Raw genomic sequence first — 57,671 nt, forward strand, 5'->3', positions numbered from 1 at the left:
CGCCGGCGCAGTTTCAGTGAAAAGCGGGCCTAGGCTAGACGGCTCTCTTGTTACCCCAGAGCATAACGTGCAGCTGCGGCAGCACACGGGCTTCGAACCACCTGTCGCGGGTCACGGCATCAACCAGCCACTCCATGCGCTTCAATATTCCGTCAAGGTCGACAGGAGCGTCTTCATTTGCGGGGCGTGGCGGCGTGTGATTGCCGGGTTGCAGATAGATCGGAAGTCGCGGAAATCTCGCAGCGGCGTCTTTCGCGTAGGCGTAGTCCCTTTCGTCGAAAACAATGAGCTTGAGCACGACTTGCGGCCTGCCTTGTGCCGCCTGGAGGCACGCCTCGAAAGCGGCCCAATCGGTCGTCATTTGGCTTGACGGCGGCTTTGGGCTGAGGACTAGCACGTCAAGGTCGGCAAACCAGTCCCTGGCCACCGAACCTTGGGTTTCCAGCGCAAAACGGTAACCTTCACCATGGCCTCGCTCGATGAGCGCGCCGAGCGGCTGGATGGCCGGATTGCCGCCTGACAGCGATACCATCAGCGGGCGGCCACCGGAAAGCGCAAGCACGTTTTGCCACACCGCGCCAATGGACATAATCTCCCATTCATGCCGGAATTGATTGTCCACCGCATGCAGGCTGTCGCACCATGAACAGCGATAGTCACACCCGCCGGTTCTGACGAAGACCGTGGGCAAACCGATGAGCACGCCCTCGCCCTGGATCGTCGGCCCGAAAATCTCACTCACGCGGATTGCGGGATGCGTATCGGTCATGGCCGGTATTCCGCCCAGGTTTTCGGCGTTTCGCTCACCCGCACGGCCGAGGTTTCGCGCAGGCGTGCCTTGCACCATTCATAAAAATGTCTGGCCAGATATTCCGCCGTGACTTGCTCATGTCCCAGCACGTCGTTGAGATGTCGGTGGTCGAAGCTCTCGTCGATGTAGCGTTTGAATGGCGCCAAATCGTGATAGTCGCGCACGAAGCCGTTGTCGTTCAGTCCATTCGCTGAAAGCTCCACTTCAACGATGTAGTTATGCCCGTGCAGGCGCGCGCATTGGTGATCGGGTGGCAACGAGGTGAGCTGATGCGAGGCTGAGAAGTGGAATTCCTTGGTGATGCGGAACATTACGCGGTCCTCCTTCGCAGCGCATCGAGCCAGAAGTCGGAGTCCTCGTAGTCGGTGGGGTCCGGCTGCCCAGAGAGATGAAACGCCTCGCGCCGCTCGACGCAGGTCCCGCACCTCCCGCAGTGACGCTCGGCGCCCTTGTAGCAGGACCAGGTCTGCGCAAACGGCGTGCCGTATGCTGCTCCATTCCTAACAATGTCCGCCTTCGTGAGATTCACATAGGGTGCATAAATGCGAATCTCCGCGTAGCCGTCGAGCGCGTGGTCCTGCATCATCTGGAAAGCGTCGATGAAGGCCGGACGGCAGTCGGGATAAATGAAATGATCCCCACCATGCACGGCCGTCGCCACCGCCTCAGCGCCGTGCGCTGCGGCGAAGCCGAAGGCAATGGCCAACATGATGGCGTTCCGGTTCGGCACCACCGTGACCTTCATCGTGTCTTCGGCGTAGTGCCCGTCGGGCACGTCCACATTATCGGTCAGCGCGGAGCCGGAAAGGCCGCCGCCGATCTCGTGGATGTCGATGATGCGGTGCGGGACGCTCAGTCGCTCCGCGCAAAGGGCGGCGAAGCCCAATTCCTTCCTATGCCGTTGGCCGTAATCGAAAGATAGGAGGCCGGCGAGTTCGTGCTCCGCTGCCACCTTGTGAGCAAGGGTAACGGAGTCCAATCCGCCGGAGCAGACGACGAGAGTCTTCATTTTTGGGTCCTTGTTTTAACCGGGTAGGCTGCGACCGGAGATTTCTCTGCGCTCCCAGTACTTCAGGAAATCCATTTTGTGAAGTGAACGGGGGACGAGTTTCATGCGCTGACGTGCAGCTGTGTGCAAGGCGCCCTCGCGGTGAGCCTGCAAGGAACACTGACTAGGGAAACGTCACGCTTCAGCGGAATGCTCAAAGGCGAGCGCACCAGAATAAGCTCTGCAGGAGGTCCGGACCTTCGTAAACAAAGTTCTCGACGATCAAGCGCCCGGCGGTCCCGAGCTTCGAGGGACGCCACCGCGAGGGTTTCAGGTACTAGACGGCCCAAGGATGGGCTTGCCGCAAACAACGGACTTACCAGTGGGATGTTCAGCGACGCCGATGCAGATGTCTGGAATGATCACGACATCAATTGTCCCGGCAACTTTGGCTGGCCTGCTCCTCGGGTTCCGTAGATCCAGCGCATTCCGCTTCAGGATCGGTTCGAACCGGAGCACTCCCTCGGTCAATGGACGTCCGGCAACAACCTGAATGATCGGTCGTGAGCCGACATCTGTGAACAAGCGGTGTGGTCGATTGCTATCACCCATGTGTTGCGCGCAGGTACCTTATGGCAGTGGATGAACTGGATTTGATGGTTTTACAGCTGGCGGTCGAAAGCGTCCGCTCGCTCTCCTTAAGCTTCGCTGAAAAGGCCGCCGAGGTAGCCACCAGGAGCCGCGGCATCCTGCTTTTCGACGTGCGGGTCGACGGTGATGCGGGGGTCCAGCGGGTCGCAGCCATCCGATATCAGGGCGACCAGATCGGCGTGCTGGCGTTGGACAGACAGGGCCTTGTTACCCACCATTGCATCGTCAACGGTACGTTCTCACATTTCATTGCGCCCTTGGAGACCTGGCACAGCATGCCCCTGTCGATGCAGGCCAAGATCGATGCCAACGGCCATGCCAGTCTCTTCCTAGGGGCCTTGCGAAATGCCGGACATTTGCTGGGCAGCTAGCATTTGGCCAGAATGCATCTGTGAATTTTTGCATGCGCATCGCTGCCGAACCGCCGGCATGATTGTCGTGCTCGAAAACGGCGGCGGCGATAGCGGCAAAGCGATCGCCGCGATCATGGCGATCAACGCGTGGGCGTTGCATCGATGCGCGATCGTTTGAGACGGAGATCTCCGCCTGGCATCGAGCAACATGCACGGAGGTACGCAAAGCGCAAATGCATCAAGTAGTTGAAGGGACGAGCCCCTCGCGCAAATGGAGCTTGCGCTGCCGTTGTCGTCCCATCGTGCCGCCGAACTCGGGGCGTGACGATCGACCACGATGGCCTATTTTTTTGCAAAGCCGAATGTCCCGATTCCGAAGCCAAGGAAAAAACTCCGACCACAGCGAAGAATAGTAACAACACGGCGACGCGAGCCGCCTTGCGCTCCTAGCAGGGGAGGTGCTTGCGGTGCTCTCACCGACACAAGATCGCAAATGGCACGTGGGTGAGCACCAGAACTGGCGACACGCATGGTGATCGGCTTGACTCGCTGGAGGAAGCACAAGGCCTCAGTGGGCGGAGGCGCCAGCGACGGTCGAATACTGACTGGCTGCTCGGGATCTGATCGTTGAAATGACGTAGGATTTGGTTGCTTAAGCCGATCCGAACCATTTCCCGGAGACCACACCCACCATGAACGATCTTGCGCTGCCGCTGAGCGGTTTGTCATCAGTCGGCGGCAAGTCCGTCGTCGCCCGTTTCGACGGCGGCATGCTGTCGTCCAACAGCGGCGTTCTGGCCTTGGCCGAGGTGGAAAAGCGGTTGCGGGTGGCCGAGCGTCTGGCGCGTTGCATCGACGATCCGCGCTGCCCGGACCAGGTCGTCCACAGCCTGGCGGACATGATCGGCTTTCGCATGAAGATGATCGCCGCCGGCTACGAGGACGGCAACGACGCCAACCGGCTGCGCCGCGATCCGGTCTTCAAGATGGCCCAGGATGCGCTGCCGTCGGGTCGGGATCTGGCGTCGCAATCGACGCTGTGCCGGCTGGAGAACCTACCCGGCGTGCGGGAGCTGGTCGCGATGGGACGGGCGATGGTCGATCTCTATTGCGCCTCGTTCCGGCAGGTGCCGAAGCGGATCGTACTCGACATTGACGACACCTTCGACGCTGTGCACGGAGGCCAACAGCTTCGCCTGTTCAATGCCCACCATGACGAGTACGGCTTCCAGCCGATCGTCGTGTTCGATGGTGCGGGACGGTTCGTCAGCGCGATCCTGCGACCGGCCAAGCAGCCGAGTGGGGCTGAGATCCGCCCCCACCTGCGCCGTCTGGTGCGGGCGATCCGGATCAACTGGCCGAACATTCGAATCCTGCTCCGCGGCGATAGCCATTATTGCAACCCGCAGGTCATCGACTGGTGCCGCGCCAACGACGTCGACTTCATCTTTGGCCTCGCGCCCACCACGACCCTGCGCAAGCATGTCGCGGATCTGGAGGCCAGCACGACGGCGCGCTTCGAAGCGTCGGCCAAGACAGGCAAGGTCCGCAGGTTCAAGGAGTTCGTTGACGGCGCCCGCGGCGCGGCCGGGCCGGCAGCACTCAGGCGACTATAACGGGCGCAGAGCCGACCCTGCGGCTTCCAGACATTGTCGTGTACAGCTTCAGACCCTCAAGCCGAGCCCGCAGGGCCTCGCTTACCTTTTACGGGGCGGCGGTACGTCCAAGCCGCTTCAACAGTTAAGAATTTCGCAAAGACGATACCCCCGGATCGTCGAGCTTCCGCTGCCACTTCCCGCATTCGCCGAGGCGGTCAATGACCCGCCCTTCACAATAGTTATCCGGCAAGCATCTGGATGCGAGAGATAATGTTGCCGGAGGCATCTCTCATGGCTTCTACACCTGCCTGAACGCCAGAACCGCGTTCGTGCCGCCAAAGGCGAAGGAGTTGCTCAGTGCCACGCGCACCTTGCGCTCGCGTGCCACATTGGGCGTGACGTCGAGATCGCAATCGGGGTCCAGCTCACGATAATTGGCAGTCGGCGGCACGACGCTCTCGCGGATAGCCATCACGCAGGCGATCAACTCGAGCGCGCCGGACGCGCCGAGGCAATGCGCGTGCATGGACTTGGTAGAAGAAATGGACATTGAGAAGGCGTGCTGACCGAAGACGCGCTTGATCGCCGCCGTCTCGATCTGGTCGTTGGCCTTGGTGCCGGTGCCGTGCGCGTTGAGATAGTCGACATCCTCGGCGTCCAGCCTGGCATCGGCAAGGCAGGCCCGCATTGCTGCCTCCGGCCCCTCGACAGTCGGCGCGACGATGTCGGACGCATCGGCGGAAAGGCCGGCACCGGCAATTTCGGCAAGGATGGTGGCGCCCCGAGCCAGGGCATGCTCGTAGCTTTCCAGCACCGCCATGCCGGCGCCTTCACCAAGCGACAGGCCCTGGCGATCGGCCGAGAATGGCCGGCAAGTATCGGGCGAAAGCACGCGGATCGCTTCCCATGCCTTCAGCACACCCCATATGAGCGGCGCTTCGCTGCCGCCGGCAAGCATCACGTCGGCCCGGCCGAGCCTGATCTGGTCCACCGCGCAGGCAATCGCATGGTTTGCCGAGGAACAGGCGGACGTGACGCCGAAGACCGGCCCGCGCAGGCCGAGACTCATGCTGACCTGGCCGGCAGCGGCACCCGGCATCGCCTTGGGTACAGTCAAGAGAGCGGCACGCTTACCGCCCAGAAGGATGGCGCGGTAGGTTTGCTCGATCGCATCCCACCCGCAGCCGCCAACGCCCACCGTCGCACCGAAGCGATAGCTATTTCCCTCTTTGGAGGAAAGTCCGGCCTGACGCATGGCTTCGCGCGCCGCAAGCACAGCGAGCAGGCTGAAGCGGTCCATGGAGATGAGTTGCTTGCCGTCGATGTCATGCTCCGGCAGCGCCTTGATCTCGGCACCGATCCTGACCCTCAATTCATGGAGCTCGGAGTTGACGATTGGGCCGATGGCGGAGCGGCCTTCTCGCATCTCTGTCCAAATGGCGGCGGCGTTGGTCCCAAGCCCGCAAATACCGCCAATCCCAGTAATCACGACGCGCCTGTCCATTCACACCCCCTTAGCGAGCAAGCTGCGCACGGCTTCCACCATGTCCCCAACATTCTGGAGATCCGACCATGCCTCGGCCGTATTCATCTCGATCTGGATGCCGTAGGCCTGCTCCAGGTCCCAGAGAACGTCCGCCAATCCCAGTGAATCGATACCGAGTGAAGTCAGTCCCGTGGCAGCCGTTATCTCGCCGCCTGTGGCAGGCGCTATGCCGCCCTCCGACGCGGCGCGCTTCTTGATAATGGCGATTATTTCGTTGGCGAGTTGATCTGCCATCTTGTTCCTTTCCAGCTTGCGTTTTCGGCGTCGTTCAAAACCCGAGTCGCGTCGCGTTGCCAAAATTGCCCCTCATAGAGCCTGTGCGACCGACCAAGCCCAATGCCCATAGGAACCGGACGAGTTCCGGCTTCTGCGGCGTCAGCCCGATGACGAAGAAAAGTCGCCGGCCTCCCGCTTTTGCGCCAGCACATCAAGAATCTGCGTGTAAATGGATAGGAACCGTCGTCAAACGTCAGCTAAACGCTGCGACGGTGGGTGCTGTCAGCGTATTCACTCGGCACCTCATATGTAATCGAGATGTTTCATAGCTCCGGACCAGTTGCGATCAACTATTGTACCGGTCCGCCATTCGTCGGAGAGTTCGACATGATCGGAGCGCTGCCTCTCATTCCCAGTACAATCTCCACCGCACGCGACAAATTTCCTCTTTCGGGCTCTTCTCATCGGACTCGCCACGCGAATAGAGGCAGTGATCGGCGCACGTGAGGTCCTGCCAAGTCCATGCGACATTCCGGAAAATTGGTAAAATCGTTTGTTTCAATCAAATGCATCCACGCTATGGATAGCTAAGACATGCGTTTCAAAGGGCTCGATCTGAATCTTCTCGTCGTTCTCGACGCGCTGCTGAGCGAGCGCGGCCTCACGGCGGCGGCACGCCGCATCAACCTAACCAAATTCATGGGGGTTGGTGGATGTGGCGCAAGCCGTTGAAATGACGTAGGATTTGGTTGCTTAAGCCGATCCGAACCATTTCCCGGAGACCACACCCACCATGAACGATCTTGCGCTGCCGCTGAGCGGTTTGTCATCAGTCGGCGGCAAGTCCGTCGTCGCCCGTTTCGACGGCGGCATGCTGTCGTCCAACAGCGGCGTTCTGGCCTTGGCCGAGGTGGAAAAGCGGTTGCGGGTGGCCGAGCGTCTGGCGCGTTGCATCGACGATCCGCGCTGCCCGGACCAGGTCGTCCACAGCCTGGCGGACATGATCGGCTTTCGCATGAAGATGATCGCCGCCGGCTACGAGGACGGCAACGACGCCAACCGGCTGCGCCGCGATCCGGTCTTCAAGATGGCCCAGGATGCGCTGCCGTCGGGTCGGGATCTGGCGTCGCAATCGACGCTGTGCCGGCTGGAGAACCTACCCGGCGTGCGGGAGCTGGTCGCGATGGGACGGGCGATGGTCGATCTCTATTGCGCCTCGTTCCGGCAGGTGCCGAAGCGGATCGTACTCGACATTGACGACACCTTCGACGCTGTGCACGGAGGCCAACAGCTTCGCCTGTTCAATGCCCACCATGACGAGTACGGCTTCCAGCCGATCGTCGTGTTCGATGGTGCGGGACGGTTCGTCAGCGCGATCCTGCGACCGGCCAAGCAGCCGAGTGGGGCTGAGATCCGCCCCCACCTGCGCCGTCTGGTGCGGGCGATCCGGATCAACTGGCCGAACATTCGAATCCTGCTCCGCGGCGATAGCCATTATTGCAACCCGCAGGTCATCGACTGGTGCCGCGCCAACGACGTCGACTTCATCTTTGGCCTCGCGCCCACCACGACCCTGCGCAAGCATGTCGCGGATCTGGAGGCCAGCACGAGGGCGCGCTTCGAAGCGTCGGCCAAGACAGGCAAGGTCCGCAGGTTCAAGGAGTTCGTTGACGGCGCCGCTAGTTGGAGCCGCGTCGAGCGCATCATCGCGCGGGTCGAGGCCGGCGCCCAAGGTGGCGATATCCGCTTCGTGGTCACCAACCTTGCCGGTGGGAAGGCCAAGGCGCTCTACGAGGATGTCTACTGCCGGCGCGGCGCGGCCGAGAACCACACCAAGTCGTGGAAGACGCATCTTGCCGCCGACCGCACATCCTGCACCAGAGCGACGGCCCCAACCAGTTCCGGCTATTCCTGCATGCCGGTGCTTACTGGTTGATGTGGGGCTTGCGGGCCGCGATGCCGAGGCGCTCGAGCTTTGCCGTCGCCCAATTCGACACGCTGCGATTGCGCCTCATCAAAATCGCTGCGCGGGTGGTCGAGATGAAATCGCAAATCCGCCTGCACCTGCCGACATCGTGCCCCGACCAGCGCATCCTGCGCATCGTCCTCGATCGCATCCCCCAACTCGCGACATAACGATGGGGGCAGACGCCCCGAAACGAACCCGTCGACCGCAACCTGCAAACCCCCGCCTGACATCACGACGGAGCAATCCCGGCGCCTGACGAGGCGCGTGGAAAAGCACCGCAACGGCGACCACAACGTCGCTTCAGGCCGTCAAAAGCTTATCGCCGTGCATCAAGGCGGCTAGAAGCGCGCCGGCAGCCTGGCGGGGGGCTTGGGGTTAGACTGCCGGCGCACGCCACTCATGAAGAGCGGCCCCTTTTTGCGGTTCCGACACCCATAGTCAACCCGGCAGCGTCTGGATCCCCGCTGTGCTCTTTTCAGAGCGGCTCGCGATGCCGGCCATGTCGGCCGATCCTGCCCAGGATGGGGGGCCACCCTCGTCGGCCGAGTTGATGCTCCAGCCAGTATCGCCTTGCCGACCAGCATGGGTTCGCCGTTAGCAATCCATCCTCGCGAGCCAATGCTATCGTGCACGTGTCGCAGCACTCCGGGCGGCTATATCGCCTACGACAGCATGACGAAGCGTTCCAACTTCCTGTTCGGCGAGCCCGCGTGCAGTTCCTGACTCGGACAGTGGACGAGAATTCTCTTGGCGGTACTGCGCCAGAAGGCATTCGCGTCTAACGGAATCAAGCGACGACTATCAGCCGCAAACGTCACATCACAAGAGCGGTCTTCCACCCATTGCAGATTATCCGACTGATCAGGCGGCGTCCGATATGTCCGACTCTGCCTCAAGAATTCCCACAGGTATGGACAGCGATCTCGCTATCCGATTCCGATAGCCCTTATTGTACTTTAGACCCCGCTCGATGTTTTGGATTTCCTGAGCGGCAAGCCCGCACGCGACCGCGAGGTCCTCGATTGAATACCCAAGGTGCTCACGATAAGCGCGGATGATGTGGGTCCCCTGCGACATAGCCGTCAAGACTGGCTCGGGAATGCGCGAATCCTTCATAAACGTCTCCAAGAAGATGGGAGCGCCTGACAAATCGGGAGATTTCCTCCCCGACCCTGGCGCACACCCAGCAAATCAAAAAAATGGACGTCCATTCGGCCGGACCGGCCTCATCCATGGAATGGACCACTTGAAATTGGCAGCCGGGTCGGAATATGGCGGCTCACCTGCTTCTGATCAAGTTCTAAGAACCTGCCCGCCATGAGATGGCCTGATCGGCTGTAGCGCATTCGACCTGCGATCCTACACGACTCATTCTCCCCGATGGCTTTCTTGAACAGCAACTCGAACTCTCACTGACGCCTCCAGTGGCTATTCGCGGCACCGTCCAGCCAGCCTCGCGGACGCTGATACCTTCGACCAATTTCCACCGCCGATGCAGCGAAGATGGACAAGCATCGCCACCTATAAAGGTTCACAATCACTCGACCGTGACCGATTTTGCGAGATTGCGCGGCTGGTCTACGTCTGTGCCCATGAAGAGCGCCGTGCGGTAGGCAAGAAGCTGTATCGGCAGCGAGAAGATCATCGGCGCGATAATCTCGTCGACAGCCGGCAACACGAGCGTGTGCATGGTGTTGAGTTTCGATGCGGCTGCCCCTTTTTCATCGGTGATGAGGATAATCCGCCCTCCACGGGCAGCCACTTCCTGCATGTTGGAGACGGTCTTGTCGAAAAAGCGATCATGAGGCGCGATGACGATCACTGGCATGTTGTCGTCGATTAATGCGATCGGACCGTGCTTCAATTCACCCGCCGCATAGCCCTCGGCATGGATGTAGGAAATCTCCTTGAGCTTCAGCGCACCTTCCATCGCTAGCGGGAAACTGGTGCCACGGCCGAGATACAGGACGTCACGACACTTTGACAGTTCGCGCGACAGGAACTCGATCTCCGGCTGGATGCTGTTGAGTACCTGGCCCATGACGCGCGGCACTTCGGCGAGGCTCCTGACGAGCGCCTGCAGCTCGTCTTCGGTTACGGTCCCGCGGGCTCTGGCGGCGCCGATGGCGAGTGCGGCTAGAACCGCAAGCTGGCAGGTAAACGCCTTGGTGGAGGCGACGCCAATCTCCGGTCCGGCAAGGATCGGGAAGACCGCATCGGCCTCCCGAGCGATGGTCGATTCGCAGGCATTGACGATAGCGCCAATTTTCAGCCCACGCTCCTTGCAGTACCTCAACGATGCGAGCGTATCAGCGGTTTCGCCGGACTGCGAAATGAAAAGAGCCGCCGACTGCGGCGACAACGGGATCTCGCGGTAACGGAATTCGGACGCAACGTCGATTTCAACTGTCAGGCGCGCATAGCGCTCGAACCAGTATTTTCCGATCAGTCCGGCGAGATAGGCGGTCCCGCAGGCCGAGATCGCCAAGCTCGGGATCCTGGCGAAATCGATGCCAGAAACCATGTCGGCGCGATTTTCTATGATGTTGCTATAGTGACGGAGAGCATGGGCGATGACTTCGGGCTGCTCGTAGATTTCCTTCTCCATGAAGTGGCGATGATTGCCCTTGCTGGCCAGATCGGCCGCGGCCGTGGAGGTATGGCGCGGACGCTCGACGGGATGGCCGTCGAAATCGAAGATATGGGCGCCCGAATTGCCGACAATGGCCCAGTCGCCCTCGATGAGATAGGTAATTTCATTGGTGAAGGGAGCAAGCGCGATCGCGTCGGAGCCCAGGAACATCTCGCCGTCGCCGTGACCGATCGCCAGCGGTGGTCCGTTGCGCGCCGCCATGATGGTCGACGGATCATCTTCGAAGAGGACGGCAAGCGCATAGGCGCCCCTGACGCGTTTCAGCATGGCACGCATCGCCTCTTGCCGCCTCATGCCCTCCCGGCGGTGTCTTGCCAAGAGATGCGCGATGACCTCGGTGTCGGTGTCGGTCTGGAACTCGGCGCCAGCCGCCGCCAATTCGTCCTTCAGCTCGGTGAAATTCTCGATGATGCCGTTATGGACGACGGCGACACCGTCGGCAAAGTGCGGGTGCGCATTGCGTTCCGTCGAGGCCCCATGGGTTGCCCAACGCGTGTGGCCGATGCCGATGTTGCCGCTCAGCGGCTCTTCCTTCAGTCTCCTCTCGAGATTGACGAGCTTGCCCTCGGCGCGCCGGCGGTGCAAGACACCTTCGGTGATCGTCGCAACGCCGGCGGAATCATAGCCGCGATATTCCAAACGCTTCAATGCGTCGACCAACCGATCCGACACCGTCTGTTGCCCAACGATACCAACAATCCCGCACATGTTCGTCTTCCCATTCTTGCCGGCAGCTTCAGCCTACGCGAGACGGATACCCATCCGGCCGCTTTCATTGGGAGATCTTCTAGTAGTATTGGGTAATATTGGTATAATTGATTGTAGGGATAGCTATCATCCACCCCATGGATAAGACGCGTTTGGGGCCTGATCTAACTTCCTCGTTGCGCCTGACGTCCTCATGACCGAACGCAAGCCCACACCCCGCGGCACGAAGGAACAATCGGCCATGCGCGATCATCCCGGCCACGCACCTGACCACGAACCGCCGCCGCTCGTGGTCACGCGGTGATCGGCATGATCACACAGCACTGTAGTTAGGCAGCATCAGCGACGCATGGCCGGCATCATCATCATCGGCAACTCGGCGCCGTCGGCATGATTCACGTGTTCGTCACGTTGATCATAATCATCGTCGCCGCCGATCAAGTTTCTGATTGCCTGCCGCTTTGACGCGGCTTTCGCCGGTAGAGCTTAGCCCGCGATGGCCTATCAAAACGCTGTTAGTCCGCATGGCCGAAACCGAGAGTCAGGCGGCGCACGCCACAGAGCACGTTCAGCGACCGTTTCAGTCAGCGCCGGCTTTCTTGGGGTTCGTAACGGTCATCAGGATTCTCGGGGCATGAATGCACTATCACGAAAGCGTTGGTTCTCAGTGCTTCGTCCGTATTACTCAAACCCGATTCCCGCAGCGGAAGAACTAGGCGCGTGTCACGTTTTGTACAAGGCACAATAGCAGTGAGAAATGGAGATTGATGCCTGCCCGTTTTCGGATAAGACAATCACCGAGCTGTCACCCGAATTACATCAGGAACTGTCTATAGCCACCGCCCATCAGGTAGCGGCCACGTTGGATGGCGCGACGCACCTGATCGCGAAGATGGCTACCTGGATGAGACCAATCTTCTTCGACACGGCGTCTCCCGAACAGGGCAATGGCGATCTCCTGATGAGATGCTCCCGCAAGCGAGCCATCCAAAGCCTGGAGCACGATACGCAGACGCGCTCCGCGGGGTTCCGGCGGAAAGCAAGCAGCTGCCAGGCGGCCGCAACCACTGATGTCGTTCAGGAACTGAAGGGCAGCGACATGGAACTTCAGGTGCTGCGGCTGCACGATCGCGTCGACATATAGCCGCAACGGGCGGAGAACGGATGCACCGGAAAGGGCGATCTGCAGACTCCGGCAGTCCTCCCTCAGCAGCACGTGCTGCACGCCGGCAGGTGTCAGCAGGATGTCCTTGCAGCATGAGAGCGACGAAAGATCAAGCGTTTCAAAATCGTGGTCGAGCCCAACCAGCTCCGCGGCCGCTCGTAGAATACGGGCGCAGTCGCGCGGATCCCAAAAGACCCTCGCCGACGTAGCGTCCGACTGTGGCGCGTCCGCGAAAAAGGAGGCTCCATTGTCTTAGGAAAGATGATCCTGTCGTCAACTCGATTATGTTCATGTCGGCCTGGGCTCCGACAATGCAGGCGGACGGTGCCATTTTGGCGTGGTCGCGCTGGAATTGTGGATTGCGCCGAAGAAACTCCCAGGCCCAGGCAGTGCGTGGCAATCGTCTGGCGTAGTGGTAAGCTTCGTGACGACGCCAGTCCGGCCAGCATACAAGACCGACCGTCGCTTCCTTGGGCAGACCAGCATCATTCACGGCTCAGGTGTCCACAATGCCGACGGGCCTAGAACCGGTTGCCACAGTACCGGTCCGCTCAGACGTCCCCTGCTGCGGATGCGCAAAAGGCTCGCGCGGGAAATCTCGAGAAACCCGGCCACCGCCTCCGTTTTGCCGACGGACTTGGGTTGTCCGATGCGCGACAATGGCCACGTCGCGAGGCGAAGGATCCGTTCCATGCGCGTGTCCGTCACCGTTACTATCCGGGTCAGATCCTTGGCCAAGCCGAACTCGATCATGCCCGCGAAGAGCTCGTAGGTTGCCTGGGCCAGTCCGCCCGCTGCCTTGGGCGCCGACGGAGGAAGATCGAGCGCGAAACGACTGCTCTCCCATATGTCGGAGGTCGAGGGCACGACGTCAGCACCCAGCAGCACCGGGAACGTGTCGCGCAACATTGTGGGTCCGGTGCTGGGCAAAAGACGCACGCAACCGCGAATTCGCCAGTCGGATCCCTTGAGGAGCAGATAGACAGGCTTCAGACCATCAAACGGGTCTGTTTCCATCTGGTCTTCGGTATCAACTTCCCAATCGAGCCTTTCCTTGAACACCCGAAACCTGAGCCCGTGCATCTCTTTGAGCTCGCTTGCGAACTCGTCGTAAAGGTCTGGTGTTATCAGCTGCATCATGGTCGCCTCCGTGCGGAATGTGTTCCCGCCATCGAAGGGCAAAGCCGGCAGCGATGCAGCCTGTAGAGGTTTACAGCTATCGTGGCCGACGAATCAGGATCTCGCCTGGCCGGAGGCAGCCAGTCGTGCAACGGCCTGGTTGATCGTTCGAACGCCAAGCTTTGCCTTGGCGTTTTCCAGATGAAAGGTCACGGTGCGCTTTGAGACGCCGAGAAGCTGGCTGATAACCCAAGCCGACTTGCCGTGCGCCGCCCATTTCAGGCACTCGAACTCCCGCGGGGTGAGCGTTACACCATCCACCACGCGATCGTCGGCGAGCCTGCGCCGGACATGGATATGAAAGTTGATGGCCACCAGCTGCAATGCTTTTTCGTAACGTGTCAGTGACCGCAACAGAGGCGGCCGGGACTCGTCGGAAGCAAAGGTCAGGGCAGCAAACCGGCCGCGATGATCATGCATGGATATCGTCAGGCCGCCGCGGATGCCAAACTCAGCCGCACTCTCCAGAATTTGTTGCTGCGAATTCGGCAGACAGTGCCGACCGCGATCCACACCCCAGTCGAAGGTATCCCAGCCTTGCAGCCCGCGCAGGATGACCGGATCAAGACTGTGGTACCGCTGTTGCAGATAACGTGATGTCCAGGATGAAGGATAGTTTGAGATCAATTGCGGGGCGTCGCCCGAGGCCGACGGGTAAGTGAAATAGGCGAATAGCGGAAAATCGAAGCCGGCTGCAGCGGATGCCATTGCCTCACGGAGATCGGCAGCATCAACACTTGCAGACAGTTGCTCGACGAAGTTCTCAAACACGCGATGCATTTGCGCTTTGCGTAACCTCCGTGATCGCTCGATGCCAGGCAGAGACCTTGTTTTAAACGATTCCGGACGGATACAGCGCGTGCCGAGAACCCGTTAATCTGTTGAAACCCGTGATATTCTGACGTTGTCTATGAGCCGTGTGCCGCCGAGCCAGGCCGCGACAAGCAAGCGTGCAGGTCGGTCAAGGCTTGTCATGGGTCGCAGATCTGCCTCGTCGCGAAGTTCCAGGTATTCGACCTCGCGATAGCCCGCAGCCAGAATTGCTGCGCGCGCTTCGGCAAGCGTTGGCAGGACGGGCGAGCCGCGGGCAAGCCGCTCAGCCGTCTCGAGCAAGACCGATGATAGCTCGGGGGCAACAGCACGCTCTGCTGGCGAGAGCCGGACATTGCGCGATGATAGTGCAAGACCGTCGGCTTCGCGGACTGTCGGACAAGGAACAATGGTGATTGGAATATCCAGGTCCCGGGCCATACGCCTGACTAGCTGAAGCTGCTGAAAGTCCTTTTCGCCAAAGAAGCCGAAGTCAGCGCTGGTCTGCAGGAAGAGCTTGGCGACGACGGTCGCCACGCCATCGAAATGTCCCGGCCGGAAGGCACCGCACAGGCCCTCGCTGACACCGGACACCGAAACGGTCGTGGCGAAGGCCGCCGGATACATCTCCTCTGCGTCCGGCGCATAAAGCAGGTGCGCGCCAAGCGGTGCCAGCTTGGCGGCATCCTCGTCCTCGGTGCTCGGATACGCGGCGAGATCGGCCTGGCTGTTGAATTGCTTCGGGTTGACAAAGAGCGTCACGATCACCCGGTCGGCCTTCTCGAGTGCCGCGCGCACCAGGCTGAGATGGCCCTCATGCAGGACGCCCATCGTTGGCACCACGGCAATCCTCACGCCCTCGCGGCGCCATGCGGCGACGATTTGGCGAAGCTGGGCAACGCTCCTGACAATCGGCACGCTCACGCTGCTTCTCCGCTCTTGGCCGCGTCCGCGTCGGCGGGCTTGGGCGCATCGGCAAACACGTGCTCGGCGGCCGGAAACTGGCGCTCCTTCACTTCCCGCGCATAGGCCGCGATCGCAGCCGCAGCGGCCTCCCCCAGTTCAGCATAGCGCTTGACGAATTTGGGCCGGAAGTCGCCGAAGAGGCCCAGCATGTCGTCGACGACGAGAATCTGGCCGTCACAGGCTGCCGAGGCACCGATGCCAATGGTCGGGGTCGCCACCTCCCCGGTGATCCGGCGGGCGAGCGCCTCGGGAACCTTCTCCAGCACGACCGCAAAGGCGCCCGCTTCGCTCACCGCAAGCGCGTCGCGCCTGATGCGTTCGGCATCCCCGCCTCTGCCCTGCACGCGGTAGCCACCGATGGTGTTGATCGCCTGCGGCGTCAAGCCGACATGGGCCATGACCGGCACGCCGCGCGCGGCGAGGAAGCCGATCGTCTCTGCCATCGTTTCGCCGCCTTCGAGCTTGACGGCCGCGCAGCCGGTTTCGGCCATGACGCGCGCGGCATTGCGGAAAGCCTGCTCGGGGCTTTCCTCGAAGGAACCGAATGGCAGGTCGACGACCATCAGGGCCTGCTCGAGGCCACGGCGCACGGCCTGGCCGTGCGTGATCATCATCTCCAGCGTCACACCGAGCGTCGAGGGCAGGCCGTGGAGAACCATGCCGACGCTGTCGCCGACCAGCACCACATCGCAATGGGGATCGACAAGCCGGGCGACTGGCGTCGTGTAAGCGGTAAGGCAGACGAGCGGCGTCCCACCTTTGCGCGAACGAATATCCGGCAGTGTGATCGCCTTGGTGTCACCAAACGCACTCAATGGACCCTCCTTCCCCAACGTTACCAAACCGCGGGTGTCGCGTTTGCCACATTTTTGTGCAAGTGCGAAGAGCTAAAAATGGCCGTGCAGCTGTGCGGTGTTGACGTGCGGACAGGCGCGCTTACATTTAATCGATTCAGGCGCTCCCGAGCTGGCCAACCACTTTCGCGAACATGGACGATCAGGCAAAAGGACCCAGGAAAGACAGAGCCGCCGTCAAGGCCGACGAAGTCAAAGTGGACCTGATCGCCTTTGTCGTCGCCGTAAACGACAGTGAACCCTGTGTCCTCACCATCGGCCAGGCGGACACCCTGCCCTCCGGACCATTTGCGCTTGAGCACCGATCGCTGCAATCCGGTTTGAGGGGGTGGGTCGAGCAGCAGACCGGCCATCCGCTGGGGTATATTGAGCAACTCTACACCTTCGCGGATCGGGATCGCATCGGCGCCGAGCGCCAGCAGCGCGTCATCTCCATCAGCTATCTCGCATTGACCCGCAAGGAACAGGCAGCTGGCTCGCCCAAGTGCGGCTGGCAGAGCTGGTACGAATATTTTCCATGGGAGGACCACCGCTCCGGCACGCCTCCGGTCGTGCTGGACGTTCTGCGACCGCGCCTGATTGAATGGGCAGACGGCGTCAGCGACGCGGCCACGCGACGTGAACGCTGGCAGCGGGCGACGATAGCCTTCGGCTTCGACGACCGCCTTTGGAACGAGGAACTCACGCTTCAACGCTATGAGTTAGTCTACGAAGCAGGCCTGGTCCAAGAGGCCGGAAGCGGACGGGACGCGACGCTGCCTCCGCTGGTGCCCAGCAAGTCTATGGTCGCCGATCATCGCCGCATCGCGGCGACCGGCATTGCGCGGCTGCGCTCCAAGATCAAATACCGGCCGGTCGTCTTTGAGCTGATGCCGCCGGTCTTCACGCTTTTGCAGCTGCAGCGAACCGTGGAGGCGCTTGCCGGCAGGCTCGTGCGTAAGCCGAACTTTCGCCGGCTGATCGAGCAGCAGGAGCTGGTCGAAGAGACCGGAGAGGCAACCGCGGACACCGGCGGCCGGCCAGCGAAGCTTTACCGGTTCCGCCACGCCGTTCTCGACGAGAGGGTCATCGCCGGGACAAAATTGCCGCTGGCGCGGGGTTGACATCGCTTATACTCACAGCAAGTATATGCTGGTTATTTTCAACTAGAGTATAAGCTGGAGGGGTCGATGAGCGCCATGCTGCCTGCGACCGCGTTTCTCTACGAGCGCGTCCGACGAGTGATCCCGCCGATCGAATGGCCGGCTTTCGTCGAGGATATCGAGGCGATCCTTGCACTGAAGCGCGAGCGCAACGCCATCATCCTGGCGCACAACTATCAGACCCCCGAGATCTTCCATTGCGTGGCCGACATCGTCGGCGACAGCTTGGCACTGGCCCGCACGGCTGCGACGATCGAGGCGCAAGTCATCGTGCTTGCCGGCGTACATTTCATGGCCGAAACGGCCAAGCTGCTCAATCCGCAAAAGACGGTGCTCATTCCAGACCTGCGGGCAGGCTGTTCGTTGGCGGAATCGATCACGGCAGAAGACGTGCGCTTGATGCGCCAGCGTTATCCCGGCGTGCCGATCATCACTTATGTCAACACGTCGGCCGAAGTGAAAGCCGAGTCGGATATCTGCTGTACATCCGGCAACGCCAAGGCGGTCGTCCAATCCCTTGGCGTTCCCCAGGTGATCATGTTGCCGGACGAATATCTGGCCCAGAATATCGCCGCCCAGACCGATGTGCAGATCATCGCCTGGAAAGGGCATTGCGAGGTGCATGAGCGCTTTACACCGACCGACATCCGCGAGTTGCGCGAAAGCCATCCCGGCGTGATCGTGCTCGCGCATCCCGAATGCCCGCCCGACGTCGTGGCTGAAGCAGATTTTTCCGGCTCGACCGCTGCCATGTCCGACTATGTCCAAAGGCAAAGGCCGGCACGTGTCGTGCTGATGACGGAATGTTCGATGAGCGACAACGTAGCGTTAGCGCACCCAGAGGTCGAGTTCATCCGGCCCTGCAATTTGTGCCCGCACATGAAGCGGATCACGCTTGCCAACATCCGCATGGCGCTCGAGCAGAACCACCATATCGTAACCATCGAACCCGGGATCGCCGGGCGCGCGCGGCTTGCGGTCGAACGGATGCTGGCAATTTGAGCGCCGATGTCCGCAGCTTCTTCGGGCGGCCCATCATCATCGGCGGCGGCATCGCCGGATTGATGACCGCGCTTCAACTGGCGCCGGAGCCGGTGCTGCTTCTGTCCAGGACGCTGCTGGGAGCTGACAATTCGAGCACCTGGGCACAGGGTGGTCTGGCTGCAAGTTTCGGCGAAGACGACGATCCGGCACTGCACCTGGCCGATACGCTTGCCGCCGGGGATGGTCTCTGCGACACAGACGTGGCGAGCCGCATCCTCCAAGCCGCGCCCAAGGCGATAGAGGGGCTTGCGGGCTTTGGGGTTCCCTTCGACCGTACGCCGAAAGGATCACTGTGCCTCGGATTGGAGGCCGCACACAGCCGACGTCGCATCGTTCATGCGCATGGTGACGGCACCGGGCGTGAGATCATGCGTGCCCTGATCGCGGCTGTGCGTTCCACACCGTCGATTGTTGTCGTGGAGGGCGTGGAAGCGCGCCGGCTGGCAGTGCGAGAGAATGCGATCCGAGGCGTCTGGGCGAGCGGTTCGATAGGACCTGTCTTCTTCGGCTCACGGCGGGTCGTCCTCGCCACCGGTGGGATCGGGGGACTGTTTCTCGACACCACGAATCCTTCGGGCAGTTACGGACAGGGCCTGGCGCTTGCGGCCCGCGCTGGAGCTGTCCTTGCCGACCTCGAGTTCATCCAGTTCCACCCGACCGCGCTTGACGGCCCGGAACGCCCTATGGTGCTGCTCAGCGAGGCCGTCCGCGGCGAAGGTGCTGCCCTGATCGACGAAACCGGCCAGGCTTTTCTCCAGAGCGTGTCAGGGGCGGAACTTGCGCCTCGTGATGTCTTGGCGCGCGCCGTCTGGAACCATCTTGCCAACGGCCACCGTGTTTTTCTCGACGCGCGGCAACGGCCTGGCCCGGAATTTGCTCGACACTTCCCGACAATCGCATCAGCCTGTCGTGGAGCCGGCATCAATCCCGCGCGCGATCTCATCCCCATTCGTCCGGCCCAACACTACCACATGGGTGGCGTTGCCGTGGACGGCTCCGGTAGGACCTCCGTCAAGGGGCTGTGGGCCTGCGGCGAAGTCGCTTCGACAGGACTGCATGGCGCCAACAGGCTCGCCAGCAATTCCTTGACCGAGGCCGTCGTGTGCGCGCGCTGGGTCGCTGAAAGTGTCGCCGGAACGCCTGCTCGCAGAACAAAGCCTGCGTTTGCGGGCGTTTACCCATCGCCCGCTCCGATTCCGGTGCGTGTTTTCCTGTCGCGCGCACTCGGCATCGTCCGGGATGGTGAAGGTTTGAAAGCAGCCGCATATGCCTTGTTGCCGCTCGCCGAAAGCAAGGACGCGGCCTCGGATCCGGCGGCTGTCGGGCTAATGATCGCGGTTGCCGCCCTGTTGCGCGAAGAAAGCCGCGGCGCTCATTACCGGACAGACTTTCCTCATCATGCGACTGTCGCCCGACGGTCCGAAATCACCCTCGAAGCCGCCTTGGCCGCTGCGCGGGAACTCGGACACTCGCCAAGCCTCGAAGGGGCAAAGTGATGACGCTCTCACCGCTTCCCACGGTCATGCTTGAGCCGCTTGTAAGGGCAGCTCTTCTTGAAGACCTTGGCAGAGCCGGCGACTTGACCACGGAGGCCATCGTGCCGAAGGCACACCAAGCGGGAACCGTGCTGGCGGCGCGCCAGTCCGGAGTTGTCGCCGGCCTCGATCTGGCGATGCTCGCTTTCCGCTTGATTGATCCTGATGTCGAAATTTCGGTGGAGCGGGCAGACGGCTGCAATGTCATGGATGGAGAGGTCATTGCATCAGTGGTTGGCCCTGCCCGGGCCATTCTCACAGCCGAACGGACGGCACTCAATTTTTTGTGCCATCTGAGCGGCATCGCTACAGCAACGGCATCGATCGTCGCTGCGGTTCGTGGATATGGCGCGAAGATCGTCTGCACGCGCAAGACGACGCCCGGATTGAGGGCAGTCGAAAAGTACGCGGTGCGCGCGGGTGGCGGATCCAATCACCGTTTCGGCCTCGACGACGCAATTCTGATCAAGGACAACCACATCGCCATCGCAGGCGGCGTTCGCCCGGCGCTCGAGCGAGCACGAAGACGGGCCGGTCATCTCGTCAAGATCGAAGTCGAGGTCGATACGCTGGCCCAGTTGGAGGAGGTACTTGGCTTCGCTCCCGATGCGGTTCTGCTCGACAACATGTCCCTCGCCGATCTTCGCCGGGCCGTCGCAATCGTTGGCGGCCGTGCTATCACCGAGGCTTCTGGCGGGATCGCATCCGATACAGCGCGAGCGATTGCCGCGACCGGCGTTGATCTGATTTCAGTCGGCCGACTGACCCACAGCGCGCCGATCCTGGATATCGGGCTCGACTATTGGGGCTCATGATTGCCTGAGGAACGAACAGGATCGAATCAACTGTCCTTTCCGATCGTCATCAATCAGACAGCAAAGCAAGGCAGAACCGGAGGAACAGCATGGACATGCAAACAGCCAGTCCAACGCAGACATCGCCACAGGCTCAATCCCCTGACCCTGGAGCGTGGACCCTGGAGAAGGCTCGGGCACTTCACGATGCCCCCTTCAACAATCTCCTCTTCCTCGCGCAAACCGTGCACCGCCAGAATTTCGATCCAAACAAGGTCCAGCTCAGCCGGCTGCTCAGCATCAAGACGGGCGGATGCCCGGAGGATTGCGGCTATTGCAGCCAGTCGGCGCATCACGAGACCGGCCTGAAGACGTCGAAGCTGATGGAGGTCCGGCACGTCGTCGCCGAAGCGAAGAAAGCGCGTGACGCCGGCGCCACCCGCTATTGCATGGGCGCGGCCTGGCGAAACCCCAAGGCGCGCGACATGGATGCGGTGGTGGCGATGGTCGAAGGCGTCAAGGCGCTCGGCATGGAGACCTGCATGACGCTCGGCATGCTCGATCTTGAGCAAGCCGCTCGACTGAAGCAGGCTGGTCTCGACTTTTATAACCACAACATCGATACGTCGGAACGCTACTATAGCGAGATCATCAGCACGCGCAGCTTTGCCGAGCGGCTCGAGACGCTCGAGCACGTTCGCCAATCCGGCATCAAGGTCTGCTGCGGCGGCATTGTCGGCATGGGCGAGGAGCCGGTGGACCGGATCGACATGCTGGTGACGCTGGCCAATCTGCCGGAACATCCGCAAAGCGTTCCGATCAACATGCTGATTCCGATCGCCGGCACCCCGCTTGCCGACGCCAAGCCGATCGAGCCGATCGAATTCGTGCGCGTCATCGCGCTGGCGCGCATCATGATGCCGAAATCGCACGTCCGTCTTTCCGCCGGCCGTACGGCCATGACCGACGAGATGCAGGCACTGTGCTTTTTTGCCGGCGCCAACTCGATCTTCGTCGGCGACACGCTGCTGACGGCGCACAATCCCGGTGAGGACAAGGATACCCTGCTGTTCCGGCGCCTTGGCATCGAGCCGATGGAACTCGAGGCGCAATGAACGGGGCACCGCTTGCCCGCTATGAGGCGACCTTGCAGGGACTGGCGCGCAAGGACCGGCTGCGGACGCTGAAGCCGCGCGCCGGGCGCGACTTCTCGTCGAACGACTATCTCGGGCTTGCCGCCTCCAAAAGACTTGGCGATGCGGTTGCGGCGGCGATTGCGCGGGGCACGCCGGTTGGCGCCACCGGGTCGCGGCTGTTGCGCGGCAATGCACCGGAACACGAGCAGCTCGAGGCAGACGCGGCGGCATTCTTTGGAGCCGACCGCGCGCTGTTCTTCGGCAGCGGCTACATCGCCAATTTCGCTCTGCTGACGGCGCTGCCGCAGAAGGGCGACCTTTTGATCCTCGATGAGCTCGCCCATGCCAGCATGCATGAGGGGGCACAGGCCGGACGTGCCGAGTTCAAGCTGGCCGCGCACAACGACGTCGATGCTGTCGAGGACGCGATCAAGCGTTGGCGCGCCGAAGGCGGCATGGGATGCGTCTGGATTGCGGTGGAAAGCCTATACAGCATGGATGGCGACTGCGCGCCTTTGGAGAGCCTGGCCGCGCTTGCCGATCGGCACAACGCATTCATCGTCATTGACGAGGCGCACGCGACCGGCGTCTGGGGACCGGACGGCCGGGGGCTGGCCGCCGCTTTCGAGGGCCGCGACAACATCGTCGCGCTCCACACCTGCGGCAAGGCGCTCGGCGCATCTGGTGGGCTCGTGACCGGGCCGAGGACACTGTGCCAGTATCTGATCAACCGTTGCCGGCCATTCATCTACGCCACCGCGCCATCGCCGCTGATGGCGGTCGCGGCGCGCGAAGCGCTCGCAATGCTCGCCGACGAGCCTATGCGGCGTTTTCAGCTGCATGAACGCGTCGCCCTCGCAGGCCGCCAATTGGTCGATCGCTGCGGCGTGATACCAAGTGGCTCTCAGATCCAGCCCTTGGTGATCGGCGATGTCAGGCGCACCATGGCAGTGGCGGCGCGCCTGCAGGCCCGCGGCTTCGACATACGCGGCATTCGTCCGCCGACCGTGCCCGAGGGCACGTCGCGGCTGCGCATCTCACTGACGCTCAATATCGGCGAAGCCGACATTTCCGCCATGGTCGAGGCGCTCGTCGAGGTGTTGGCCCAGACATGACCGGAGGCGACATGACCAAGCGCATCGTCATCACCGGAACAGACACCGGAATTGGCAAGACGGTGTTTTCGGCCGGGCTTGCCGGCCTGCTTGACGGTTTCTACTGGAAGCCGGTGCAATCGGGCCTCGACGGCGAGACCGACAGCGAGGCGGTTGCGCGACTTGCCGGGCTGCCGTCGGGGCGCGTGCTGCCGGAAGCCTACCGCTTGAAGAGCCCGCTTTCGCCGCATCGTTCGGCCGAAATCGACGACGTTTCGATCGAGGCTGCCGATCTTTCGTTTCCGGTCCTGCCGACACCGCTCGTCATCGAAGGCGCCGGCGGGCTGATGGTGCCGCTGAACCGCCGGACAAGGTTCATCGACATATTCGCGCAGTGGCAGCTGCCGGTCATTCTGTGCGCCCGCACCGCGCTCGGAACAATCAATCACACCCTGCTGTCGATCGAGGCCCTGCGGGCGCGCGCTATCCCGCTGGCTGGCATCGCCTTCATCGGCGATGAGATGACCGATACGCAACGGACGATCGTGGAATTCGGCGACGTGCCGCAACTCGGCAGGCTGCCGCACCTCGATCCGCTGACGGACAAAACGCTGAGACAAGCGATGATTGCCGGCTTCGACCTCGCTTTGATTGCCGGAGGCGAATGATGCCGCAATCCCGTGTGTGGCATCCCTTCACCCAGCACGCGCTCGAGCCGGCGATCCCTGAAATCGTCCTGACTGAAGGCGCGTATCTCCACAAAGCCAATGGCGTGCGCATTCTGGACGCCATTTCCTCCTGGTGGGTCGTCACCCATGGCCACCGCCATCCCCGCATTATAAAGGCAATCGAGACGACCGCCTCGAGCCTCGACCAGATCATCTTTGCGGGCTTCACCCACGAGCCTGCCGAATGCTTGGCCAAGGCGCTTGTCGGACTCGCTCCCGCCGGACTCGACTGGGTGTTCTATTCCGACAGCGGCTCGACCAGCGTCGAAGTCGCCCTGAAGATGGCGCTCGGTTATTTCCGCAACATCGGCGCGCCCCGCTCGCGCATCGTCGTCATGGAGCACAGCTATCACGGCGACACGATCGGCACGATGAGCGTCGGTGCGCGTGGCGTGTTCAACGCCGCCTACGAACCCTTGCTGTTCGAGGTCGACACCATTCCCTTCCCGGCCGCCGGCCGCGAGCAGGAAACGCTGGATAGATTCGAGGCAGTCTCCCGCGACCGGCGCGCCGCCGCGCTGATCGTCGAACCGCTCGTGCTTGGCGCCGGCGGCATGCTGATGTATCCGGCCTCGGTTCTGACCGGATTGAAGAAGATTGCCGAAGCCTCCGGCACGCTGCTGATTGCCGACGAGGTGATGACCGGCTGGGGCCGCACCGGGAGAATGTTCGCCTGCGAGCAGGCATCGATTTCTCCAGATATCCTGTGCACCTCCAAAGGCTTGACCGGCGGCGTGATCCCGCTGGCGGCCACGCTTGCCACCGATGCGATCTTCCAGGCTCATTATTCAGCGGATCGCAAGAAGACGTTTTTCCACTCGAGTTCCTACACGGCCAATCCGATTGCCTGCGCGGCAGCACTCGCCAATGTCGAGATCTGGCGTGACGAGCCGGTGGCCGAGCGGATCGCGGCCTTGAGCGAGAGACAGGCCGCCGGGTTTCGACGCTTTCGCGACAATGCCAACTTCACCGACAGCCGCGCGATCGGCACGATCCTGGCTCTCGACCTGCGCGCCGGCTCTGCCGGCTATCTGGCCGAGATCGGACCTAAGCTTCGGGCCTTTTTCCTCGAGCTCGGCCTGCTTGTGCGCCCGCTCGGCAATGTCCTTTATCTCCTGCCGCCCTATTGCGTCACCGGCGACGAACTCGATCGGCTCCATGACGCGATCGAGGAGGCCGGCGAACGCTTCGGCTCAAAGCCATGAGCAGGTTGTCGCGCCTTCTCGGGTTTGGCCATCATGCGCCTGGCCGAAAGGTGGCGAATGCCGAAATTGAGAACAATCTCGGCCTCGAACCGGGCTGGATCGAGCGGCGTACTGGAATCCGGTCGCGCTTCTGGGCAACGGACGAAGACACGCTGTCTGGTCTTGCTGCGCAGGCCGGCGCCATGGCGCTGGCCAGCGCCGGCATTGCGCGCCACGACATCGGTCTGCTGCTGCTTGCCACCTCGACGCCCGATCACCTCCTGCCGCCCAGCGCGCCCCTGGTCGCACATCGGCTGGGGCTCGGCCGCGCCGGCGCTGTCGATCTGACCGGCGCCTGCGCCGGCTTCATCTATGCGCTGATGTTTGCGGACGGATTTACCCGCCTGCACGGCAAAGCGAGCCTTGTTATCGCCGCCAATATCCTCAGCCGCCGCATCAATCCCTCTGAGCGCGCCAGCGCCGTGCTGTTTGCCGATGCCGCCGGCGCCGTCGTGATCGGTCCGTGCGAGGATACTGGTCGGGGGATTCTCGGTGCCTCCGTGGATTCGGACGGCTCGCGATACGGCCTGATCCAGATTCCCGCAGGAGGAAGCAACATCCCGTTCCACGGTGACCTCGACCTCGCGCAAACCCGAATGACGATGACCGACGGCCGCGAAGTGTTCGCAAAGGCCGTCGAGATGATGACCGATTGCTCGATAAGCGCGCTAGCCGCTGCCGGAGTGCGACCGCAGGATGTCGACCGGTTCGTGCCGCATCAGGCCAATGCTCGCATTTTCGATGCTGTCGGGAGTAACCTCGGCATAGCGGATCAAGCAATTGTCAAGACGATTGCCGAATACGGCAACTCTTCGGCCGCGACGATCCCGCTCTCACTGTCGCTCGCCAATCAAGCGGAGCCGTTTCGGCCGGGCAAGAAAATACTCCTGGCGGCGGCAGGTGCGGGACTCAGCGGCGGGGCGCTCCTCGTCGGGATTTAGCCCAGCGAAGCTGCTCAACATGAGGACTGACTTTGTGAGATGAATAGGACAACGGGACCAATGCGAAAAATAGTCGCCGGCAAGCTGCACGGCATCCACGTCACCGAAGCAAACCTCAACTACCACGGTTCGATAACGCTCGGCCCTGACCACTGCGAAGAAGCCGGGATCCTGCCAATGGATTCGTGGGAGACATGGAGCAAGACTTCCGGCGCGCGAATCTCGACCTATGTCATCCTCGGAGAGCGCGGCTCTCGATGCTGCATCCTCAACGGCGCGGCCGCCCGGACCTGCCAGCCCACTCCATCCATCTGGACGAAGCGCGCATTCCTCTCTGAAGCCGCGGATCGTTACATTCGTCATCAACAATGTCGTCGGCTTTCTGACCGATGGCAATGCGCTGACGCGGACGGCGTTGACGATTAGATCGGCAGGGGCGCTTCAGCAGAACTTTCGCCGGTTGATGGAGCAGCAGGAACTGGTGGAGGAGACCGGCGAAAGTGCATTTGATACCGGCGGTCGGCCGGCGAAGCTTTATCGCTTCGGCCACCATGTCCTCGACGAAACGGAGGTCGCCCGGACAAAATTGCCGCTGGCGCGGGCTTGACATCCTTTATACTCAACGTAGAAATATCCCTTATAATCAATTCGATTATAACGAGAAATTCATTCGCACCGTCCGAACCCACGGTCTCGCTCGGGAAGCCCGTATGAGTGGATCTAAGTGATCTTGGAAATGAAACGCCCGAGGACGGGCTTTCAACCTTTGTCGTGAAGGAGGTGCCGCGCGCCTGGGCCAATGCCTTGCGGCAACGGTGAAGGATGTATACCGCCAGTAAACGCGTGCGTCAAAGTCGCTATCGAATGTACAGTTCGTCCAAATGTGCGATACGTTCGATTTGTGCAAGTAACACTTGGAAAAGTGTTGCATAAAAGAAACGTCTAATTATATAAAGCTGGCAAGCTAAACTTTAAACTTGCACAAATTAGCATCGCGGATAGCGTCCCACTGTGAAGCGTGCACTGCGATGTGCGTCTGTTTCGATCGTTGGGGGGGGGCAAGACGGTCGTCAATTGATGTTCTTCCCTTTTTTATTGAGAGGCAAAAGTTGAAGCCGCAAGACGGCTGCTAGGTTGCGCGCATACGAAAACGCAACACATCGCCGTCCCCCCCCAACTTCATGTCTTCAACGCTCTTTCGGAGGCTTGCTGAGGGAATGCTATTGGGAAAGCCAGATATGTCCGCGTCGAGTGATCTTGGGGATGAAAAGCGCCAGACCGAGCTTTCAAGCTTTGTCATGAGGGAGGTGCAGCGCATTCTTGCCCAATGCGATGAGGCGAAGCAGGGTGACAAGGCTGCTGTTGCGCCTTCTGGTTCTCCTTCCAACGAATTGACCGTCGTGGCCGCCGAATTTCTTGGTAGGCTCGAGGCCGAAGCAGCGCGACGGCTAAACGCCCAGGCGGGTGAAATCGCTTCGCGACCACGGGCAGCCGATCATCCGCTCGGGCATCCGGTTCTGAAAGATTGCCCGAGAGAAGGCGCGCGCATTGCAGAATGGGCCGGTCCAGTTGCGGGGTCGACGCATCTCGAGAGACGTTTTGGAATACCGCGGTCCACTTTGTATTGGTGGCAGCAACACAATGATGTGGTTGCCTTTCGGAGAGGCTCCCGTAAGCATGTATTTCCCCTAGCTCAGTTCATCGACGGCAGGCCTATGCCCGAAATCAGGCAGGTCCTTTCCTCGATCTCCGATCCCAGACTGGCTTGGCTGTGGCTGATCAGCCCCTCGCCTCTTCTCAAGGGTCGCGTCCCTATCGAATTGCTCAGAGAAGGTATGAACACAGAAGTTGTTACATCCGCCGCCCAGGCTGTTTCTCTGATTGAATCTATCTGACAATTGGCCGGATGCCGATGGCTGTCCGCGCATTATGTAAGTGCGCACAAGCAGATGTACCAATTGTGCGATTTGTGCAAATGTATAGTTGTTCAATTTGTGCAAGTAATACGGTAGATTTAGTGGCAATAATGCAACGGATACTTCTATATATGGTTGGCAAACGGAATTTGAACTTGCACTAATTCGCCCAGCGAATAGCGTTCGAGCCGGGAAGGATGCATCGCGATGCGCATCTTTTTCGATCGTGGGGACCGGGAGCGGTTCGTCCATCGACGTCCTCGCCCTTTTCAATTCATTGAATGGAGATCAATTATGAACATCAAGAGCCTTCTTCTCGGCTCAGCTGCGGCTCTGATCGCAGCTTCCGGTGCTCGCGCCGCCGACGCGGTGACGGTCGCCGAGCCGGAACCGGCTGAATACGTCAAGATCTGCGACGTATATGGCTCGGGCTACTTCTACATCCCCGGCACCGAAACCTGCCTGCGCATCGGCGGCTATGTCCGTTACGACATCAGCGCTGGCGACGTTGGCTCCTACGACGGGGCGCGGACCCACGACGTCCAAGACGGCAGCGACCAGGGCACCTGGCGCAAGAACGCCCGCTTTGACCTAAGGACTTGGACCGGCCAGGAAACCGAACTCGGTACTTTGAAGACATACACCGAGACCAAATTCAATTTCGGTAACCGCAACGCCTATTCGGGTCCCGACAGTCCCCAGAACTATGCCTTCAACAGGGGCATCACACTAAACTTCGCCTGGATCCAGCTCGGTGGCCTTCGCGTCGGCAAGGACGAATCGGCGTTCGATACGTTTATCGGCTATGCCGGCAACGTCCTCAACGATACGCTCGTTCCCTACGGCGATTTCGACACCAACGTCGTGCAGTACTACTTCGACGCCGGCAATGGCTTCTCCGCCGTCGTATCGCTCGAAGAGGGTTCTGGCGTCGTCGGCACGATCGACAGCTACGTTCCGCATCTTGTCGGCGGCGTGAAGTACACGCAGGGCTGGGGCGCCATCAGCGGCGTCGTGGCTTACGACAGCAACTACGAAGAGGTAGCCGGCAAGGTCCGCTTGGATGTGAACGCCACCAACGAACTGTCCCTTTTCATTATGGCTGGCTATGGGACCGACGACAACCTAACCGATGGGACCTACGCCATTCCTGCCGGCGGCCGCGGCTTCTACAAGCAGTGGGGTGGCAACTGGGCCGTCTGGGGCGGCGGCACCTACAAGTTCAACGAGAAGACCTCTTTCAACCTTCAGGCGGCGTATGACGAGTGGAAGAACCTCGGCATTGCCGCCAATGTCGCCTACGATATCGTTCCTGGTCTGACGATCACGGCCGAAGTCGACTATCTCCACGCTGGCAAGTTCGGCGATGTGGACTTCTCTAACTGGACCAATGCCGACAAGAAGAACAGCGTCGGCGGTCTCCTCCGCTTCCAGCGCTCGTTCTGAGGATTGAAGAGCCCGTTGCCGCGTTCGAAGCGGTAACTGCGAGCCTTCAATTCGCGGCTGAACCATTGTGGTGAGGCTTGTAGAGGTTTTCGGCGAATTGCTTGATCACGGACCTCCAATCCGAGCATTTCGTCGATGAGAAGGGCGCCCTGTTCCCGGGCGCCCTTTTTTTAAGGGTTATCATCAGACTTTCTCCCGGGGGAACTGTGGGTAAGAAACAACGCATCGTCCTGCTGGCAGCTGTTTTGGCGTCTGCCTTTGGCTTTTTTTTGCTGATCCTGATCCTGCAGATGGTCAGTTTTTTGGTTGACTAGGCACGCGCAAGCAGGATGGATCGCGCAGAGACACGCGGAAGTTTTTTTCGCCAGCGAAACCCCGACGGCCTGATGGGGAGTCACGCCAGCAGGGTGGGCGCCACGTCCAGTGCCACCGACCATGCGAGATGCCGATCGTTGGCGCGTCTGTCAGTTCGCGCGGCCATATTCATTCTGGTGCCGATCTGTTGCCTTTTCTGCTCTTCCCATGCGTTTTAGGCCGAGCCATTTGTGAAGCGGGCGGTCAATGGATCTGCGCCTCGCGATTGCCTGCCGTTGCCTGGTTGATCTGGGCGGCATAATCCGAGAGCGAACGCTGCAACCGCGGTTCGAATTGCGCGAAGTTGAACCGGACTTCATCCGCCGTCAGGAACTGGTGGGTTGCGCCGGGAAAGCCGGCGACCATCACAAGGTCGCCTTCCTTGATGCCTTCACAGGCTATGGGTAGCCAACTCTTCGGCCGGTAAGGCACATTGTCGCGCGCATATGGCCGGGAGGAACCATCAGGAGCGACATAGGCGCGATAAAAGCCGAAGTCGCCTGTGTGGCGCGGCCACATCCAATTGTCCGTTTCGCCGCCGAAGGTTACCGATGCCGAGCGCGGGCGCATAGACAAGGCGCACGTCCTCGATTTCGAGCTTCTGCTGGAGATAGTAGGAGGCGCCGCCATAATAGGCCCCTACGTCGCAGCGGCGATTGGGCTGTCCTTCACATGCGGCGATCAGGGCCTTGCGGTTCGTGGCGAGCCGCTCATAGCGGGCAAACTCATTCAGCTTATCCGAGACGCTCTTGAGCATTTCGGCGGTCACATCCCGCACGTCCTCGATCACATAGATTCGGCTGCCTGGCGCCGCGGGCAATTCTTCACCCAGGGCTCTTCGCCAGAAAGCCGTCTGTGAGATAGTCCTGGCCCTCCTTGCTGTGGTATTGGATGGATTCGAACACGCAGTGATGATTGGTTGCGACCAGCCCTTGTGGACTGATGAACGAGGCGGAGCATCCGCCCAGTGATACGATCGCGTTGAGCGCGTCAGCGTCCAAACGGCCCAGCTGGGCGGGATCGATCTGGAGCCCATCCGCGCCGCATGGCCGCGCCCACTTCCGCAGTCTGGCCCGGCATCCACATACCTTCGTCCGCCGACGTAGCGGTGACCGTCCAGAGCAAGGCGATGGCAGTTGCTTCGGCCAAACATTTCAAATTCGAGTTCATGCTGACCTGTCGCTCTCATCTTGCCTCCTGTTCTCCGCAGATTGGATTGGTGACTATCGGGATGGCCGGAGTCCTGGCGCCCGCGCGGCGGCCAACACCGTAAAGACCGAGTGGACCCGTTAACCGCAAGAGTCCTGATGGCGCTCACCTCTCATATTTGTCGCGCGCAACGTTTGCGGATCATCCGCTGCACCTATCGTGCCAAATGAATAAAGCCTTCAATTACAAATGGTGAGCCGCCTCATCCATGTCCGATCTCCGACGTCGTTCACGTAAAAGGCTCGGTGCTTCCACGCTCTTTTGCTCTTCGCCCGTCCCTCTTCCGTCTTGACTAGCAGGAGCCTACGGCCTATCTCACTGCCGCGTTAGCACTCGCTTCTGGTGAGTGCTAACCACGCTCCGGCAACGGAGAACCGTTCAACATCCGCACCAGGGAAATCCAAAAATGGCAAAGTCGAATTTCCGGCCGCTGCATGACCGCGTGGTCGTTCGCCGCGTCGAGTCCGAAGCGAAGACCGCCGGCGGGATCATCATCCCCGATACGGCTAAGGAAAAGCCGCAGGAAGGCGAGATCATCGCCGTCGGTTCCGGCGCCCGTGACGAGGTCGGCAAGCTCGTCCCGCTGGACGTCAAGGCCGGCGACCGCATCCTGTTCGGCAAGTGGTCGGGCACCGAAGTCAAGCTCAACGGCGAAGACCTTCTGATCATGAAGGAAGCGGACATCATGGGCGTCATCGGCTGACACGCCGCCGCCTTTCATCCGCACCATCCAATCTGAATTTCGGGCGAAATGCCCAGGAGTAAAAAATGGCTGCCAAAGACGTAAAATTCTCCCGCGACGCTCGTGAGCGCATGCTGCGCGGCGTCAACATCCTCGCCGACGCGGTGAAGGTCACGCTCGGCCCCAAGGGCCGCAACGTCGTCATCGACAAGTCGTTCGGCGCACCGCGCATCACCAAGGACGGCGTCACCGTCGCCAAGGAAATCGAGCTTGAGGACAAGTTCGAAAACATGGGCGCGCAGATGGTCCGCGAAGTTGCTTCGAAGACCAACGACATCGCCGGCGACGGCACCACCACCGCGACCGTTCTGGCACAGTCGATCGTCCAGGAAGGCCACAAGTCGGTTGCCGCCGGCATGAACCCGATGGACCTCAAGCGCGGCATCGACCTCGCCGTCGCCGACGTCGTCGCGACGCTGATCAAGAACGCCAAGAAGATCAAGACCTCGGAAGAGGTTGCCCAGGTCGGCACCATCGCCGGCAATGGCGACGTGTCGGTCGGCTCGATGATCGCGGAAGCGATGCAGAAGGTCGGCAATGAGGGCGTCATCACCGTCGAGGAAGCAAAGACCGCCGAGACCGAGCTTGAAGTCGTTGAAGGCATGCAGTTCGACCGCGGCTATCTCTCGCCCTATTTCGTCACCAATGCCGAGAAGATGGTTGCGGATCTGGAAGACGCCTACATTCTTCTCCACGAGAAGAAGCTCTCCAACCTGCAGGCCATGCTGCCGATCCTCGAGGCTGTCGTGCAGACCTCGAAGCCGCTGGTCATCATCTCGGAAGATGTCGAAGGCGAGGCCCTGGCCACGCTGGTCGTCAACAAGCTGCGCGGTGGCCTGAAAATCGCCGCCGTCAAGGCGCCGGGCTTTGGTGATCGCCGCAAGGCCATGCTGGAAGACATCGCCATCCTCACCGGTGGCCAGGTCATTTCCGAAGACCTCGGCATCAAGCTCGAGAATGTCGGCCTGAACATGCTCGGCCGCGCCAAGAAGGTGTCGATCTCCAAGGAGAACACCACCATCGTCGACGGCGCCGGCAAGAAGGAAGAAATCCAGGGCCGCGTCGCCCAGATCAAGCAGCAGATCGAGGAGACCACCTCGGACTACGACAAGGAGAAGCTGCAGGAACGTCTCGCCAAGCTGGCGGGCGGCGTTGCCGTCATCCGCGTCGGCGGTGCGACCGAGATCGAAGTCAAGGAAAAGAAGGACCGCGTCGATGACGCCCTCAACGCGACCCGCGCGGCCGTCGAAGAAGGCATCGTTCCCGGCGGCGGCGTCGCCCTGCTGCGCGCTTCGCTGGCCATCACCGTCACTGGCGCCAACTCCGACCAGACCGCCGGCATCGCCATCGTGCGTCGCGCGCTGCAGGCTCCGGCCCGTCAGATCGCGGCCAACGCCGGTGCGGAAGCATCGATCGTTGCCGGCAAGATCCTTGAGAACAAGGGGGCAACCTTCGGCTACAACGCCCAGACCGGCGAATATGGCGACATGATCGCCATGGGTATCGTCGATCCGGTCAAGGTTGTGCGCACGGCTCTGCAGGACGCGGCCTCGGTCGCCGGCCTGCTGGTCACCACCGAAGCTATGATCGCCGAGGCTCCGAAGAAGGAGTCGGCTGGCGGCGGCATGCCGGCTGGTATGCCCGGCGGTGGCATGGGCGGCATGGGCGGTATGGATTTCTAATCCAGCCCCCTATCAACCTACAGCGGAAAGGGCGGCAGCAATGCCGCCCTTTTTTGTGTGCCGAGCATGATCGACAGCTTGGAGGTGCAAGTCCTCTACCCAGCTGATGGCGGCGAAGCGCAACGGCGTCGTCGTGAGACGGGTCTGGCCGTGTCCTTTCGTTCAGCCGCTGGTCGAAACTCACGATGATCGTGCTGCCTTCCGCCGTGCCGTGGATCTTTACAGGGCTGCGAGAAGGCCTTGCCAACGGCTGGCAGACCCTGGTTGCGGTAGAACTCATCGCATCGTTCGAAGGGCTCCAATTACCTGATGGCCTATGGTCGTCAGCTCTTTCAATTTGAACTCGTTCTTTCGGCCATGATCGTGGTCGGCCTGACCGAATTGGTGATCCACGGCCTGCTCACGCTTGCCGAAAACTATCTGCAACGCTGGCGTCCGGAGACCCCACGATCAGCCTGATCACGATTGCAGGTCGGGATAGGCTGTCGCACGGCGCTTCCATCGCACCGCCGGCCTTCCGCTTCATCGGCCGACATCTGCGGCCGCTTGCGGTGTCGATGGCGCTGCTCGCGATTTGGGAGTTGCTCGCCCATGCCGGCGCTGCTGACCCACGTTTTCTACCGCGGCTGGGAGAGGTGGCGGCCCGCGGCATGGCAGAGTTCAGCCGAGGTGGTCTCGGCTCCAATCTTCTGGCGAGCCTGGAACGTGACCTGATCGGTTTCGTGTGTGGCAGTGTGGCGGAATCGCGCTTGGTCCGGCGATCGGATTTTCCCGCCTTTATCGAACGCCTGAGAGGCTCGTGGTCGCGGTTGTGTTACCGCTATTACGTGACCTAATCACGTTGACGATGCCAGCACCTTCATTGGCCACTTTCTGGACCATGTACGTCACATCAGGCTCCCCCGCCCGATCGACACGAGCCGGCTCTGTAACCACGCCGCCGTCATATAGCGGTTCCACGACGGCACTGGCGGCAGTCGTCTTCTCAGCGGCTACTGGTGGACGTTTCAGCAGCCAACGAATCCGATGGTGGCAAGGACAGGCAGACCAAGCACCGCGTAGAAGCCGTACTCCGCTGGAGTTCGCCTCGGAAGTGGAGCGACAAGGGCCTGATTTGTCTTGCCATGCCGACATTGTCAGCACGCTTTTCGAAGCCTCTGAATTCCTTAGTGTCCATCCCAGCTCGACCTCCGACCATCCCCATTTCCGGCTGCCCGCGGCACGGCAGCCCTTGGCCTCTAGCTGCGCTCGAGCGGATCAGCGTGCCGTCCGCCTCCTCTGGCTGATCAAAATGTCTGCACCCATTTGGCAATGGCCGCTTCGCGCAAAAGTTTTCCCCCGTGAGCCGACTTTCCGAATTGGCTTAACTTCCAAATCTGTGGCTTTGCCTGCATTGCGGAGCGCGGAGTTCCGACCACTCGCCCAAGGGTATGCCATGGCGTTTCGTCTCTTTGTTCCGATCCTTGCCGGTGCAACGCTGCGCGAGCGGCTGCTCGCCTGCATCGGGGCCATGATCGGCATCGCATTGACTGGCGTGATCAGTGCGCTGGCGAACGGGTCTGGCCCACATGTCGCACTGCTGGTTGCTCCAATGGGAGCATCGGCCGTGCTGCTCTTTGCCGTGCCTTCAAGCCCGCTGGCGCAACCTTGGTCGATTATCGGTGGCAATACGATTTCGGCGCTGGTCGGGGTGACCGTGGCGCATTTCGTGCATGAACCCGTTCTTGCTACCGGCATTGCGGTGGCGCTGGCCATCGCCGCCATGTCGTTCACGCGCTGCCTGCATCCGCCGGGTGGCGCCGCCGCCTTAACTGCGGTGTTCGGCGGACCGGCCGTCTTCAGCTCGGGCTTGCTGTTTCCCTTCGTTCCGGTAGCGCTGAACTCGATCGTGCTGGTCGCACTCGGCTACGGCATCCATAAAATGTCGCGGCGCAACTATCCGCATGTGGCGGCCCCCGCCCTTAAAAGCGCGCATGGAACCATCGATCCGCCCGCGCGGGAGCGGGTCGGCTTCCAGCCCGAGGATATCGATGCCGCGCTCGGCGCGCTGGAGGAAACCTTCGATATCGACCGCAACGATCTTGAGCGGCTGCTACGGCAGGTCGAGTTGCAGGCGATGGTGCGCTCCCACCGGACCCTGCTGTGCGAGGACATCATGTCGCGCGATGTGATTTCGGTCGATGAACATGCGCCGCCGACCACGCGCGTCATTTGCTGCTCGATCACAACATCCGGACGCTGCCGGTGACCGACGCCGAGGGCGGGCTGGTCGGTGTAGTTGGCCTGCGCGAGCTGACGAAGGCGACCGACACGGTGAGGGCTGTGATGTCGAAGGCTAGCACCGCCTCTCCCGATACGCCGGCGATGAGCCTGCTGCCGGTGCTCACCGACGGCCGCAGCCATGCCGTGGTCATCATCGATACCGAGCGACGCATTATTGGGCTGATCACCCAGACCGACCTGCTGGCAGCGGCAGCGCGCGTGCACATGGCCGACACAACGCTGGCAGCGGCATAAAATAGTGATCCGGACTTGCTCAATCCGGGAACCCGATGGGGCGCCAATAGGATAGCGGTATTAAGTGCGGCCTTCCGCCTAAGACAATTCCTTTTTACGAGTAGATCAACCCTGAAACGCGACCGCGTGCTCAGGCATCTGGTTCACGTAGGCCAAGTACGACTGCAACAACGGAACACTCTTCAACCTTGCCGGTGGCCAGAGCCAGTCCGCTATGTCGACCAAAGGCGCGGACTACAAATGGAACCATCTGGTGGACCGCTCCTCTGCAACGATGGTAGCGCGGTTCGCATGTCCAAGGCTGGCTTGAAGCTCTACGTCGCGGGTTGAATGATCCTTGGCAAGGGTCGCGGCTCAGACGCCGAGGACGCGGTTCGCAATTCCATGCAGGTGGTCCTTTACTTTGGTTCCTGCATTTCGCCTATGGTGAGGCGCCGCCGACTCCCGTCATGCATCACGCCGACGACCGGTGGCTTCCTCGCCGCGCCAAGGGTTTGACTAGGCCGACGATAGACCATGCGATAAGCAATTCCGAAACGATGTGGCTTCCTTGCGCCAAGTCGGCTCTGTCGAACAGCGATGTCAACATGATCCTGAGTTCCGAGGGTTCGCCGCGCATCAATCCTATAACCTTGATGACGTTCCTGACTAGGAGGATGAGGCTGCTCCAACACGTCCACGGTGTTAGGAATTGCCATTGCACGAGTTGATCTCGGACTTCTTCGTCGCGCATCGCCAATTTCCAGCCCAATACCGCGCCTAGGCTTGGTACCCCGACCACACGGCCTATCGCCCTCATGCCCGCTTCGAGGACCCTCCAGGATCGGGCCTGTTCGGATAGGTGTGGGAGGCCGAGGCATCAGAGGGAACGGCCAGACGCTACCATGAGGATGCGCCATCTGCCGAAGAGCCGTACCGTTACCTTCGTCACTGTGCGGAACGCGGGGCGACCATCGCTTCAGCCATCCGGCTTTGGGTGTCATTTCTCCCCTGGCGGAGTCCACCGCCCCCGACAAAAGCCTGACCTTTGCCAGTCTTCTACGGGCAAGCGTTCGCGCCAAAAGTTCAAAGCCGCGTCCATAACATTCAACAATGAAAGCCAGCCTCATCAGATCGAGCAGAAAGTCGTCGATGGCATGTGTGAGCGCGTCAGACTTTTGTTCAAGCTGAAGCAGCAACGCGCGCGCCTCTTCGATCGCGGCCCGGCAACCGTCTGCGTTTATCAGGAATCAATCCTGTCTAAGATCTGCAAGCCCTCACCTCGCCCCAAGCCAGACTCAGCGCATCGAACGCCGTTGGAGAGAGTTTCCGACGAAAGAACATCGTCGCGTTTCGCGAAAAGGCATCGCTCGGCAAAGTGCCCGTTGATGAAGCATGCTGCGTCAAACGACAAGCAAGAATCCGGGCTCCACCCCGTGATGTCTTCGAAGGCGGGGTGAGCCGGCTCGGGCATGCGTCTCGGCCGCAACCCTTAATCACGAGGAACTGTGCCGCAAGGCAAACAGTTTCTCTCTATTCTTCTAGCCGCCACGGTTCAGCCTAGATTACATGGGAAACGGCAATAACGCAAAGCAAAGGTTGGCAAAATGAGTAGGGTGGCTGGATCAAATGATGATTTGGCTGCACCAACGACCTTTGCGCCACTTTTGCAGCCCACCTTTCGTTCGATCTGGCTCGCCACGCAAGTCTCGAGCCTCGGCTGGTTGATGCAGACTGTTGCCATCAGTTGGCTGATGGCTACCATCTCGACTTTCGATCTGATGGTTGCGCTGGTGCAGGCTTCATCGAACCTGCCCGCTTTCATTTTGTCCGTGTTCGCCGGGGTTCTCGCTGACAATTTCAGCCGTCGCAGGGTTATGTTCGCGGGCCGCTGCCTTATGGTGATAGCATCTGCGATGCTGACCGCTGTTGTAGCGCTGGGCTTTCTCGACCCATGGATGATTCTCGGCTTCAGCTTTTTAATCGCATGCGGCGGCGCTCTCAACGATCCCGCCTGGCAGGCGTCGGTTGGCGATATGGTGGACCGGCGCGATGTTCCCGCTGCCGTTACCCTGCTTTCCGTTGGCTTCAACACCGTACGGACCGTGGGCCCGGCGCTCGGCGGCATCGTGGTTGCCTCCTTCGGGCTTTTGGCCGCTTTTACCGTGACCACCCTCACCTATTTGGTACCCTTGGCCACCATATGGCGCTGCAAGTGGAAGGTCCGCTCGTCGCCTCTTCCGCGCGAGTCGATGAGGAGGGCCATCTATGACGGGCTGCGCTTCACGGCGATGTCATCGGAAATCAAAGCGGCGATCGCACGCGGAACCCTCTTTGGCCTGGCGAGCATCGCCATACTCGCGCTGCTGCCGCTGATTGTCCGCGACCAGTTGGGAGGAGGCCCGCTCGCCTATGGCACGCTCATGGCAGGTTTCGGAACAGGCGCGGTCTTCGCCGGCCTCTCCAACAGCCTGTTCAGACGGAGCTTGTCGCAAGAACAGCTGATGAGGCTCTCCTGCGTCGCCTGCGCGGCGTGCTCCCTCTCCCTGGCGCTTACCTCTTCGATCGGCGTGGCGGCAATTGCACTTGCTTTGGGCGGCGCAGGCTGGGTCACTGCCTGGTCCGGGGTTGGCGTGAGCGTGCAGCTGGCAAGCCCGCGCTGGGTCGTGGGGCGCACGATCTCCATCTACTATGCATTGATAGACGGCGGCATAGCGGCCGGCAGCTGGGTCTGGGGCACCGTTTCCCAGAACCATTCGCTGACCTGGGCGCTAGAGGGTTCCGCTGCGGCCCTGCTGCTCGTTGCTGCAGCCGGCGTTCTGTTTCCTCTTCGCGAGCGCCGCGAGTCCGAGCCCGATCCTTTGGAGGAATTCGACGCCCCAGCTGTCGCTCTCAGTTTGAAGCCGAGAAGCGGCCCGATCGTGGTCAAGATCGAATATCTGATAGCCGAGAGAAATGTCGAGGCCTTCCTCGACCTCATGCGGCAGCGGCGTCATGTACACAGCCGCGTCGGTGCTCGGAACTGGACGCTCCAGCGCAACCTTCAGAAGCCTATGCAGTGGACAGAAACGTTCCGCACGCCGACCTGGACCGACTACCTTCGCCTCAATCATCGTCTCACGGAAGTAGACAAGGAACTGGACGAGCGTGTCTTCCAGTTACACGCGGGAGAGGAAGCGCCTCAAATGACGCTTTCCATTGAGCGCCCGACAAGCTCGGCCCGGAAACCCGACCAGTCAATCCTTCACCTTCCCCGTCATTGAAGCCTGACCTTCCCATATCTGGGCATCAGCGATCGTTAAAGATCCGGGTGATGGATGAGAATCTCGGCGGCATCCGTGTCGTGCGTGCCTTCGCCGCGCAGCCGCACGAGCTGGAAAAGTTCGACGGCGCCAAGCAGGACGCGCCTTGATCTCGCCAATGAGCGCGTCGACATCCGTGTCGGCAACACCAGCGCCATGAATTTCTCGTTCCTGACCGCCATGGGCCTGGTCTCGGTGGCCAGAAAGTGATCGCAGGTCAAATCAGCGTCGGCACGCTGGCCCTGTTGCTCACCTTCATGACCATTCTGCAGATGCCGGTGCGCTAGCTCGGATTGATGGTCAACTCGTTCGCGCGCGCCTCGACCTGCGGCACGCGGCTCTTCGAGTTGCTCGACGCCGAACTTGACATCGAGGACGCGGCGGGCGCCAGGGATCTCGTCGTCACCGACGGCGTGCTGCGCTTCGACAATGTCGGTTTCTGCTACGCGGGCTCGGGCGGCCGCCCGACGCTCTCCGGCATCTCCGTCGAGGCGAGCAATGCATCGCCGTCTAGGCAAGGCGAATGCTCCGGACTTCCCAGCCTTTCTTGCCTTGCCCGCATTCGACAAACACCTTCTGTCCCGCTACCAGCACGCTGAGCCCTGAGCGCGTCAGGGCGCTGGCATGAACGAAGACGTCCTTCTCACCGTTGTCAGGAGCAATGAAGCCGAAGCCCTTTTCGGGTTTGTACCACTTGACCGTGCCCCCGCTCTCCAGCTGCGCACCGGTTTCAACGAAGGTCCCTCCAGCGACGCGCGTATGTGACGGAGTTTTCGCGCGGTGATCGCCGATCTCCAGCACCTGCGCGACTTGATGACCTTTTGGACTTTTTTCGACCGTGATCTTGAGAGGCGTTCCCGCGGCAACATCCCGGCTTCCGGCCGCCTCTAACACTCGCACGTGCAGATAGGCCTCCGTGCCGTCCGACAGTTTGACGAAGCCAAAACCCTTGCTGACTGTGAACCACAATACCTCCGCATCGACAGGATCTGCCACCACGGTCGGCGGGCGCTGAAAATAGCTTGGCTCGGAAGTCCGTTCCGAAAAGGAAACGGGGTCATCGTCATAGCGATGCCGGCGTGGCTCGCGATGGTCTCGATATTTGCCCATGATCATCTCGACTGGCATGGATGGCGCACTGCGCTACCGTCAAGATAATCTCAATCGGGCGACGCGTTTATGTCAAAAAGGCCGTGAAGACCGCAGCTGTGCCCGGCCTATCGGCCGAACCCTTTGAAACTAGATTCATTTCCCCTGAAACAATAGTGCCGCCGAGTCGATTTACTGACTCGCATAGGTTGTGTTGGAGTGAGAGTGCGATGATGCTGGCGCGGGCGCACTGGAAGGGCTTTATCAGGCATTGCGGAAAGCCTGCTCCGGGTTTCTTCAAAAGGAACCGAACGGCGGGTCGACGACCATTTGCGCCGGCTCCAGCCACGGGGCAGGCCTGACCGTGCATGATCATCATCTCCAGCGTCACGCCCGGCGTCGACGCCAAGCCGTGGAGAACCATGCCGCGCTGTCGCCGACGAGAACAACGGCCTCCTTCCCCAAGCACGGATGTCGCGTTGGCACTTTTTGTGCAGCTGCGAAGAGCTAAAGTCGCCACGACGGGTGGTGTTGACGCGCCGACAATTATCAGACAAAAACGGAATTCAATCGGTTCAGCCGCCTACGCGGCAGGGCTCTGCTCAACGACGTCGGGGACCATGGACGATCGCGCAAAAGGGATTAGGAAAGGCGGAGCTGGAGGCAAGGCCAACGACGTCAATGCGGACTTGATCGCCGTTGTGGTCGCCATGGACAGCAGCGCCCCCTGCGTTCTGACCATCCCGCAGGCAAACGCCCTGCCCTCCGGCCCGTTCGAGCTTGCTCACCGTTCGCTGCAGTCGGGCCTCAGGGGATGGGTGGAACAACAGACCGGCCAGCCGCTCGGCTATATCGAACAGCTCTACACCTTCGCCGATCGCGACAGGGTTGGCGCTGACGACCGCGTGGTCTCTATCAGCTATCTGGCGCTCACCCACCAAGACGAAGCTGGCGACCCGGCCGGGCACTGGGGAAGCTGGTACGACTATTTCCCGTGGGAGGATCACCGCTCCGGCACACCGGCGGTCGTGTTGGACGAATTGCGGCCGCGCCTGATGGAATGGGCGGATGGCACTGACGACGGTACGACACGCCTCGACCGACGACGGCGGGCGGCGATCGCCTTCGGCTTTGACGACCGCCATTGGAACGAGGAACTCGCGCTTCAACGTTATGAGCTGCTCTACGAAGCCGCCCTGGTGGAGGAAGCAATACGCGCCGGACATTCCGCTGCGCCCACCTCGGTGTCGGGCAGATCGATGATCGCCGATCATCGTCGCATCCTGGCGACCGGCATTGCGCGGCTGCGCTCCAAGATCAAATACCGGCCGGTCGTATTCGAACTGATGCCGCCGGTCTTCACGCTTTTGCAGCTGCAGCGCACCGTGGAGGCGCTTGCCGGCAGGCTCGTGCGTAAGCCGAACTTTCGCCGGCTGATCGAGCAGCAGGAGCTGGTCGAGGAGACCGGTGAGACAACCGCGGAAACCGGCGGCCGGCCGGCGCAACTTTATCGCTTCCGTCACGCCGTTCTCGACGAGAGGGTGATAGCCGGAACAAAATTACCGCTCTCGCGGGCTTGACCCGCCTTGCGCCAGCAGCCCTGACGATGTCGCGGACGGCTTGGCCCTTGTGAGAACCGGGATTGTCGAGAATGACGATATCGCCCGGCTTCAGTGTTTTGTTGAGTTCGGTTTCGACATAGACGCGAAAGGCCTGCGTATTGATGGGTCCGTCAATGACCCAAGGCGCCTCCACCCGATCATGCCGCAGCGCGGTGATGAAGGTCATCGTCTTCCAATGGCCATATGGTGCGTGGGCCATCAGCCGCTTGCCGCGCACACCCCAGCCGCGCAACGGCGCCATGTTGGTCTTGACCCATGTTTCATCCAGGGAGACCAGGCGCGTAGGGTCAATGCGGGTCTGATAGCGCATCCATTGCGCACGCCCGCGCATCAGCTTTGGCTTGAGCTGCTCGGCCGGCAGAACGGTTTTTTTGAAGCTCTTGCCCTCGCGGTGCAGGAAGCGACCGACGCTCGCAGGAGACCACGTTCAGCCAGTGCCGCCGTCAATTGATGAAGCGTCATGTTGGCATCTCGCTCAACCTCGCCCAGGACGAAAGCACGGTGCTCCCCGTCGATCAGATAGGTCCGATGACCACCCATCTTGCCGGGTGCCGCACTGCCACGGCGACGCTTGCGGCCTCGGGCGTTTCCTGGGCGAAGGCGGTGGCGATGAAAGCCGAGACGACGCCACAGACTGGGCTGGCGGATAGTAGTTCGCGAGTCAGCCACGGTAGCGGTCGCTACGAAGCGCGCAGCACTTTGTCATCGGTACATTCCGTCCCATGCCTGAAATGAGCAGTGCAGCCATGTCGCCTCCTCCGCAGTCACCGTGGCGAAAGCAATCCTTCCGCTGCCACACGGACCTAATGTCGCCTGGCACTAGCTTGCTTCAGCAAACCACTTAGCGCAATTCTCAGGAGCTACCGTGCCCGCATCGCAGGCGAGGTCCGGGGAGGCTTGCTCACTCAGTTTGCCATTCTGGAAAGTCGCGTTCTTGCCAACGCGCATATTCGAGATATTCTCTCGCAATCGCCTCTACAAGATCTTGTTGGAGCTCTTTGCGAAGGCACGGCATTTCGCTGATTGCCAAGCTGTGCTCTCTCGCAAAATGAATGGCGCAACGATATCCGTCAACGTCTTCCAAAGTGGGACGGACTGCATCTTCCTTCCACTGATCCGCAAGTTCCTGCAGCAATGAAGGTTGTCCTTCTCTTGTGACAAACATGTCTGTGACCCGACGCTTGGCTCTCTCCAGAAAGGCGTCCGAGTTGCCGAGCCGCAACCGCCTTACATGCCACCGAAAAGCGCCATCCCAATGCTGACTTCGCGCCATTAAATTGAGAAGGGAGATCGAACCGCCTTCGAGGATGAGCCCCGGCTGGGAACTACGCTCATCCACTTGCATTATCAGCTTACGATGGGCGGTCTCGGCGTCGATGATGCCCGCGGTTAGCGGGCGCGAATCCAAGTAGATCCGCTGGGTAGATTGCAGTTCGGAATCCGAGGGACGCCCGCTGCCGGTGGCGATTTGAGGACAGCATTGTACACGATCCAGCGCAATGACCGGCCATCCGGTCTCTCGTGCAATTTGGATTGCCGCGTCTGTTTTGCCGCTGCAGGTCGGCCCGTAAATCAAATAGATTAGCATGTGTATGCCGTTTAGTTTATCGGAACTAACCGCCCCCCAAGCACAAGATACTCGGTAGGCTTTCACCGGACTTGTCGCAAACATTTTGACAAGCGGCGATTATGCCCTGAAACGACGCCATTTTCGAACTTTGTGAAGTCCGAAAGGGCGCAAGCAGCCCGCTCTGGTCGTTCAGTCCAGTCACCAACGCCTCTGTTTGACGTTTGACGACGGTCCACTTTGCACATCTCATGCCGACTGTGACGCAACGCGGCACCGCAGGATGGTGACCTCGTTGTCTCCGGCAAAAGATCCTTGCGCGTCTTGGGTTAATCGAGGCGGCGGCGCACGGGCGCCTTATTGTCTCGGAACATGGCCAGGAAGGCGGCTGATCAACAAAAGTGGAAGACGGTGTCCCGACGACCTCACCGATTTGTGAGGCGACCGAGGATCTGCCCGACATCGTCGATCTCGTCCTCGAGGTGGGCCGTGTGCCGGCCGCGCCGCCAAAGCCTCCTCCCCTGCCGGTCCGACTGGAAGCCTCGTCGAAACGGCACAGGAGTACACCAAAGCCGCCAGCGCGCAACACACAGACCGCCGGCGCCAAGGATTTGGCGCTTTTTGCGTGGCGTCCGCTCCGATCTTCCGGAAGGGGAGCTGGCTGCTGTTTTCTGGGCACTCGCTGCGCATCGCCGCTGCGCAACGCCGAACTGGACGTCGAGCGGCTACGCGATGAACCGCATGGTCTGCCATTGTGAGGCTCTTGCTCGACACTAATGTCCTCTCCGAGGTGACGAGGCCGAGCCCCGACGCGCGCGTGCTGGAATGGATGGACGGGCTCGATGAAGACCGCTCATTTATCAGCGTTGTGTCGATCGCCGAGATCCGGCGCGGCGCTGCCCTCATGGACAAAGGTCGGAAACGTGACGCACTGGCCGGATGGCTCGCCCGGGACCTGCCGCAGCGCTTCGAGCCGAGAGTCCTGCCCGTGGACGAACTGGTTGCCCTGGCCTGGGGCGACCTGACGGGCCTCGCGAAGCGGCGTGGCCGCGGTCTGTCATCGATGGACGGGCTGATTGCAGCCACCGCGATTTCCTGACCCTTCACATGGCGGGGATATTCATGCGCTGAGGGCGAACACCCAGATGTCCCGCACCTACCACGATCAATATGGAAACGCCTCGGTGGCAGCCACGAGGTCGATGTCATTGAAGATGAGATGAAATAGGCGGATCAGCTCTGCTTTTCGCATCCTTGACGCGCGCTTCATGACAGGCCCCGGCCAAGGGCGTCGAGTTTAGCTTCCGGTTGGATGCTTGCCCTCACCTGTGGCTATGCCTACGGCCATCCCGATCGAGAAAAGCATCGAACGCGGCAGCGACAGCGCGAATTACAAAGCGATGCTCCCGCCGTACGCGGACAAAACCGTTTTCGAAGTCCACTATCCCGTCCTCGGCCAGCATCGCCAAGCGTTCAGCTGAATCGAGAAGACGGATCGGATCAGATCCGTGGGCGGCACAGATTGCCTGCACATCGGCCTCGAGATCGCACATTAGTCGCTCGATAATTGCGGCTCGCACGCGGTCGTCGTCGGTGAGGCGATAGCCCTTTGACGTCGCCAGACGGCCAGCTGCGATGTGCTGGATGTAGGAATCCCGTGTAACTTCGTTTTGGACGTACCCCTCGCCGACGCGGCCGATAGCCGACGCGCCGAAACCGATCAGGGTTCTGCAGGTGGTGGCCGAGTAGCCCAGCGAGTTACGCCGCAGGCGACCCGTTTTCTGTGCCAGCGCGAGCTCGTCGTCCGGCAAGGCGAAATGGTCGAGCCCGATCTCGCGGTAGCCGGCGGCAATCAGCGTCGCGGCCACGGCCGCATACTGTTCGGCGCGGGCAGCGCTACCCGGAAGAACTGCCTCCTCGATGAGGCGCTGATTCTTTATAAGCGACGGGATGTGCGCATAGCCGAACACCGCAAGCCGGTCGGGGCGCATTGCGACCGCCGCCCTCGCGGTGTCGACGCAGGACTGCACCGTTTGATGCGGGAGACCGAAGATGAGGTCGAAGTTGATGCGGCTTACTCCATGCCGGCGCAGCATTTCCACGGCAGCCGACGTCTGCGCCTCACTCTGAACCCGGTTGATTGCTTTTTGAACAATGGGATCGAAGCTCTGCACGCCGAGACTCACACGGTTCACGCCGGCTGCTCCTAAGGCCTCGGCCATCTCGGCCGTGAACGTGCGCGGATCAATCTCGACGGCAACCGTAGCTGTTTTCGTGAGAGCGAAGCGGCGTCGCAGGAACTCCATCAGAGCCAGGAACTCGGCTGGTCCTATGAGAGACGGCGTTCCGCCGCCGAAATGCATGTCGCTCACGGGCAGCGTCTGCGGCGCTCGCTCCGAGACCAAACGGATCTCGTCACGCAGGGCCGCCAGATAGTTGAGGATCGGCGCATCATGGCGGGTGATGGTGGTGGGGAAGCCACAATACCAGCAAGCTGATCGGCAGAACGGAACGTGGAAATAGAGCGACACCGGATGGTCAGCCGGCAGGTTCCTGAGCCATTCCTCATAAGCCTCGGCGCCGACCGCCCCAGAGAACTCCGACACAGTCGGATAGATAGTGTACCAAGGCAGGCCGGCCTCGCGATATTTCGTGGTGTGCAACAGTTACCGTCCCATGCTGATAACCACCAACCTTACCGCTGCGCTCGCCTGTGTCTTTGCGCTATGTCAGTCCGTTCCGCTTTGGTCTCGAAACTTGTATTTCTCAGCAATAGCGGCCGTTCAGTCTTGGCTGGACGTCAGCGACTGGCCATGGCTGTTCCCGCCGCGACCCTCACGCGCACCGTTTGGTTCCACCATCCCTTCCCTTCAGCCTGCGCCTGGTCGAGTAGATTCTGCTGAGCGCGGCTGCCGCATCCAACGAGATAACACGGCGTTGGGACCAGACTTTGCTCGCCAGCTAGCGCAGCCCCATAGTGATCTCTGGCATCTCGATGAGCTCGTTGTGTGAATTGCTGGCAAGAAGCATTAGCTGTGGCGCGCCGTCTATCAGGACGAGAGGCTGCTCGACGCGACCGTCAGGTCGGCCGCAATGCCAAGGCCGGCGCGCCTACTGACTCCGTGGTGGAGGCAAGGCTGCGCGTTCAGCGCGTGATTACCGATCATCGCGCTCGCCAAAATGACGGCGTCGTACCGAGCGGTGCCGCCGCATGATGTCTGAACGTCGGGGCTCACAGCAAACAAAGCTGTCCCGATTGAACGAAACTGTCGCGAAGCGAACAGACGAACCGTAGCGGAAACGTTTGCCGTTCGTGCTTGGGTTGATCCGCAAGGCAAAAAGGAAGGAAGAGCGAACCAAGGTCCGCCGGCACACTTGAGCTTCAAGCCGCAGCTGCGTCGTCAGGATGGCACGTCATTTGCAGTAGAAGCCTTTGTGACGGCCCGCCCACAACTAGCGGAGATGACGGGGATGATTTGTACAGAAATGTTGGATGGCGTCGTTTCGGCGATTATTATATTTGTAATAACAATCGCATATTTGTAACAATAACACCAAATCATATTCCCAATTCTGATGAATATCTGGCGTGACGAGCGCATCAAAACTGCTCAAGTTCAACTCAATGCGCATCGTTATCGACTGTTTCCTTAGCAAGAGTTCATCACTGACGTCCATTCCTTTTACTCTTTGAACGGAGATCAACAATGAACATTAGGAGCCTCCTCCTCGGCTCAACTGCGGCACTGATTGCCGTTTCCGACGCTCGCGCCGTGACCGCCGTTGCCGAGCCTGACCCGACTGAGTACGTTAAAGTCTGCGACGTCTACGGCTCGGGCTACGTCTACATTTCAGGCACTGAGACCTGCGTGCGCATCGGCGGCTATGTCCGTTACGACGTCGGCTTGGGCCATGTCGGATTGGTTGATCACGCAAGAACCTCGGATGTGAGGACTGGTGAGCATCAGGGCACATGGCAAAACAACACGCGCTTCACATTGAAAACTTGGACCGGCCAGGAGACCGAACTCGGCACGTTGAAGACCTACACCGAAACCCGCATGAACTTCGGCAACCGCCACACTTCGGTTTCGGACAGTTCTCGGTCCCATGCCTTCAACGGAGACAGCACCTTGACTTTCGCCTGGATTCAGCTTGGTGGCCTCCGAGTTGGTAAGGACTGGTCGGCCTTCGACATGTTTATTGGCGGCGCGGGTGACGTACTCAACCAGACGCCGGTTCCGTACGGCGCTCTCGATACCAATGTGGTTCAGTACTACTTCGACGCCGGGAACGGCTTTTCGGCCGTGGTTTCGCTCGAAGAAGGCTCGGGCGTGGTCGGCACAATCGACAGCTACGCACCGCACGTAGTCGGCGGCTTGAAATACACACATGGCTGGGGCGCGATCACCGGCGTTGCCGCTTATGATAGCAACTACGAATCGGTGGCCGCCAAGGTCCGTGTCGACATCAATGTCACCAACGAATTGTTGCTGTTCGGAATGCTCGGCTACGGTTCCAACGGCAAGCTCAACGACGACTCCACGAACGCCATCGACGCTCATGGTCGCGGCTTCTATAAGAGTTGGGGCGGGAACTGGGCTTTCTGGGCTGGCGCCACTTACAAGCTCAACGAGACAACTTCGTTCAACCTTCAGCTCTCCGGTGATCAGCTCAAGAACCATGGTGTCGCTGCAAACGTCGCCTATGCGTTTCTTCCAGATTTCACAGTTACGGCGGAACTCGACTATGGCCGCTACGGCAACTTCGCCGTCGGCAAGGTGGACGCTTCCAACGTGAACTGGACCAACGCCAACAAGAAGAGCAGTGTCGGCGGAATCCTGCGTTTCGAACGCTCATTCTAACGGATGAAAGGGCGCTGAGGCAGGCATCGCATGTACTTGTCGTCGGCGGATCGGAGTCCAGTGGGGGTGCCGGAATCGCGCGCGATATCGAGACGCTCTCCTCCATGGGCGTGCGCAGCTGCCTTGCCGTCACTGCGGTGACGGTGCAAACACACGACAGCGTCACGGACATCCTTCATCTGCAACCCGGTCTGGTGGCCGATCAGATGCGTGCAGCGATCTCGCGGGCGTCGCGGCGTAGTGAGCGCGGGCGCGGCCGTGATGATCGTGGCGGGAGGGAGAGGTAAGGAGCGTCTTTCCTTTGAGAATTCGCGTTTACGGGTACCCACGATGCACAACGGGCGAGTTTTTCAAAGAGGCGCGTCCTCCTTCGAAGCGCTTCGGAGGGCCAGGCTCTAGGCTCGCCCCGAGCCCCTGCGTAGCCTGCGGGGGAGCTGGGTCTCGGCCCATCCGGGTAACGATCCTTCGCGCGGCTATGGAAACAATCGCATTTCCCGATTATCGCATAAAAAACTTGTTATCGCACGACTTAAAAAACTTGCAACTCCACAGCATCATTGACTTGTCGCCTATCAGCACTATATACTTGTAATCGCACAGCTCTAAAAAGTTGCAAAGGCACGGCCATGGCCAAGCCCCATGAAAAACTCGCTGTATCACTGGCCGTCCTCAAAGAGCTGCAGGAGGGTGGGCGGCGCATATTCAAATCAGATGAGCTGACCCGCGTCCACCGGGAGCGGCTGCTGCAGAACGGGTTCCTGCGCGATGTTATCAAAGGCTGGCTCATGTCGACCGGCCCGCAGGCACGGCAGCAAGACACCACCCCTTGGTACGCGAGCTTCTGGGAGTTCTGCTCCCTTTACTGCAATGACCGGTTCGGCAAGGACTGGTTCCTCTCACCGGAGCAGTCGCTGCTTCTGCACGCGGAAGCGCCCACTATTCCGCCTCAGGTGGTGGTGAACACCCCCAAAGGCACGAATAACAAAATCGACCTGCTGTTCGGCACTTCGCTCTATGACCTCAAGGTCAAGGAGATGCCGGCCGAACTGACAGAGAAAAACGGCCAGCGCGTGTTCACTGTCGAGGCCGCCCTTACCCGGGTGCCGGAAGCGTTCTTCCAGCGCGCCCCTATCGAGATGCAGATCGCCATGGCGTCGGTGCGCGACGTATCAACCGTTCTGGCCCTGCTGCTTGATGGCGGCCATTCCGCCGTGGCGGGACGGCTTGCGGGGGCCTTCCGTCGCGTAGGACGCGACTCTTTTGCCGATGAAATCGTGGCCGCCTTCAAAGCCGCCGGCTATGACGTGCGCGAATCCGATCCGTTCGCGGGACAAATTGGACTGACAACTATTGCGGCGGGCGTACCGCCGTTGGTCGCCCGCCTGCGCGCGATCTGGCAATCGCAGCGCGAAGCCATCATCGAGATATTCCCGAAGGCACCCGGACTGCCGTCCGACAAAGACGCCTATATGAAGTTCGTCGAGGATATCTACGAAAGCGACGCCTACCATTCGCTGTCGATAGAAGGGTACAGCGTCACCCCGGAACTCATCGACCGGGTGCGCGAGGGGAGCTGGAATCCGGAGATTGATGAAGAGGACCGCAAGAACCGAGATGCGCTTGCCGCGCGTGGCTACTACCTCGCATTCCAGAAGGTCAAAGACTCTGTTGCCGCGATCATCAACGGCAAGCCAGCCGGCGCGTTGACGCGGGACACTCACCGGGAGTGGTACCGGGAGCTGTTCGCGCCGTCAGTGACCGCCGGCATCCTCAAAGCCAGCGCGCTTGCGGGATATCGCAATCACCCTGTGTACCTGCGCGGCTCGCAGCACGTGCCGCCGCGTACCGAAGCGGTGGCCGATGGTATGAATGAGCTGTTCGACCTGCTGGAGGCGGAGAAGGAGGCCTCCGTGCGTGCCGTGCTGGGGCATTGGCTTGTGGGCTATGTGCACCCCTATCCGGACGGCAACGGACGAATAGCGCGGTTCCTCATGAACGCGATGCTGGCTTCAGGCGGTTACCCCTGGACAGTCGTCAGAGTCGATGACCGGAAGGCCTACCTCGCAGGGCTGGAGGAGGCGAGCGGCAATATGAATGTGAAAACGTTCGCCGCCTTTCTCGCCGAACGGGTGAAGTGGTCTATGGAGAAGGCGGCGTGAGGTCGGTGGTGTGCCATGTTTAACTTGCTTGTCTCGGGCCACGGCGAGTGGTGGGAAACGCCGCCGTTCACGTCAACCATTGACCGGTTCAAGGAATCTAGCGGCGCCGAGGCCGAGGCTATCGACCTCGCGCCCTGAAACATTGCGCCGGCTGGAGGAAATCCCGGCGCTTTTGATGTACGAAGTCGGGGCGGGAGGCCCGCACGCGCGCGTGGTCCGGCACAGCCGCATACGCAATATCGTTCGGCGCGGACACGAACTGGCCTTCACCTTCGAGCCCGATCCGAAACATGCCTTTCTCGACCGGTCAGCGGTGTTGAGAATTGCGGACCGGCTGGGCATTCAACAGTTCGAACAGCACCGTACGCACTGGGCGATCAAGGATGGTGACATTCCGGCCGAGCTGATTGCCACCAGCACCGCTGAACGGGCGCAGCGCACCGTTGCCGTGGTTGCGGCAGAATATGTAGAAGCGCGCCGCGAGGGACGAAGGAGAGAAGCTGCCGAACTGGCCGAAGAACTGGAGGATTTTCCTCCCTCGCTGGAGAAAGCACTGTCGCTCGTGCCGGCGCGTATCCTTCAGCAGCCGACACCCGAAATTATACCCGATCCTTGGGATAGAGCCCCGCACGCCCGAAGGCCGCAACGCCGTCGTGGCCGTCGTCGCAAGGGATCACAATGGGCAGGACTTGCCTGCCGACTGGTCTTATTCGCTGGCGTGGTTCCTGGACCTTTACGGCAGCGCGACGGAAGCGGGGCGCCTTGACGGCGCGCTGGCCGAATGCGCAACGCATATGATCGCGCTCGGCACTGGCGAGGGAGAAGCCGCCGCCCCGGTTGAAGATATCGGCTACGCACTCTGGCGCTGTTCGCGAAGCCCGAAACTTATCGGCGATCTGCGCCGGGAATCGCTGAGATAGCGCAGGAGGTTTTGTCGCTTACCAAAATCAACTGGAACTCGACCCAGATCAATCAGAAGCTTCCCATTCCCATTCTAGCAGCCAGAAGAGTGGGTGAGCTTTTTGAAATATCTATCCGAGGAATCGATAAGCTCAGACTATCGCAAGTATACATAGTTTTTTCTGTATATGGTCTGCTTGGCTGCAGGCAAAGAGCCCCGGATAAACTTCAGCACGAAAGCAGAATTGAATGAAGGCGGGCTACACGGAGTTCTCATTTGGGTATGCCTTCACCGAAAACCTTATCCGTCATCGTCACCCTGTAGGCGCGCCGGTCTTTCCAAACCTCATACAGGAGGGGCATTCTGGCTTTGACATCCGCATCAATTTCCCAGGGGTTCCGCTGTTTTTCCAGTAAAAGCTTCCGGAGCTGATGAAGCGAGGAACTGCGTTTGAGATTGCGAGCGGACATTGCCCGGTTTGTCGATACCATTTTTTCGGATTGCGATGATGCGCAGGGATGTGTCGCGTCAGCATGAACTGCTTCTTCGGCTTGAGGCGCGCTATCCGTCAAACGTCTTCTATGCGGCTCCTTGTATTGCAAACATCAGCGATTTCGACCGCTCTTATAATGGAGCAACCGTAGCACGGCAGTCCATTTTCGTCTCACCAGGGGATATTGGGCCCTTGCCAGACGACAAAGCGTACAGCCTTGCCTATAAACCTGGACTGGCAACTGGATATTTTGCTCGAAACCCAAGCCCACCAAAGTTCAAACATTTGATGATCTCGCTGCGCTCTTTAAGGAGCAGTTCGCCGAGAAGCGTTTTGCGGAAGTCGGCGAGGCGGCGCGTGAGATGCGCGAAAACGTACTTGAGCTTGCTTCGCCGTCAATGCGGCAAGCCGAACAGCTCATTGCTGAACGGGTCGGCGCGAGACGCATTCAGATTCTAGACGGCGCAGCCAGACCGCCGAGGAAGAGCGCGCAGTCACTGACATTCTCGGAGCGCGGGAAATTGCGCGTGTCGATCTTGGCGTCGACCTGCTGGTGGCCCAACCACGCTAACGACATCATACCTCGCTGATTAGCCCAGCTTTTGTCTAGGCCACAGTTATGAGACTACGAACTACTTGGCCAGGAAGAAGATCGGATTGAAAGCGAACCTTCCTTGTCATCTTTGCATCACGGTCAGTCTGCACGAGATTGACCGCTGCAAGCCGGGAGCAAGACCGGGCTGCGCAAACGTTGCAACAGATCCTTCAAGGAAATTCATAGACTCTTAGCAACTCCGGTTCGCTGTGAATGGTAGGCTTATTGCAACGTTTGAGTCAGTGGGGTCCGAACCGTGGCTTATTCTCCGACCCGCCGAACTGCGTGCAATTTCGGCTAAAGGCAATGGCAAGAAGAGCGCCCATCTTGTTTGTTCGACACAGCCATATCGGCTCAAAACAGTATCTTCACGGCCACCGAGATTGTCCGGTCGGTGGACAAGCAACCATATTATTTGGTTCGAAAGCTGCAACATCTGTGGAGAACGCGAAATGACAAATTCAGTAGGACGAGTGCCCAGGCTTTCCAAGTGGCTTGGTCCTGACCAATGCTGACACTGGTCAGTCGCCTACGGACGGCAGCGCATGTAGATCGCCTTCGAATTCTAGGCCTTTGCGCGCACGCGGACCTAACTGTCTGCCAGCTAGCGGAGATTCTGGGTCTGCGTCGTGAGCACGTTGTACGACACGTCCGGCTGCTGGCCAGAGCCGACTTTCTTTACTGCAACGAACAACGTCCGTGGTGCTCGTACAATCTCAAAACAGGAGGTAAGGACGGCGGGCTGGTTCAATTGTTGGTTGATCTCCTGCCCCACGGCGATGGCTATCACAAACGAGACCTTCAACGGCTCGAAGCGGTACGAGACACGCGGCCGAAGGGGACCGCATGCTTGACCGTGAAATAGATCAATCCAATTGGAGCGCGAAGCTACCATGGACAACTCCGCCGACAGCGCCATCGCGCAGCCCGACACTTATGGACGGTCTCGCTTGGCGACGGTTGATTGCCGCGTTCACGAACTGCTTCTAAGACAGGAGCGGCAGGAGCGGACGACGCTCAAACTGATCGCATCTGAGAACTTTGCCTCCTCGGCCGTGCTGGAAGCAACCGGTTCGATTTTCATGAACAAGTACGCCGAGAGGTACCCCGCTGCGCGCTACTACGCGGGAAACGAGATCGTCGATGAGCTTGAGAACCTCGCCATTGAGCGCTTGAACACGTTATTCGGCAGCGAACACGCCAACGTCCAGCCTTATTCCGGCTCGCCGGCCAATCAGGCTGTCTATCGAGCGCTTTTAAGCCCCGGTGACAAGGTGATGGGTTTGCCAATTCCGGAAGGGGGCCACCTCACTCATGGTTGGGCCATCAATTTTTCCGGAACAGACTATAAGCGCGTCCCCTATGGGCTGCACGAAAAGACGCAGCAAATTGACTATGACCGTTTGCGCGAAACAGCAAAACGCGAACGGCCTCGGCTCATTTGGGCTGGCGGTACTGCTTATCCCCGTATCGTCGACTACGCGGCAATGGCAGAAATCGCTCTGGAGGCGAACTCCTACCTCGTGGCCGACATCGCGCACATCAGTGGCCTGATTGTCGCTGGAGTGCATCCGAATCCCGTACCCCATTGCGACGTCGTCAGCAGCACGTCTCACAAGTCGATCCGCGGTCCCCGCGGTGGCTTCATTTTGTCAAGGAATGAAGATCGCTATCAAGCGCTGTATCATTCGAAGGGCAAATACAATCTCGCCAGACGAATAGATCGCGCTGTCTTCCCTCAACTGCAAGGCGGCCCCCATATGAATGTTATCGCGGCGCTAGCGTCGCTTTGCGGGAAGCCGCGGACCCGTCCTTCCGCAGTTACGGCCAACAGATTGTCAAAAATGCCAAGGCTCTGGCCCAGGCGCTTCTGGACCGAGGTTATGACCTGGTCACCGGGGGCACTGACAATCACATGCTGATCCTTGATCTTCGCGATCGACCACTATCAGGCAAGGCTTATGCCAAGCGGTTAGCGAAGGCAGGCATCATTACGAGCTTTAATATGGTGCCGGGCGACCCGCGCCATCCTGCGGTCACAAGCGGAATTCGCCTGGGGGCGCCAGCAGTGACGTCAATGGGCTTGCGCGATGTGGAAACCGTGCAAATTGCTGGCTTCATGGACTCCGTCCTCCGGCGAGCCAGAAGACGAAGATCTCCATGCCTGCGTGCGAAGAGACGTTGCCGACTTGTGCGCTGCGTTCGAGGTCCCGGGCCTCACCGACAGGTAAGGTGGGCTAAGCAAAATGCCCCATACAACTCCAACACCCGAAGCGAGGCATTTCATGGCTAGGCAGTTCGTGTTCTCTTCCGAATCGGTTGGCGCGGGACACCCGGATAAGTTGGCCGACAACATCTCGGATGCCATCCTCGATGCCATCCTCCGCACCGATCCCAAGGCGCGCGTCGCCTGTGAAGCGTTGGTAAAATCAGGGATGGTCGTTCTGGCTGGCGAGATTACCAGCGATGCGCAGGTGGATTATAGCCAAGTTGCGCGCGATACGATTCTCGATATTGGATACGACAACGAGGCCGTCGGCTTTGACGGCCGGCGTTGCTCCGTCGTTCATGCACTCACCGAGCAGTCGCCCGACATCAGCCAGGGCGTTGACGAGGGACGAGGGCAGGACCTCCAACAGGGAGCGGGAGATCAGGGCCTCATGTTCGGCTACGCATGCCGCGAAACCGATACTCTGATGCCTTTGCCGATCCAGCTCGCTCATCGCTTGACGAAACAACAGGCAGATGTCCGGAAAGCACGACAGCTTGGCTGGTTGCGTCCTGACATGAAATCCCAAGTCTCAGTGCGCTATGAGGGGTTGCGCCCGGTCGCCCTGGATACCATCGTCGTATCGACCCAACATGACGAGCAGGTCTCGCAAGAGACGGTCCGCGAGGGCGTCATTGAGGAAATCATAAAGCCTGTCCTGCCGACCCACCTGGAGACGGAAGGCATCAGAATTCTGGTCAACCCGACGGGGAGGTTCGTAGTCGGCGGGCCGCGCGGCGACTGCGGTCTCACTGGACGCAAGATCATCGTCGATTCCTATGGTGGGATGGGTCGTCACGGCGGCGGCGCCTTTTCGGGCAAGGACCCGTCCAAGGTTGACCGCTCCGCTGCCTATGCGGCCCGGTATGTCGCAAAGAATATCGTCGCTAGCGGACTTGCGGACGTCTGCGAGGTGCAGCTTGCTTACGCAATCGGCGTGGCCAGTCCGGTTTCTGTCATGGTCAACACGTTCGGAACAGCGAGGGTTGAGGAAAGAAGGATCGAGCGCCTCATTCTTGAGTTGTTCGATCTCAGACCGAAGGGCATTATCAAGATGCTTGATCTCTTACGCCCTATCTACCGCAAGACCGCGACCTATGGCCATTTCGGCCGTGAAGAGCCTGATTTCACGTGGGAGAAGACAGACAGGGCCGACGAATTGCGTCGCGAGGCAGGACTTGCCGCCCCGTGAGGGCGAACCGATTGGCAAGCGGAAAGCCCATTCCCACTGGCCAGACCCGCCGGCGGCCGGCATGCCAGAAAGCCGGTGGGCTTTTGGCGGAGACATGAATTGATGCCGGACTATGACGTGCTTTGTATCGGGAATGCCATCGTCGACATCATCGCCCAGTGCGACGAGGCGTTCCTGGAGACGAACGGCATCATCAAGGGCGCGATGAATTTGATCGACACGAGGCGCGCCGAACTGCTCTACAGCCGCATGGGCCCGGCCATCGAAGCCTCGGGCGGCAGCGCCGGCAACACGGCGGCGGGCGTCGCCTCCTTCGGCGGCCGCGCCGCCTTCTTCGGCAAGGTCTCGAACGACGCGCTCGGCGAAATCTACGCGCACGACATCCATGCCCAGGGCGTCGCCTTCGACACCAGGCCGCTCAGCGGCGAGCCACCGACGGCGCGCTCGATGATCTTCGTCACGCCGGACGGCGAGCGCTCGATGAACACCTATCTCGGCGCTTGCGTCGAGCTCGGCCCGGAGGACGTTGAGGCCGACAAGGCGTCGGGCGCCGCGGTCACCTATTTCGAGGGCTATCTGTGGGACCCGCCGCGCGCCAAGGAGGCGATCAGGCAGACGGCGAAGCTCGCCCATGCCGCCGGGCGCGAAGTGTCGATGACATTGTCGGACTCGTTCTGCGTCGACCGCTACCGCGACGAATTCCTAGAGTTGATGCGCTCCGGCACCGTCGACATCGTCTTTGCCAACAGCCACGAGATCAAGTCGCTCTACCAGACCGCGTCGTTCGACGAGGCGCTGGCGCAGATCCGCAAGGATTGCAAGATCGCCGCCGTCACCCGCTCGGAAAAGGGCTCGGTGATCGTGCGCGGCGACGAGACGGTCACCATCGAGGCCACCAGGATCCGCGAGCTGGTCGACACCACCGGCGCCGGCGACCTCTACGCCGCCGGCTTCCTCTACGGCTACACGCAAGGCCGCAGCCTGAAGCAGTGCGGCGATCTCGGCTCGCTAGCGGCCGGCCTGGTCATCCAGCAGATCGGCCCAAGGCCACGCCAGAATTTGCGCAGAGAGGCCGAGCAGGCGGGGCTGCTGTAGGTGGCGAGCCAAGAACCAGCTGCCCACCCTCCTTAATCCAGCCCGAGCCTTTTCTTCAGTTCCGCATTCTCCTTGCGGAGACGATCGGCAAGCAGGCTCTTTAGCCGCTTGTTTTCTTCCTCGAGCGCGACGAGATCCTTCAGCCCGTCACTGTCCGCCGCAGGCGCCGCCGCCTTCTTCCAAAGATAGTATGTCTGTTCCGAGATGCCGGCTTGCTTCACCGCGCTCTTGAGAGTAGCGCCGCCGCCGATCGAGGTCTCGATCTGCGCCAGCTTCTGGGCACGATCCTTCGCGGAGTAGCTCTTTCGGCCCGTTCGCGCTGACGGCGGTGCTTCAGTGGTCGCGGATATCGGCTTGGCAGGCGCGCTCGCCTCAGCTTCTGGCTTCCTCGACCGCCGCGCTCTCGTCTTCGGTTTTGGCGTTTCCGTTTTGTCTGCCGGTTCGCTATGAACTACTGCTGACTCGGTCTCCAGGGGATTGGCCATGAAATGCTCCACTCGCGGTTTGTGCAAAGGTTCAGCATCAAGGGCCACTACAGTAGAGTCAACAAGC

47 protein-coding genes and 12 pseudogenes (1 of these 59 only partly in view) are annotated in these 57,671 nt (G+C 60.6%); 37 read left to right on the top strand and 22 right to left on the bottom strand.

The features are described 5' to 3' along the window. Positions 1–34: 34 nt before the first annotated feature. From queE to queC, 3 genes are read right to left on the bottom strand one after another with little or no spacing between them, the layout of a single operon-like run. Positions 35–769, bottom strand: coding sequence for a 7-carboxy-7-deazaguanine synthase QueE (gene queE / locus NKG60_RS17525; RefSeq protein WP_352975247.1), 735 nt, complete (start codon positions 767–769; stop codon positions 35–37). Next, complete coding sequence (queD, locus tag NKG60_RS17530; protein ID WP_023722053.1) at positions 766–1,122, bottom strand: 6-carboxytetrahydropterin synthase QueD; 357 nt, start codon at positions 1,120–1,122, stop codon at positions 766–768. The genes queE and queD overlap by 4 nt, the downstream gene beginning before the upstream one ends. Next, positions 1,122–1,820, bottom strand: a complete 699-nt coding sequence (queC, locus tag NKG60_RS17535) for a 7-cyano-7-deazaguanine synthase QueC (RefSeq protein ID WP_031194962.1) — start codon at positions 1,818–1,820, stop codon at positions 1,122–1,124. Before queC ends, queD begins: the two co-directional genes overlap by 1 nt. A gap of 611 nt (positions 1,821–2,431) precedes the next feature. On the opposite strand from queC, the gene NKG60_RS17540 reads away from it, so the two are divergent. The 3 genes and pseudogenes from NKG60_RS17540 to NKG60_RS17550 form a co-directional block, all read left to right on the top strand. After that, a complete protein-coding gene (locus tag NKG60_RS17540) occupies positions 2,432–2,821 on the top strand; it encodes a hypothetical protein (RefSeq protein ID WP_352847744.1) in 390 nt (129 codons plus the stop codon). A 674-nt stretch (positions 2,822–3,495) separates the two neighbouring features. Further along, positions 3,496–4,380, top strand: a pseudogene (locus tag NKG60_RS17545) (IS1380 family transposase); the annotation flags it as partial. Between the two features lie 168 nt (positions 4,381–4,548). Beyond that, positions 4,549–4,713, top strand: a pseudogene (locus NKG60_RS17550) (LysR family transcriptional regulator); the annotation flags it as partial. Here NKG60_RS17550 and NKG60_RS17555 read toward each other — a convergent pair. Together NKG60_RS17555 and NKG60_RS17560 are read right to left on the bottom strand one after the other, a co-directional pair. After that, positions 4,700–5,905: a beta-ketoacyl-[acyl-carrier-protein] synthase family protein gene (locus tag NKG60_RS17555; RefSeq protein WP_352453892.1), complete on the bottom strand. Its 1,206-nt coding sequence runs from the start codon at positions 5,903–5,905 to the stop codon at positions 4,700–4,702. The pseudogene NKG60_RS17550 and the gene NKG60_RS17555 overlap by 14 nt on opposite strands. After that, entirely contained in the window at positions 5,906–6,181 is a 276-nt protein-coding gene (locus NKG60_RS17560; RefSeq protein WP_352458906.1) for an acyl carrier protein, read from the bottom strand. A 576-nt stretch (positions 6,182–6,757) separates the two neighbouring features. On the opposite strand from NKG60_RS17560, the pseudogene NKG60_RS17565 reads away from it, so the two are divergent. Both NKG60_RS17565 and NKG60_RS17570 read left to right on the top strand, forming a co-directional pair. Next, a pseudogene (locus NKG60_RS17565) lies at positions 6,758–6,859 on the top strand (LysR family transcriptional regulator); the annotation flags it as partial. A gap of 97 nt (positions 6,860–6,956) precedes the next feature. Next, a pseudogene (locus NKG60_RS17570) lies at positions 6,957–8,299 on the top strand (IS1380 family transposase). A gap of 694 nt (positions 8,300–8,993) precedes the next feature. On the opposite strand, the gene NKG60_RS17575 reads toward NKG60_RS17570, so the two are convergent. The 8 genes from NKG60_RS17575 to panB form a co-directional block, all read right to left on the bottom strand. Further along, entirely contained in the window at positions 8,994–9,248 is a 255-nt protein-coding gene (locus NKG60_RS17575) for a helix-turn-helix domain-containing protein (protein ID WP_352549690.1), read from the bottom strand. Between the two features lie 421 nt (positions 9,249–9,669). Beyond that, positions 9,670–11,493 (bottom strand): glutamine--fructose-6-phosphate transaminase (isomerizing), encoded by a 1,824-nt coding sequence (gene glmS, locus NKG60_RS17580; RefSeq protein WP_352975248.1) that lies wholly within the window; start codon positions 11,491–11,493, stop codon positions 9,670–9,672. Between the two features lie 814 nt (positions 11,494–12,307). Next, positions 12,308–12,718 (bottom strand): DUF2285 domain-containing protein, encoded by a 411-nt coding sequence (locus tag NKG60_RS17585; protein ID WP_352618332.1) that lies wholly within the window; start codon positions 12,716–12,718, stop codon positions 12,308–12,310. Between the two features lie 58 nt (positions 12,719–12,776). Further along, positions 12,777–13,151: a transcriptional regulator domain-containing protein gene (locus NKG60_RS17590; protein WP_352975249.1), complete on the bottom strand. Its 375-nt coding sequence runs from the start codon at positions 13,149–13,151 to the stop codon at positions 12,777–12,779. Further along, a complete protein-coding gene (locus NKG60_RS17595) occupies positions 13,148–13,798 on the bottom strand; it encodes an acyl-homoserine-lactone synthase (RefSeq protein ID WP_352458529.1) in 651 nt (216 codons plus the stop codon). Before NKG60_RS17595 ends, NKG60_RS17590 begins: the two co-directional genes overlap by 4 nt. Positions 13,799–13,891: 93 nt before the next feature. Beyond that, positions 13,892–14,617 (bottom strand): LuxR family transcriptional regulator, encoded by a 726-nt coding sequence (locus NKG60_RS17600; RefSeq protein ID WP_352975250.1) that lies wholly within the window; start codon positions 14,615–14,617, stop codon positions 13,892–13,894. Between the two features lie 93 nt (positions 14,618–14,710). Continuing rightward, on the bottom strand, positions 14,711–15,571 hold the full coding sequence (panC, locus tag NKG60_RS17605; RefSeq protein WP_352711541.1) for a pantoate--beta-alanine ligase: 861 nt from the start codon (positions 15,569–15,571) through the stop codon (positions 14,711–14,713). Beyond that, positions 15,568–16,428 (bottom strand): 3-methyl-2-oxobutanoate hydroxymethyltransferase, encoded by an 861-nt coding sequence (panB, locus tag NKG60_RS17610; RefSeq protein ID WP_352975251.1) that lies wholly within the window; start codon positions 16,426–16,428, stop codon positions 15,568–15,570. The genes panC and panB overlap by 4 nt, the downstream gene beginning before the upstream one ends. Positions 16,429–16,601: 173 nt before the next feature. Here panB and NKG60_RS17615 point away from each other — a divergent pair, with 173 nt between their 5' ends. The 14 genes and pseudogenes from NKG60_RS17615 (at position 16,602) to NKG60_RS17680 (ending at position 29,801) form a co-directional block, all read left to right on the top strand. Beyond that, positions 16,602–17,570 carry an NUDIX hydrolase gene (locus NKG60_RS17615; protein ID WP_352975252.1) on the top strand — a complete coding sequence of 323 codons (969 nt, stop codon included), beginning with the start codon at positions 16,602–16,604 and terminating at the stop codon, positions 17,568–17,570. Positions 17,571–17,636: 66 nt separating this feature from the next. Next, the gene (gene nadA, locus NKG60_RS17620) at positions 17,637–18,611 is read left to right on the top strand and encodes a quinolinate synthase NadA (protein ID WP_352975253.1); all 975 of its coding nucleotides are present in this window, start codon (positions 17,637–17,639) and stop codon (positions 18,609–18,611) included. Beyond that, a complete protein-coding gene (locus NKG60_RS17625) occupies positions 18,608–20,149 on the top strand; it encodes an L-aspartate oxidase (protein ID WP_352975296.1) in 1,542 nt (513 codons plus the stop codon). The genes nadA and NKG60_RS17625 overlap by 4 nt, the downstream gene beginning before the upstream one ends. Continuing rightward, positions 20,149–21,003 carry a carboxylating nicotinate-nucleotide diphosphorylase gene (gene nadC / locus NKG60_RS17630; RefSeq protein ID WP_352458523.1) on the top strand — a complete coding sequence of 285 codons (855 nt, stop codon included), beginning with the start codon at positions 20,149–20,151 and terminating at the stop codon, positions 21,001–21,003. The genes NKG60_RS17625 and nadC overlap by 1 nt, the downstream gene beginning before the upstream one ends. A 95-nt stretch (positions 21,004–21,098) precedes the next feature. Continuing rightward, positions 21,099–22,097 carry a biotin synthase BioB gene (bioB, locus tag NKG60_RS17635; protein WP_352975297.1) on the top strand — a complete coding sequence of 333 codons (999 nt, stop codon included), beginning with the start codon at positions 21,099–21,101 and terminating at the stop codon, positions 22,095–22,097. Continuing rightward, complete coding sequence (locus tag NKG60_RS17640; RefSeq protein WP_352975254.1) at positions 22,094–23,233, top strand: 8-amino-7-oxononanoate synthase; 1,140 nt, start codon at positions 22,094–22,096, stop codon at positions 23,231–23,233. Before bioB ends, NKG60_RS17640 begins: the two co-directional genes overlap by 4 nt. 11 nt (positions 23,234–23,244) lie before the next feature. Further along, the gene (bioD, locus tag NKG60_RS17645) at positions 23,245–23,880 is read left to right on the top strand and encodes a dethiobiotin synthase (RefSeq protein ID WP_352484144.1); all 636 of its coding nucleotides are present in this window, start codon (positions 23,245–23,247) and stop codon (positions 23,878–23,880) included. After that, on the top strand, positions 23,880–25,145 hold the full coding sequence (locus NKG60_RS17650) for an adenosylmethionine--8-amino-7-oxononanoate transaminase (protein WP_352690220.1): 1,266 nt from the start codon (positions 23,880–23,882) through the stop codon (positions 25,143–25,145). Before bioD ends, NKG60_RS17650 begins: the two co-directional genes overlap by 1 nt. Continuing rightward, positions 25,142–26,125: a 3-oxopimeloyl-[acyl-carrier-protein] synthase BioZ gene (gene bioZ / locus NKG60_RS17655; protein ID WP_352453536.1), complete on the top strand. Its 984-nt coding sequence runs from the start codon at positions 25,142–25,144 to the stop codon at positions 26,123–26,125. The genes NKG60_RS17650 and bioZ overlap by 4 nt, the downstream gene beginning before the upstream one ends. A gap of 60 nt (positions 26,126–26,185) precedes the next feature. Further along, positions 26,186–26,495: pseudogene (locus tag NKG60_RS17660) on the top strand (aspartate 1-decarboxylase); the annotation flags it as partial. A gap of 45 nt (positions 26,496–26,540) precedes the next feature. Next, on the top strand, positions 26,541–26,732 hold the full coding sequence (locus NKG60_RS17665; protein WP_352975302.1) for an NrtR DNA-binding winged helix domain-containing protein: 192 nt from the start codon (positions 26,541–26,543) through the stop codon (positions 26,730–26,732). Between the two features lie 631 nt (positions 26,733–27,363). Continuing rightward, positions 27,364–28,020, top strand: coding sequence for an antitoxin Xre/MbcA/ParS-like domain-containing protein (locus tag NKG60_RS17670; protein ID WP_352975257.1), 657 nt, complete (start codon positions 27,364–27,366; stop codon positions 28,018–28,020). A gap of 315 nt (positions 28,021–28,335) precedes the next feature. After that, complete coding sequence (locus NKG60_RS17675) at positions 28,336–29,487, top strand: porin (RefSeq protein WP_352571074.1); 1,152 nt, start codon at positions 28,336–28,338, stop codon at positions 29,485–29,487. Between the two features lie 101 nt (positions 29,488–29,588). Further along, positions 29,589–29,801: a hypothetical protein gene (locus NKG60_RS17680; protein WP_352975258.1), complete on the top strand. Its 213-nt coding sequence runs from the start codon at positions 29,589–29,591 to the stop codon at positions 29,799–29,801. Between the two features lie 244 nt (positions 29,802–30,045). Here NKG60_RS17680 and NKG60_RS17685 read toward each other — a convergent pair whose 3' ends face one another. The 3 genes from NKG60_RS17685 to NKG60_RS17695 are packed head-to-tail and all read right to left on the bottom strand — an operon-like array spanning position 30,046 to position 30,842. After that, positions 30,046–30,360 carry a S46 family peptidase gene (locus NKG60_RS17685; RefSeq protein ID WP_352474685.1) on the bottom strand — a complete coding sequence of 105 codons (315 nt, stop codon included), beginning with the start codon at positions 30,358–30,360 and terminating at the stop codon, positions 30,046–30,048. Next, complete coding sequence (locus NKG60_RS17690; RefSeq protein ID WP_352753194.1) at positions 30,305–30,631, bottom strand: S46 family peptidase; 327 nt, start codon at positions 30,629–30,631, stop codon at positions 30,305–30,307. Before NKG60_RS17690 ends, NKG60_RS17685 begins: the two co-directional genes overlap by 56 nt. Positions 30,632–30,665: 34 nt before the next feature. Continuing rightward, positions 30,666–30,842, bottom strand: coding sequence for a S46 family peptidase (locus NKG60_RS17695; protein ID WP_352975259.1), 177 nt, complete (start codon positions 30,840–30,842; stop codon positions 30,666–30,668). Positions 30,843–31,456: 614 nt separating this feature from the next. Here NKG60_RS17695 and groES point away from each other — a divergent pair. The 8 genes and pseudogenes from groES to NKG60_RS17735 all read left to right on the top strand — a co-directional run. Continuing rightward, the gene (gene groES / locus NKG60_RS17700; protein WP_352458515.1) at positions 31,457–31,753 is read left to right on the top strand and encodes a co-chaperone GroES; all 297 of its coding nucleotides are present in this window, start codon (positions 31,457–31,459) and stop codon (positions 31,751–31,753) included. Positions 31,754–31,818: 65 nt separating this feature from the next. Further along, entirely contained in the window at positions 31,819–33,474 is a 1,656-nt protein-coding gene (gene groL, locus NKG60_RS17705; RefSeq protein WP_352515922.1) for a chaperonin GroEL, read from the top strand. Between the two features lie 185 nt (positions 33,475–33,659). Beyond that, the gene (locus NKG60_RS17710; protein WP_352610576.1) at positions 33,660–33,815 is read left to right on the top strand and encodes a hypothetical protein; all 156 of its coding nucleotides are present in this window, start codon (positions 33,660–33,662) and stop codon (positions 33,813–33,815) included. Further along, positions 33,784–33,933 (top strand): hypothetical protein, encoded by a 150-nt coding sequence (locus NKG60_RS17715; protein WP_352711326.1) that lies wholly within the window; start codon positions 33,784–33,786, stop codon positions 33,931–33,933. The genes NKG60_RS17710 and NKG60_RS17715 overlap by 32 nt, the downstream gene beginning before the upstream one ends. Before the next feature lie 98 nt (positions 33,934–34,031). Beyond that, entirely contained in the window at positions 34,032–34,310 is a 279-nt protein-coding gene (locus NKG60_RS17720; RefSeq protein ID WP_352975260.1) for an ABC transporter permease family protein, read from the top strand. A 599-nt stretch (positions 34,311–34,909) separates the two neighbouring features. Continuing rightward, positions 34,910–35,991, top strand: a pseudogene (locus tag NKG60_RS17725) (HPP family protein). Between the two features lie 1,586 nt (positions 35,992–37,577). Further along, entirely contained in the window at positions 37,578–39,233 is a 1,656-nt protein-coding gene (locus tag NKG60_RS17730) for an MFS transporter (protein ID WP_352975261.1), read from the top strand. Positions 39,234–39,265: 32 nt separating this feature from the next. Then, positions 39,266–39,808 (top strand): annotated as a pseudogene (locus tag NKG60_RS17735) (ABC transporter transmembrane domain-containing protein); the annotation flags it as partial. On the opposite strand, the gene NKG60_RS17740 reads toward NKG60_RS17735, so the two are convergent. Together NKG60_RS17740 and NKG60_RS17745 are read right to left on the bottom strand one after the other, a co-directional pair. Further along, positions 39,783–40,382: a cold-shock protein gene (locus NKG60_RS17740; RefSeq protein WP_352975262.1), complete on the bottom strand. Its 600-nt coding sequence runs from the start codon at positions 40,380–40,382 to the stop codon at positions 39,783–39,785. The pseudogene NKG60_RS17735 and the gene NKG60_RS17740 overlap by 26 nt on opposite strands. A gap of 279 nt (positions 40,383–40,661) precedes the next feature. Then, positions 40,662–40,811, bottom strand: a pseudogene (locus NKG60_RS17745) (3-methyl-2-oxobutanoate hydroxymethyltransferase); the annotation flags it as partial. Positions 40,812–40,981: 170 nt separating this feature from the next. On the opposite strand from NKG60_RS17745, the gene NKG60_RS17750 reads away from it, so the two are divergent. After that, positions 40,982–41,941: an NUDIX hydrolase gene (locus NKG60_RS17750; RefSeq protein ID WP_352975264.1), complete on the top strand. Its 960-nt coding sequence runs from the start codon at positions 40,982–40,984 to the stop codon at positions 41,939–41,941. Positions 41,942–41,948: 7 nt separating this feature from the next. Here NKG60_RS17750 and NKG60_RS17755 read toward each other — a convergent pair. Continuing rightward, positions 41,949–42,224 (bottom strand): annotated as a pseudogene (locus NKG60_RS17755) (transposase); the annotation flags it as partial. 209 nt (positions 42,225–42,433) lie between these two features. On the opposite strand from NKG60_RS17755, the gene NKG60_RS17760 reads away from it, so the two are divergent. Further along, the gene (locus NKG60_RS17760) at positions 42,434–42,718 is read left to right on the top strand and encodes a hypothetical protein (RefSeq protein WP_352452632.1); all 285 of its coding nucleotides are present in this window, start codon (positions 42,434–42,436) and stop codon (positions 42,716–42,718) included. 166 nt (positions 42,719–42,884) lie between these two features. Here NKG60_RS17760 and NKG60_RS17765 read toward each other — a convergent pair whose 3' ends face one another. Continuing rightward, a complete protein-coding gene (locus tag NKG60_RS17765; protein WP_352474847.1) occupies positions 42,885–43,571 on the bottom strand; it encodes an isopentenyl transferase family protein in 687 nt (228 codons plus the stop codon). Between the two features lie 733 nt (positions 43,572–44,304). On the opposite strand from NKG60_RS17765, the pseudogene NKG60_RS17770 reads away from it, so the two are divergent. Then, positions 44,305–44,646 (top strand): annotated as a pseudogene (locus NKG60_RS17770) (PIN domain-containing protein); the annotation flags it as partial. A 226-nt stretch (positions 44,647–44,872) separates the two neighbouring features. Here the strand turns inward: NKG60_RS17770 and hemN are convergent. Then, positions 44,873–46,213 (bottom strand): oxygen-independent coproporphyrinogen III oxidase, encoded by a 1,341-nt coding sequence (gene hemN / locus NKG60_RS17775; protein WP_352975265.1) that lies wholly within the window; start codon positions 46,211–46,213, stop codon positions 44,873–44,875. Between the two features lie 1,044 nt (positions 46,214–47,257). On the opposite strand from hemN, the gene NKG60_RS17780 reads away from it, so the two are divergent. The 7 genes and pseudogenes from NKG60_RS17780 to NKG60_RS17810 all read left to right on the top strand — a co-directional run bounded on the left by NKG60_RS17780 (position 47,258) and on the right by NKG60_RS17810 (position 57,119). Continuing rightward, positions 47,258–48,415 carry a porin gene (locus NKG60_RS17780; protein WP_352975266.1) on the top strand — a complete coding sequence of 386 codons (1,158 nt, stop codon included), beginning with the start codon at positions 47,258–47,260 and terminating at the stop codon, positions 48,413–48,415. 14 nt (positions 48,416–48,429) lie between these two features. Beyond that, positions 48,430–48,639: pseudogene (locus NKG60_RS17785) on the top strand (bifunctional hydroxymethylpyrimidine kinase/phosphomethylpyrimidine kinase); the annotation flags it as partial. Positions 48,640–49,041: 402 nt separating this feature from the next. Continuing rightward, the gene (locus tag NKG60_RS17790) at positions 49,042–50,574 is read left to right on the top strand and encodes a Fic family protein (protein ID WP_352973269.1); all 1,533 of its coding nucleotides are present in this window, start codon (positions 49,042–49,044) and stop codon (positions 50,572–50,574) included. Positions 50,575–50,749: 175 nt separating this feature from the next. Further along, positions 50,750–51,340 carry a hypothetical protein gene (locus NKG60_RS17795; protein WP_352975267.1) on the top strand — a complete coding sequence of 197 codons (591 nt, stop codon included), beginning with the start codon at positions 50,750–50,752 and terminating at the stop codon, positions 51,338–51,340. Between the two features lie 2,116 nt (positions 51,341–53,456). Then, a pseudogene (gene glyA / locus NKG60_RS17800) lies at positions 53,457–54,794 on the top strand (serine hydroxymethyltransferase). Between the two features lie 54 nt (positions 54,795–54,848). Beyond that, entirely contained in the window at positions 54,849–56,024 is a 1,176-nt protein-coding gene (gene metK / locus NKG60_RS17805) for a methionine adenosyltransferase (RefSeq protein WP_352542141.1), read from the top strand. A gap of 102 nt (positions 56,025–56,126) precedes the next feature. Next, positions 56,127–57,119 (top strand): adenosine kinase, encoded by a 993-nt coding sequence (locus NKG60_RS17810; protein WP_352975268.1) that lies wholly within the window; start codon positions 56,127–56,129, stop codon positions 57,117–57,119. 32 nt (positions 57,120–57,151) lie between these two features. On the opposite strand, the gene NKG60_RS17815 is transcribed toward NKG60_RS17810, so the two are convergent. Further along, positions 57,152–57,671, bottom strand: the 3' portion of a protein-coding gene (locus NKG60_RS17815; RefSeq protein ID WP_352542143.1) for a transposase. It continues 143 nt past the right edge of the window; the window shows 520 of its 663 coding nt (coding positions 144–663); the start codon falls outside the window, past its right edge; it ends in the stop codon at positions 57,152–57,154.

It is taken from the genome of Mesorhizobium sp. M1428 (assembly GCF_040317515.1).
In the GTDB taxonomy this organism is placed as follows: Bacteria; Pseudomonadota; Alphaproteobacteria; order Rhizobiales; family Rhizobiaceae; genus Mesorhizobium.

What these genes read in the sequence shown, in the direction of transcription:
- queE (WP_352975247.1), bottom strand. Translation starts at nt 769, where the DNA reads ATGACCGATACGCATCCCGCAATCCGCGTGAGTGAGATTTTCGGGCCG.
- queD (WP_023722053.1), bottom strand. Translation starts at nt 1,122, where the DNA reads ATGTTCCGCATCACCAAGGAATTCCACTTCTCAGCCTCGCATCAGCTC.
- queC (WP_031194962.1), bottom strand. Translation starts at nt 1,820, where the DNA reads ATGAAGACTCTCGTCGTCTGCTCCGGCGGATTGGACTCCGTTACCCTT.
- NKG60_RS17540 (WP_352847744.1), top strand. Translation starts at nt 2,432, where the DNA reads ATGGCAGTGGATGAACTGGATTTGATGGTTTTACAGCTGGCGGTCGAA.
- NKG60_RS17555 (WP_352453892.1), bottom strand. Translation starts at nt 5,905, where the DNA reads ATGGACAGGCGCGTCGTGATTACTGGGATTGGCGGTATTTGCGGGCTT.
- NKG60_RS17560 (WP_352458906.1), bottom strand. Translation starts at nt 6,181, where the DNA reads ATGGCAGATCAACTCGCCAACGAAATAATCGCCATTATCAAGAAGCGC.
- NKG60_RS17575 (WP_352549690.1), bottom strand. Translation starts at nt 9,248, where the DNA reads ATGAAGGATTCGCGCATTCCCGAGCCAGTCTTGACGGCTATGTCGCAG.
- glmS (WP_352975248.1), bottom strand. Translation starts at nt 11,493, where the DNA reads ATGTGCGGGATTGTTGGTATCGTTGGGCAACAGACGGTGTCGGATCGG.
- NKG60_RS17595 (WP_352458529.1), bottom strand. Translation starts at nt 13,798, where the DNA reads ATGATGCAGCTGATAACACCAGACCTTTACGACGAGTTCGCAAGCGAG.
- NKG60_RS17600 (WP_352975250.1), bottom strand. Translation starts at nt 14,617, where the DNA reads ATGCATCGCGTGTTTGAGAACTTCGTCGAGCAACTGTCTGCAAGTGTT.
- NKG60_RS17615 (WP_352975252.1), top strand. Translation starts at nt 16,602, where the DNA reads ATGGACGATCAGGCAAAAGGACCCAGGAAAGACAGAGCCGCCGTCAAG.
- nadA (WP_352975253.1), top strand. Translation starts at nt 17,637, where the DNA reads ATGAGCGCCATGCTGCCTGCGACCGCGTTTCTCTACGAGCGCGTCCGA.
- nadC (WP_352458523.1), top strand. Translation starts at nt 20,149, where the DNA reads ATGACGCTCTCACCGCTTCCCACGGTCATGCTTGAGCCGCTTGTAAGG.
- bioB (WP_352975297.1), top strand. Translation starts at nt 21,099, where the DNA reads ATGCAAACAGCCAGTCCAACGCAGACATCGCCACAGGCTCAATCCCCT.
- NKG60_RS17640 (WP_352975254.1), top strand. Translation starts at nt 22,094, where the DNA reads ATGAACGGGGCACCGCTTGCCCGCTATGAGGCGACCTTGCAGGGACTG.
- bioD (WP_352484144.1), top strand. Translation starts at nt 23,245, where the DNA reads ATGACCAAGCGCATCGTCATCACCGGAACAGACACCGGAATTGGCAAG.
- NKG60_RS17650 (WP_352690220.1), top strand. Translation starts at nt 23,880, where the DNA reads ATGCCGCAATCCCGTGTGTGGCATCCCTTCACCCAGCACGCGCTCGAG.
- bioZ (WP_352453536.1), top strand. Translation starts at nt 25,142, where the DNA reads ATGAGCAGGTTGTCGCGCCTTCTCGGGTTTGGCCATCATGCGCCTGGC.
- NKG60_RS17670 (WP_352975257.1), top strand. Translation starts at nt 27,364, where the DNA reads ATGTCCGCGTCGAGTGATCTTGGGGATGAAAAGCGCCAGACCGAGCTT.
- NKG60_RS17675 (WP_352571074.1), top strand. Translation starts at nt 28,336, where the DNA reads ATGAACATCAAGAGCCTTCTTCTCGGCTCAGCTGCGGCTCTGATCGCA.
- NKG60_RS17685 (WP_352474685.1), bottom strand. Translation starts at nt 30,360, where the DNA reads ATGTGGCCGCGCCACACAGGCGACTTCGGCTTTTATCGCGCCTATGTC.
- groES (WP_352458515.1), top strand. Translation starts at nt 31,457, where the DNA reads ATGGCAAAGTCGAATTTCCGGCCGCTGCATGACCGCGTGGTCGTTCGC.
- groL (WP_352515922.1), top strand. Translation starts at nt 31,819, where the DNA reads ATGGCTGCCAAAGACGTAAAATTCTCCCGCGACGCTCGTGAGCGCATG.
- NKG60_RS17710 (WP_352610576.1), top strand. Translation starts at nt 33,660, where the DNA reads ATGATCGTGCTGCCTTCCGCCGTGCCGTGGATCTTTACAGGGCTGCGA.
- NKG60_RS17715 (WP_352711326.1), top strand. Translation starts at nt 33,784, where the DNA reads ATGGCCTATGGTCGTCAGCTCTTTCAATTTGAACTCGTTCTTTCGGCC.
- NKG60_RS17720 (WP_352975260.1), top strand. Translation starts at nt 34,032, where the DNA reads ATGGCGCTGCTCGCGATTTGGGAGTTGCTCGCCCATGCCGGCGCTGCT.
- NKG60_RS17730 (WP_352975261.1), top strand. Translation starts at nt 37,578, where the DNA reads ATGAGTAGGGTGGCTGGATCAAATGATGATTTGGCTGCACCAACGACC.
- NKG60_RS17740 (WP_352975262.1), bottom strand. Translation starts at nt 40,382, where the DNA reads ATGGGCAAATATCGAGACCATCGCGAGCCACGCCGGCATCGCTATGAC.
- NKG60_RS17750 (WP_352975264.1), top strand. Translation starts at nt 40,982, where the DNA reads ATGGACGATCGCGCAAAAGGGATTAGGAAAGGCGGAGCTGGAGGCAAG.
- NKG60_RS17760 (WP_352452632.1), top strand. Translation starts at nt 42,434, where the DNA reads ATGAAGCGTCATGTTGGCATCTCGCTCAACCTCGCCCAGGACGAAAGC.
- NKG60_RS17765 (WP_352474847.1), bottom strand. Translation starts at nt 43,571, where the DNA reads ATGCTAATCTATTTGATTTACGGGCCGACCTGCAGCGGCAAAACAGAC.
- NKG60_RS17780 (WP_352975266.1), top strand. Translation starts at nt 47,258, where the DNA reads ATGAACATTAGGAGCCTCCTCCTCGGCTCAACTGCGGCACTGATTGCC.
- NKG60_RS17790 (WP_352973269.1), top strand. Translation starts at nt 49,042, where the DNA reads ATGGCCAAGCCCCATGAAAAACTCGCTGTATCACTGGCCGTCCTCAAA.
- NKG60_RS17795 (WP_352975267.1), top strand. Translation starts at nt 50,750, where the DNA reads ATGTACGAAGTCGGGGCGGGAGGCCCGCACGCGCGCGTGGTCCGGCAC.
- metK (WP_352542141.1), top strand. Translation starts at nt 54,849, where the DNA reads ATGGCTAGGCAGTTCGTGTTCTCTTCCGAATCGGTTGGCGCGGGACAC.
- NKG60_RS17810 (WP_352975268.1), top strand. Translation starts at nt 56,127, where the DNA reads ATGCCGGACTATGACGTGCTTTGTATCGGGAATGCCATCGTCGACATC.